At 74.1% G+C, this 56,120-nt stretch carries 55 protein-coding genes; 10 read left to right on the plus strand and 45 right to left on the minus strand.

Annotation, left to right across the window (positions count from 1 at the left end; translation table 11 throughout):
- Positions 1-550: 550 nt before the first annotated feature.
- Together tesB and CFP66_RS41655 are read right to left on the minus strand one after the other, a co-directional pair.
- Positions 551-1,453 carry an acyl-CoA thioesterase II gene (tesB, locus tag CFP66_RS41650; RefSeq protein ID WP_094930890.1) on the minus strand — a complete coding sequence of 301 codons (903 nt, stop codon included), beginning with the start codon at positions 1,451-1,453 and terminating at the stop codon, positions 551-553.
- 189 nt (positions 1,454-1,642) lie between these two features.
- Positions 1,643-2,128, minus strand: a complete 486-nt coding sequence (locus CFP66_RS41655) for a MarR family winged helix-turn-helix transcriptional regulator (protein ID WP_198962033.1) — start codon at positions 2,126-2,128, stop codon at positions 1,643-1,645.
- Between the two features lie 51 nt (positions 2,129-2,179).
- Here CFP66_RS41655 and CFP66_RS41660 point away from each other — a divergent pair, with 51 nt between their 5' ends.
- A complete protein-coding gene (locus CFP66_RS41660) occupies positions 2,180-3,316 on the plus strand; it encodes a cytochrome P450 (protein WP_094930891.1) in 1,137 nt (378 codons plus the stop codon).
- A 21-nt stretch (positions 3,317-3,337) separates the two neighbouring features.
- Here CFP66_RS41660 and pyk read toward each other — a convergent pair whose 3' ends face one another.
- The 8 genes from pyk to CFP66_RS41700 all read right to left on the minus strand — a co-directional run bounded on the left by pyk (position 3,338) and on the right by CFP66_RS41700 (position 11,959).
- A complete protein-coding gene (gene pyk / locus CFP66_RS41665) occupies positions 3,338-4,759 on the minus strand; it encodes a pyruvate kinase (RefSeq protein WP_094930892.1) in 1,422 nt (473 codons plus the stop codon).
- Positions 4,760-4,858: 99 nt separating this feature from the next.
- On the minus strand, positions 4,859-5,494 hold the full coding sequence (locus CFP66_RS41670; RefSeq protein WP_094930893.1) for a DUF2461 domain-containing protein: 636 nt from the start codon (positions 5,492-5,494) through the stop codon (positions 4,859-4,861).
- Positions 5,491-6,420: a prolipoprotein diacylglyceryl transferase gene (gene lgt / locus CFP66_RS41675; protein ID WP_233160164.1), complete on the minus strand. Its 930-nt coding sequence runs from the start codon at positions 6,418-6,420 to the stop codon at positions 5,491-5,493. The genes CFP66_RS41670 and lgt overlap by 4 nt, the downstream gene beginning before the upstream one ends.
- Before the next feature lie 207 nt (positions 6,421-6,627).
- On the minus strand, positions 6,628-7,422 hold the full coding sequence (gene trpA / locus CFP66_RS41680) for a tryptophan synthase subunit alpha (RefSeq protein ID WP_094930895.1): 795 nt from the start codon (positions 7,420-7,422) through the stop codon (positions 6,628-6,630).
- 35 nt (positions 7,423-7,457) lie between these two features.
- On the minus strand, positions 7,458-8,804 hold the full coding sequence (gene trpB / locus CFP66_RS41685) for a tryptophan synthase subunit beta (RefSeq protein ID WP_198962042.1): 1,347 nt from the start codon (positions 8,802-8,804) through the stop codon (positions 7,458-7,460).
- Positions 8,801-9,625 carry an indole-3-glycerol phosphate synthase TrpC gene (gene trpC / locus CFP66_RS41690; protein ID WP_094930896.1) on the minus strand — a complete coding sequence of 275 codons (825 nt, stop codon included), beginning with the start codon at positions 9,623-9,625 and terminating at the stop codon, positions 8,801-8,803. Before trpC ends, trpB begins: the two co-directional genes overlap by 4 nt.
- Before the next feature lie 43 nt (positions 9,626-9,668).
- Entirely contained in the window at positions 9,669-10,322 is a 654-nt protein-coding gene (locus CFP66_RS41695) for a Trp biosynthesis-associated membrane protein (RefSeq protein WP_158228428.1), read from the minus strand.
- Positions 10,319-11,959: an anthranilate synthase component I gene (locus CFP66_RS41700; RefSeq protein WP_094930966.1), complete on the minus strand. Its 1,641-nt coding sequence runs from the start codon at positions 11,957-11,959 to the stop codon at positions 10,319-10,321. The genes CFP66_RS41695 and CFP66_RS41700 overlap by 4 nt, the downstream gene beginning before the upstream one ends.
- 99 nt (positions 11,960-12,058) lie before the next feature.
- Here CFP66_RS41700 and CFP66_RS41705 point away from each other — a divergent pair, with 99 nt between their 5' ends.
- On the plus strand, positions 12,059-12,679 hold the full coding sequence (locus CFP66_RS41705; protein WP_094930898.1) for a TetR/AcrR family transcriptional regulator: 621 nt from the start codon (positions 12,059-12,061) through the stop codon (positions 12,677-12,679).
- Here the strand turns inward: CFP66_RS41705 and CFP66_RS41710 are convergent.
- The 3 genes from CFP66_RS41710 to CFP66_RS41720 are packed head-to-tail and all read right to left on the minus strand — an operon-like array spanning position 12,660 to position 15,485.
- Entirely contained in the window at positions 12,660-13,517 is an 858-nt protein-coding gene (locus CFP66_RS41710) for a hypothetical protein (RefSeq protein WP_094930899.1), read from the minus strand. The two genes, CFP66_RS41705 and CFP66_RS41710, sit on opposite strands and share 20 nt — an antisense overlap.
- A gap of 58 nt (positions 13,518-13,575) precedes the next feature.
- A complete protein-coding gene (locus tag CFP66_RS41715; RefSeq protein ID WP_094930900.1) occupies positions 13,576-14,226 on the minus strand; it encodes a response regulator transcription factor in 651 nt (216 codons plus the stop codon).
- Entirely contained in the window at positions 14,223-15,485 is a 1,263-nt protein-coding gene (locus tag CFP66_RS41720) for a sensor histidine kinase (protein ID WP_233160158.1), read from the minus strand. The genes CFP66_RS41715 and CFP66_RS41720 overlap by 4 nt, the downstream gene beginning before the upstream one ends.
- Before the next feature lie 109 nt (positions 15,486-15,594).
- Between CFP66_RS41720 and CFP66_RS41725 the strand changes: the two genes are divergently transcribed.
- Entirely contained in the window at positions 15,595-16,512 is a 918-nt protein-coding gene (locus CFP66_RS41725) for a hypothetical protein (RefSeq protein WP_143517577.1), read from the plus strand.
- Between the two features lie 185 nt (positions 16,513-16,697).
- On the opposite strand, the gene hisI is transcribed toward CFP66_RS41725, so the two are convergent.
- The 8 genes from hisI to hisD form a co-directional block, all read right to left on the minus strand.
- Positions 16,698-17,060 (minus strand): phosphoribosyl-AMP cyclohydrolase, encoded by a 363-nt coding sequence (gene hisI / locus CFP66_RS41730; RefSeq protein WP_094930903.1) that lies wholly within the window; start codon positions 17,058-17,060, stop codon positions 16,698-16,700.
- The gene (gene hisF / locus CFP66_RS41735; RefSeq protein ID WP_094930904.1) at positions 17,060-17,833 is read right to left on the minus strand and encodes an imidazole glycerol phosphate synthase subunit HisF; all 774 of its coding nucleotides are present in this window, start codon (positions 17,831-17,833) and stop codon (positions 17,060-17,062) included. Before hisF ends, hisI begins: the two co-directional genes overlap by 1 nt.
- On the minus strand, positions 17,833-18,600 hold the full coding sequence (gene priA, locus CFP66_RS41740; RefSeq protein WP_094930905.1) for a bifunctional 1-(5-phosphoribosyl)-5-((5-phosphoribosylamino)methylideneamino)imidazole-4-carboxamide isomerase/phosphoribosylanthranilate isomerase PriA: 768 nt from the start codon (positions 18,598-18,600) through the stop codon (positions 17,833-17,835). Before priA ends, hisF begins: the two co-directional genes overlap by 1 nt.
- A 432-nt stretch (positions 18,601-19,032) precedes the next feature.
- Positions 19,033-19,668: an imidazole glycerol phosphate synthase subunit HisH gene (gene hisH / locus CFP66_RS41745; protein WP_094930906.1), complete on the minus strand. Its 636-nt coding sequence runs from the start codon at positions 19,666-19,668 to the stop codon at positions 19,033-19,035.
- A gap of 225 nt (positions 19,669-19,893) precedes the next feature.
- On the minus strand, positions 19,894-20,772 hold the full coding sequence (locus CFP66_RS41750; RefSeq protein WP_094930907.1) for a PHP domain-containing protein: 879 nt from the start codon (positions 20,770-20,772) through the stop codon (positions 19,894-19,896).
- Positions 20,769-21,368 carry an imidazoleglycerol-phosphate dehydratase HisB gene (hisB, locus tag CFP66_RS41755; protein WP_094930908.1) on the minus strand — a complete coding sequence of 200 codons (600 nt, stop codon included), beginning with the start codon at positions 21,366-21,368 and terminating at the stop codon, positions 20,769-20,771. The genes CFP66_RS41750 and hisB overlap by 4 nt, the downstream gene beginning before the upstream one ends.
- Positions 21,369-21,441: 73 nt before the next feature.
- Complete coding sequence (locus tag CFP66_RS41760) at positions 21,442-22,569, minus strand: histidinol-phosphate transaminase (protein WP_094930909.1); 1,128 nt, start codon at positions 22,567-22,569, stop codon at positions 21,442-21,444.
- Entirely contained in the window at positions 22,566-23,885 is a 1,320-nt protein-coding gene (gene hisD / locus CFP66_RS41765; RefSeq protein WP_094930910.1) for a histidinol dehydrogenase, read from the minus strand. Before hisD ends, CFP66_RS41760 begins: the two co-directional genes overlap by 4 nt.
- 62 nt (positions 23,886-23,947) lie before the next feature.
- On the opposite strand from hisD, the gene CFP66_RS41770 reads away from it, so the two are divergent.
- Entirely contained in the window at positions 23,948-24,907 is a 960-nt protein-coding gene (locus CFP66_RS41770; RefSeq protein ID WP_233160160.1) for an NADP-dependent oxidoreductase, read from the plus strand.
- Between the two features lie 47 nt (positions 24,908-24,954).
- Here the strand turns inward: CFP66_RS41770 and CFP66_RS41775 are convergent, their stop codons facing one another.
- Genes CFP66_RS41775 through CFP66_RS41805 form a run of 8 tightly spaced genes read right to left on the minus strand, consistent with a single transcriptional unit; the run spans position 24,955 to position 31,878 of the window.
- Entirely contained in the window at positions 24,955-25,395 is a 441-nt protein-coding gene (locus tag CFP66_RS41775; protein WP_094930911.1) for a type II toxin-antitoxin system VapC family toxin, read from the minus strand.
- A complete protein-coding gene (locus tag CFP66_RS41780; protein ID WP_094930912.1) occupies positions 25,395-25,676 on the minus strand; it encodes a toxin-antitoxin system HicB family antitoxin in 282 nt (93 codons plus the stop codon). The genes CFP66_RS41775 and CFP66_RS41780 overlap by 1 nt, the downstream gene beginning before the upstream one ends.
- Positions 25,677-25,710: 34 nt before the next feature.
- Entirely contained in the window at positions 25,711-26,898 is a 1,188-nt protein-coding gene (locus tag CFP66_RS48815) for a M20/M25/M40 family metallo-hydrolase (RefSeq protein ID WP_198962034.1), read from the minus strand.
- A complete protein-coding gene (locus CFP66_RS48820) occupies positions 26,895-27,902 on the minus strand; it encodes a ketopantoate reductase family protein (protein WP_198962035.1) in 1,008 nt (335 codons plus the stop codon). Before CFP66_RS48820 ends, CFP66_RS48815 begins: the two co-directional genes overlap by 4 nt.
- Positions 27,895-28,659, minus strand: a complete 765-nt coding sequence (locus tag CFP66_RS41790) for an SDR family NAD(P)-dependent oxidoreductase (protein ID WP_094930913.1) — start codon at positions 28,657-28,659, stop codon at positions 27,895-27,897. Before CFP66_RS41790 ends, CFP66_RS48820 begins: the two co-directional genes overlap by 8 nt.
- Positions 28,656-29,966 (minus strand): MFS transporter, encoded by a 1,311-nt coding sequence (locus CFP66_RS41795; RefSeq protein WP_094930914.1) that lies wholly within the window; start codon positions 29,964-29,966, stop codon positions 28,656-28,658. Before CFP66_RS41795 ends, CFP66_RS41790 begins: the two co-directional genes overlap by 4 nt.
- Positions 29,963-30,874, minus strand: a complete 912-nt coding sequence (locus tag CFP66_RS41800) for a polysaccharide deacetylase (RefSeq protein WP_094930915.1) — start codon at positions 30,872-30,874, stop codon at positions 29,963-29,965. Before CFP66_RS41800 ends, CFP66_RS41795 begins: the two co-directional genes overlap by 4 nt.
- Positions 30,871-31,878: an Lrp/AsnC family transcriptional regulator gene (locus tag CFP66_RS41805; RefSeq protein ID WP_094930916.1), complete on the minus strand. Its 1,008-nt coding sequence runs from the start codon at positions 31,876-31,878 to the stop codon at positions 30,871-30,873. The genes CFP66_RS41800 and CFP66_RS41805 overlap by 4 nt, the downstream gene beginning before the upstream one ends.
- Positions 31,879-31,998: 120 nt before the next feature.
- Here CFP66_RS41805 and CFP66_RS41810 point away from each other — a divergent pair, with 120 nt between their 5' ends.
- Complete coding sequence (locus CFP66_RS41810) at positions 31,999-32,811, plus strand: SDR family NAD(P)-dependent oxidoreductase (RefSeq protein WP_094930917.1); 813 nt, start codon at positions 31,999-32,001, stop codon at positions 32,809-32,811.
- A 13-nt stretch (positions 32,812-32,824) separates the two neighbouring features.
- Here the strand turns inward: CFP66_RS41810 and nadC are convergent, their stop codons facing one another.
- Genes nadC through nadA form a run of 3 tightly spaced genes read right to left on the minus strand, consistent with a single transcriptional unit; the run spans position 32,825 to position 36,263 of the window.
- Complete coding sequence (nadC, locus tag CFP66_RS41815; protein WP_094930918.1) at positions 32,825-33,685, minus strand: carboxylating nicotinate-nucleotide diphosphorylase; 861 nt, start codon at positions 33,683-33,685, stop codon at positions 32,825-32,827.
- On the minus strand, positions 33,682-35,271 hold the full coding sequence (locus tag CFP66_RS41820) for an L-aspartate oxidase (protein ID WP_094930919.1): 1,590 nt from the start codon (positions 35,269-35,271) through the stop codon (positions 33,682-33,684). The genes nadC and CFP66_RS41820 overlap by 4 nt, the downstream gene beginning before the upstream one ends.
- Entirely contained in the window at positions 35,268-36,263 is a 996-nt protein-coding gene (gene nadA, locus CFP66_RS41825; protein ID WP_094930920.1) for a quinolinate synthase NadA, read from the minus strand. The genes CFP66_RS41820 and nadA overlap by 4 nt, the downstream gene beginning before the upstream one ends.
- A gap of 154 nt (positions 36,264-36,417) precedes the next feature.
- On the opposite strand from nadA, the gene CFP66_RS41830 reads away from it, so the two are divergent.
- Together CFP66_RS41830 and CFP66_RS41835 are read left to right on the plus strand one after the other, a co-directional pair.
- Positions 36,418-37,131: an NUDIX domain-containing protein gene (locus CFP66_RS41830; RefSeq protein WP_094930921.1), complete on the plus strand. Its 714-nt coding sequence runs from the start codon at positions 36,418-36,420 to the stop codon at positions 37,129-37,131.
- A 29-nt stretch (positions 37,132-37,160) separates the two neighbouring features.
- On the plus strand, positions 37,161-37,850 hold the full coding sequence (locus tag CFP66_RS41835) for an LON peptidase substrate-binding domain-containing protein (protein ID WP_094930922.1): 690 nt from the start codon (positions 37,161-37,163) through the stop codon (positions 37,848-37,850).
- Here the strand turns inward: CFP66_RS41835 and CFP66_RS41840 are convergent.
- The 8 genes from CFP66_RS41840 to CFP66_RS41875 all read right to left on the minus strand — a co-directional run bounded on the left by CFP66_RS41840 (position 37,843) and on the right by CFP66_RS41875 (position 44,391).
- On the minus strand, positions 37,843-38,232 hold the full coding sequence (locus tag CFP66_RS41840) for a type II toxin-antitoxin system VapC family toxin (RefSeq protein ID WP_094930923.1): 390 nt from the start codon (positions 38,230-38,232) through the stop codon (positions 37,843-37,845). The genes CFP66_RS41835 and CFP66_RS41840 overlap by 8 nt on opposite strands.
- Before the next feature lies 1 nt (position 38,233).
- Positions 38,234-38,503: a type II toxin-antitoxin system Phd/YefM family antitoxin gene (locus CFP66_RS41845; protein ID WP_094930924.1), complete on the minus strand. Its 270-nt coding sequence runs from the start codon at positions 38,501-38,503 to the stop codon at positions 38,234-38,236.
- Between the two features lie 32 nt (positions 38,504-38,535).
- The gene (locus CFP66_RS41850) at positions 38,536-39,021 is read right to left on the minus strand and encodes a type II toxin-antitoxin system PemK/MazF family toxin (RefSeq protein ID WP_094930925.1); all 486 of its coding nucleotides are present in this window, start codon (positions 39,019-39,021) and stop codon (positions 38,536-38,538) included.
- A gap of 41 nt (positions 39,022-39,062) precedes the next feature.
- Positions 39,063-39,242 (minus strand): hypothetical protein, encoded by a 180-nt coding sequence (locus CFP66_RS41855; RefSeq protein WP_094930968.1) that lies wholly within the window; start codon positions 39,240-39,242, stop codon positions 39,063-39,065.
- A gap of 11 nt (positions 39,243-39,253) precedes the next feature.
- Positions 39,254-40,276: a biotin synthase BioB gene (gene bioB / locus CFP66_RS41860; protein WP_094930926.1), complete on the minus strand. Its 1,023-nt coding sequence runs from the start codon at positions 40,274-40,276 to the stop codon at positions 39,254-39,256.
- A complete protein-coding gene (gene bioD / locus CFP66_RS41865; protein ID WP_233160161.1) occupies positions 40,273-40,974 on the minus strand; it encodes a dethiobiotin synthase in 702 nt (233 codons plus the stop codon). Before bioD ends, bioB begins: the two co-directional genes overlap by 4 nt.
- Positions 40,971-42,122 (minus strand): 8-amino-7-oxononanoate synthase, encoded by a 1,152-nt coding sequence (locus CFP66_RS41870; RefSeq protein ID WP_094930927.1) that lies wholly within the window; start codon positions 42,120-42,122, stop codon positions 40,971-40,973. The genes bioD and CFP66_RS41870 overlap by 4 nt, the downstream gene beginning before the upstream one ends.
- A 139-nt stretch (positions 42,123-42,261) precedes the next feature.
- Positions 42,262-44,391, minus strand: a complete 2,130-nt coding sequence (locus tag CFP66_RS41875) for a bifunctional SulP family inorganic anion transporter/carbonic anhydrase (protein ID WP_198962036.1) — start codon at positions 44,389-44,391, stop codon at positions 42,262-42,264.
- A gap of 337 nt (positions 44,392-44,728) precedes the next feature.
- Between CFP66_RS41875 and CFP66_RS41880 the strand changes: the two genes are divergently transcribed.
- Positions 44,729-45,586 (plus strand): PaaX family transcriptional regulator C-terminal domain-containing protein, encoded by an 858-nt coding sequence (locus CFP66_RS41880; RefSeq protein WP_094930929.1) that lies wholly within the window; start codon positions 44,729-44,731, stop codon positions 45,584-45,586.
- Positions 45,587-45,601: 15 nt separating this feature from the next.
- Here CFP66_RS41880 and dnaE read toward each other — a convergent pair whose 3' ends face one another.
- Positions 45,602-49,156 (minus strand): DNA polymerase III subunit alpha, encoded by a 3,555-nt coding sequence (gene dnaE / locus CFP66_RS41885; protein WP_094930930.1) that lies wholly within the window; start codon positions 49,154-49,156, stop codon positions 45,602-45,604.
- Positions 49,157-49,418: 262 nt separating this feature from the next.
- Here dnaE and CFP66_RS41890 point away from each other — a divergent pair, with 262 nt between their 5' ends.
- On the plus strand, positions 49,419-50,330 hold the full coding sequence (locus CFP66_RS41890) for an alpha/beta fold hydrolase (RefSeq protein WP_094930931.1): 912 nt from the start codon (positions 49,419-49,421) through the stop codon (positions 50,328-50,330).
- Between the two features lie 10 nt (positions 50,331-50,340).
- A complete protein-coding gene (locus CFP66_RS41895) occupies positions 50,341-51,426 on the plus strand; it encodes a glycosyltransferase family 1 protein (RefSeq protein ID WP_094930932.1) in 1,086 nt (361 codons plus the stop codon).
- 28 nt (positions 51,427-51,454) lie between these two features.
- Here the strand turns inward: CFP66_RS41895 and CFP66_RS41900 are convergent, their stop codons facing one another.
- The 4 genes from CFP66_RS41900 to CFP66_RS48315 form a co-directional block, all read right to left on the minus strand.
- Positions 51,455-52,630: a glycosyltransferase gene (locus CFP66_RS41900; RefSeq protein WP_094930933.1), complete on the minus strand. Its 1,176-nt coding sequence runs from the start codon at positions 52,628-52,630 to the stop codon at positions 51,455-51,457.
- Positions 52,631-52,668: 38 nt separating this feature from the next.
- On the minus strand, positions 52,669-53,688 hold the full coding sequence (locus CFP66_RS41905) for a hypothetical protein (protein WP_094930934.1): 1,020 nt from the start codon (positions 53,686-53,688) through the stop codon (positions 52,669-52,671).
- Positions 53,685-54,401, minus strand: coding sequence for a DUF998 domain-containing protein (locus tag CFP66_RS41910; protein WP_158228429.1), 717 nt, complete (start codon positions 54,399-54,401; stop codon positions 53,685-53,687). The genes CFP66_RS41905 and CFP66_RS41910 overlap by 4 nt, the downstream gene beginning before the upstream one ends.
- A 119-nt stretch (positions 54,402-54,520) precedes the next feature.
- The gene (locus CFP66_RS48315; RefSeq protein ID WP_158228430.1) at positions 54,521-55,198 is read right to left on the minus strand and encodes a hypothetical protein; all 678 of its coding nucleotides are present in this window, start codon (positions 55,196-55,198) and stop codon (positions 54,521-54,523) included.
- Between the last annotated feature and the right edge of the window lie 922 nt (positions 55,199-56,120).

The following is a 56,120-nucleotide window of genomic DNA, read 5'->3' on the forward strand; positions in this document are numbered from 1 at the left end:
GACGACGTCGTGTCGGGCAGATCCCATGACCGTCAGCGGGCAGCTTTCATGTCCGCCAGCGGGCAGCTTCGTGGCCGTCTCCGGGAATTTTCTCGTGGCCGCGGTCAACGCACCCCCGATACGGCTCATGCCCCTGACCCGCTGATCAAGACCGTCGTCGAAAGGGGCTCGAGAACGGCACCACAGCCAGACGAGCCTCACCCGGCCGCGACGGACTCGTCCGGAACAGGCCTGGGCCAGGTCGGGGACGGCCACCCGGACGAACACAATATTCGTGGGTCGAGCCCAACCCAGCCACTCTCGGCGCCGAGGTCGGGCTCGGCACCGGACCCACTGCGCGTCAGACCCGGGCGGAAGTGGGGCACGAAGTCCCGAGCCGGGAACGGCGCGCCCACCGCAACCCGCCCTACGACGCCGGAGTCGAGGTGCGCGCACCCCGTCCCCCGCTTCGCGCCGCGCACCCCGTCGACGAGTGGTGTCAGGGCAGAAGGGGGCGCCGGCCGAGGGCCGGTTGCTGCATGGCCGGTGAAGGTTCGTGGCCGCCGGCCGGTCAGCGCTTGCGCGGCAGCCGGACCAGGCCCTCCTGGACGGTGGTGGCCACGAGCCGGCCGTCCTGCGTGGTGAACTTGCCCGTCGCCAGCCCGCGCGAGCCGGAGGCGGTGGGCGAGTAGCAGGTGTAGAGCAGCCACTCGTCCGCGCGGAAGGGGCGGTGGAACCACATCGCGTGGTCCAGGCTCGCCATCTGCAGGGACTCGCCTGCGAGGTCGTGGCGAGCGACGACCGAGCCCAGCAGCGTCATGTCGCTGGCGTAGGTCAGCAGGCAGACGTGCAGGAGCTGGTCGTCGGGCAGCGAGCCGTCGGCGCGCATCCACACCCGCGACGGCTCGTCGGAGCCGCCGGTGCGCGTGGAGGACCAGACGGGCTCGTCGACGAACCGCATGTCGATCGGTCGCGGGGCGCGGGCGTGCCAGCCCGCGTCGTCGCCGCGGGCGATCCGCTCGCTGATCGTCGGCAGCTCGTCGGGGGCAGGCACGTCCGTGGGCGCGGGTTCGCTGTGCTCCAGCCCGTCCTGGGGCTGCTGGAACGACGCCGAGAGCGAGAAGATCGCCTCACCGTGCTGGATCGCGAGGACCCGGCGCGTGGTGAACGAGCGCCCGTCGCGCACGCGCTCGGACTCGTACACGATCGGCACGCGGGGGTCGCCGGGCCGGATGAAGTAGGCGTGCAAGGAGTGGACGAGGCGGTCCTCGGGCACGGTGCGACCCGCGGCGACGAGGGCCTGGCCCGCCACCTGCCCGCCGAACACCCGCGTGGGGCTCTGCGGCGGGCTCACCCCGCGGAAGAGGTTGACCTCGAGCTGCTCGAGGTCGAGCAGCTGCACCAGCCCGTCCAGGACGGCCTGGCCGTGCGGGACGCCGTCGGATGCAGTCTCGGGAGCGGGCGGGCGGGTCACCGCCGCATCCTCTCAGGACGTACTCGCCGCCTGGTCCGGCACCACCACTGCCCCACGCCGCCGAGCGTGCCCGCGCGGTGATCGAGGGACGGGAAGACCCGACCGACGGTCATGGCCGCTCGCGTCCGCATGATCGTCGGTTGGGTGCAGGCGCGGCCGGATCCGGCCGTTCCCGCACCCGTTCGCCGATCACGGACGTGCCTCCTCCTGCGCGCCGAACGCCCGCTGCTCCCCCGCGATCGCGCGCAGGTAGGCCACCACCGTGGCGCTGCCCTCGGCGCCCAACCCCTCCGCGACCCGGTCGAAGCGGGCAAGCAGCGGGCCGAGCTCCGTCAGGATGGCGTGCCGGCCCGATTCGGTGACCTCGACGACGACCCGGCGCCGATCGCGCGGGTGCGGCGCGCGCCGGACGTGCCCCGCGGCTTCGAGCCGGTCGACCAACTCGGTGGCCGAGGCCGAGCGCATTCCGAGCCGGTTCCCCAGCTCGACGGGGCCGAGAGGGTCCTCGGAATCGACGAGCAGGCTCATCGCGCGCACGTCGTTGTCGGGCAGTCCCAGCCGCCGGGCGAGCACGTGCCCCGCATCTTCGGCCGCGCGCATGACCTCCCACAGCGCCCAGGTCGGCTCCGCCGCCTGCCAGCGGCGGCGTTCCCTCGTCTCGGTCTCGTCGGCCACCCGGCCATGCTACGGTAGCTAGGCAGCCTAGCTATCTGAGGAGCCGCAGAAATGTCCTCCGCACCACTCGCTCCCGTCGACCCCTTCGCCGTGGCCGTCCGCCCTCTCGACGAGCCCGGCAACGCCGCCACGCTGCGGGCGGCCGGGCCGATCGTCCAAGCCGAGGCGCCCGCAGGGGGACCGGTCTGGATCATCACGGAGGAAGCGCTCGCGCGGCAGGCCCTCGCCGACGATCGGCTGGTGAAGGACCCTGCCTGGGCGCCGCGCTCCTGGAACCGCTGGGCGGCGGGCCTCGAGCCCACGGCCGCGGAGCAGCTGTCACTCACCACGCTCGACGGGCCCGCGCACACCGCGCTGCGCCGGGCTCACACACCGTTGCTCTCGGCGCGGCGCGTGCAGGGCTACGCAGGGCGCATCGGGTCCATCGCGCGCGAACTGCTCACGGCGCAGGCGCCCGGACCGGTCGACCTGATGGACGAGTTCACCACCCGGTTCCCGCTCGCCGTGATCTGCGAGCTGCTCGGGGTGCCCGACGACCGCGTCGACCAGGCGATCGCGGCGTGCCGGCAGTTGAACGGCGAGGACCCCGCAGCGTTCGCGGCCGCGATGGCGGCCTTCTCGGAGCTGGCCGAGGCGGCGCTGGCGAGTGGCGACGGCATGGCGGTGGAGCTGCGCGAGCGCGTTCCCGAGGGGGTCGACGACCGGGAACTGCATTACCTGCTGTTCGGGCTGATCTTCGCCAGCCAGATCACCACGGACGCCGCGCTCGGGTTCCTGCTCGCCCGGGTGCTCGCCGACGGCCCGATCGGCGCGGACGCGATCGACGGCCTCGTCACCGACGGCCTGCGCCGCCACCCGCCCGCACCCTTCACGCTGTGGCGGTTCACGCGCACCGCGCTCGAGCTGAGCGGGGTGCGGCTGCCGGAGCGCGCGCCGGTGCTCGTCGACATCGCGGTCATCAACACCGCTCCGGGTCCGGCCGGCGGGCCGGACCTGACGTTCGGTGCCGGGCCGCACTTCTGCGTGGGCGCGCAGCTCGCTCAGCTGGAGCTGCGCGCCGTGGCAGAGGTGCTGGTGACCGACTTCCCCCGGGCCCGATTGGCCGTCCCCTACGCCGACCTGCGACGGACCGACCGGGGCATGCAGGGCAGCAGGCTGACGGCACTGCCGGTGCTGCTGCGCGGCTGACCCCCGCCGGCCCGCGATCGGTCAGGCGTGGTCCTCCTCACCCAGGCGGTGGACCCGGATGAGGTTGGTGGAGCCGACGGTGCCGGGAGGGGATCCGGCGACGATCACGACGAGGTCGCCGGGGTGGAAGCGGTCGATCGACAGCATCGCGTGGTCGACCTGGCGGACCATCGCGTCGGTGGAGTCGACGGAGTCGACGAGGAACGTCTCCACCCCCCAGCTCATCGAGAGCTGGCTGCGCACCTCGGCGGCCGGGGTGAACGCGAGCAGCGGCAGCCGGGTGTGCAGGCGGGCGAGCCGCCGCACGGTGTCGCCGGACTGCGTGAACGCCACCAGCGCGCGGGCGGAGAGCCGCTCGCCGATGTCGCGTGCGGCGTAGGACAGCACACCGCGCTTGGTGCGCGGCACGTGGTTGAGCGGCGGGACGGCCACCGACCCGTCCTCGACGGCCTCGATGATCTGGGCCATCGTGCTGACCGACTTGATCGGGTACCGGCCCACGCTGGTCTCGCCGGACAGCATCACGCAGTCGGCGCCGTCCAGCACGGCGTTTGCGACGTCGGACGCCTCCGCCCGCGTGGGGCGGGAGTTGGAGATCATCGACTCGAGCATCTGGGTGGCGACGATGACCGGCTTGGCGTTCTCGCGCGCGATCTGGATGGCGCGCTTCTGCACCAGCGGAACGTGCTCCAGCGGCAGCTCGACGCCGAGGTCGCCGCGGGCGACCATCACGCCGTCGAACGCGAGGACGATGGCCTCGAGGTTGTCGACCGCCTCGGGCTTCTCCAACTTGGCGATGACCGGCAGCCGTCCGCCGCGACTGTCCATGATCTTGTGGACGATGTCGATGTCGGCCGGGCTGCGCACGAACGACAGCGCGACCGTGTCGACGCGCAGGTCGAGGGCGAACTCGAGGTCGGAGCAGTCCTTGTCGGTCAGCGCCGGCACCGAGACGTTCATCCCGGGCAGGGAGAGGCCCTTGTTGTCGCTCACGGGGCCGCCCTCGGTGACGCGGCAGACGACGTCGAGACCGTCGACGCCGACGACACGCAGGCCGACCTTCCCGTCGTCGACGAGCAGCCGGTCGTCGGGCCGCGCGTCGTTGGCGAGCCCGGCGTAGGTGGTGGAGACGCGGTCGTGGGTGCCTGCGACATCCTCGACGGTGATCCGCACCTCCTCCCCGGTGTGCCACTCGACGGGGCCCGTGGCGAAGCGGCCCAGCCGGATCTTGGGGCCCTGGAGGTCGCCCATGATGCCGACGGCACGGCCCTCGGAATCGGCGGCGTTGCGGACCATCTCGTACACGCGCTTGTGGTCGTCGCGGTTGCCGTGGCTGAAGTTCAGGCGGGCGACGTCCATGCCTGCCTGCACGAGCTCGCGGATACGGTCCGGCGATGCGGTCGCGGGACCGATGGTGCAGACGATCTTGGTACGTCGGCTCACGCGAGGCAGTCTAGCGCGGCTACTGAAACGATCAGGTTGAGGTTTGCCTTAAATCTCGCATCGATGACGCCAACCCCCGGTGGGCAGCGGGTGAATCCGCTACCGCCGCGGTAGCTCGCTGGGCCCCACGTGGTCGGCGAGCCACTCGACGAGCGGCCGCAGCGCCCGCCACGTCCGCGCCACGCGCTCCTGCGCCCCCGGCTCGTGCAGCACGTCGTCGGGTTCCCAGCCGCGCCAGGCGTAGAGGCCCTTGTGTCGCAGCAGGTCGATGCGGGGGTGGTCGGCGTCGTACCCGCGCGGGCGGGTGCGCAGGGTCTCCCCCGCCAGGCTCAGCCCGTCGGCGCTGAGCGCGGCGAGCCGCTTCTCCAGGTCGCTGCCGCGGCGCTCGTCGTCGACGACCGCGCGGTACCGGGTGACCTGGTCGGGTGCCATCCGGTAGTACCCGCCCGCGGCCATCAGCCCGTCGGCGCCGACCTCCACGTAGAACGGCCCCGCGGTGGCCCCGCAGTGGGTCTTGTACGGGGTCTTGTCGTGGGAGAAGCGGACGTCGCGATAGGGCCGGAAGACCTTCCCGGGGCCGAACTCGGGCTCCAGCGCGGCGAGCAGCGCCAGCATCGGTGCGCGAACGTCGGCCTCGTAGACCGCACGCTGGTCGGTCCAGTAGGCCTTGGAGTTGTCGGCGATGAGCCCGTCGTAGAACTCGACGGCGCCGTCACCGAAGCCGGTGAACGTCACGTGCTGCGGTCTCCCGAGGGCGGGCGGTGCGCGCCGGCATCGGCCTCGGCGGGCTCTTCCGGCTCGCTGTCCCCCGTGCCGGACGGGGCGGGCTCGGGCGCCGCCGCCTTCTCGTCGGCGGGCGGCTCGAGCACTTCCCGCGGCTTGCGAACCAGCGCGATGTAGAGCACCGCACCCACGAACACGACCACGGAGACCACGACGTTGATGCGGATGTCGCCGAAGACGCGGGTGGCGTAGTCGGTGCGCATCTGCTCGATGAAGAACCTGCCGGCCGTGTAGCCCGCGACGTAGACGGCGAACGCGCGGCCGTGGCCCAGCCGGAACCGGCGGTCGGCCCAGACCACCAACCCGGCGACGGCGAGGTTCCACAGCAGCTCGTACAGGAACGTGGGGTGCACGACCTCGAGGGGCGTGTGGTTCACCGCGACGCCGCCGAGCGCGTCCGCCAGCCCGGTGTCCGGGTCGACCCGCTCGTAGATCTCCAGGCCCCACGGCAGCGTGGTGGGGGCGCCGTACAGCTCCTGGTTGAACCAGTTGCCCAGCCGCCCGATCGCCTGGGCCACCACGATCCCGGGCGCCACGGCGTCGGCGAAGGCTCCCAGCGGTACCCCGCGGCGCCGGCAGCCGATCCACGCGCCGACCGCGCCGAGCGCGACCGCGCCCCAGATCCCCAGGCCCCCCTGCCAGATCCGCAGCGCCCCCCACGGGTCGCCGCCGGGGCCGAAGTAGGTCTGCCAGTCGGTGAGCACGTGGTAGAGCCGGCCGCCGACCAGGCCGAACGGCACCGCGAACACCGCGACGTCGGTGACCGTGCCCGGTTGCCCGCCGCGCGCGGTGAACCGCCGCTCGCCCCAGAGCACCGCCACGATGATTCCGGCGATGATGCAGAGCGCGTAGGCCCGGATCGGGATGGGCCCGAGCATCCAGACACCGCGGTCCGGACTCGGGATGTTCGCCAGCACGGTGACGACGGCAGGACTCACGACGCCACGGTAGCGCCACCTCCGCGCGAGGACGGGGGCGGTCGACCCCGACTCGCCCGCATTCAGACCCCGACTCGCGGGGAAACCCCGCGAGTCGGGGTCTCGACGTCGGCGAGTCGCGCCCTCGGTGCGGGCGGGCCGGAGGCGTCAGGCGGGAGCGGCGATCCGCCGGACGCCCTCCGCGAGCTCGCCGGCGAGCCGGCGCACCCCGTCCGCACCGGCGGCCTCGGCCGCCGCCACGAACGCCGACCCGACGATCACACCGTCGGCGTACCCGGCGATCTCGGCGGCCTGGTCGCCCGAGCGCACCCCGATCCCGACGCCGAGCGGCAGGTCGGTGTGGGCGCGGCAACGGGCCACGAGGGCCGGGGCGGCGCTCGCGACGGCGTCCCGCGCCCCGGTGACGCCCATCGTCGACGTGGCGTAGAGGAAGCCGCGGGTGGCCTCGGCCGTGGCCGCGATGCGCTCCTCGGTGGAGGACGGGGCGACCAGGAAGATGCGATCCAGACCGTGCGCGTCGGAGGCGGCGAGCCACTCGTCGGCCTCGTCGGGGATCAGGTCCGGCGTGATCAGGCCGAGCCCGCCGGCCGCGGCGAGGTCGCGGGCGAACGCGTCGACGCCGTAGTGCAGCACCGGGTTGAAGTAGGTCATCACGACCGCCCGGCCGCCCGCGGCGCTGACCCGCTCGACGACCGAGAACACGTCGCGCAGCCGGAACCCGGCACGGAGCGCGGTGTCGGCGGCGGCCTGGACCGTGGGCCCGTCCATCACGGGGTCCGAGTACGGGATACCGACCTCGAGCAGGTCGCAGCCGCCCTCGCTCATCGCGGTGAGCAGCTCCACCGAGCCGTCGACGGTCGGGTAGCCGGCGGGCAGGTAGCCGACGAGCGCACCCCGACCCTCCGCCTTCGCGGACGCGAAGATCTCCTGCACGCCACCCATCGCACGCTGTGCTGATGGTCCGCTCGCGAGCTCGCTCACTGCGACTCCTCCGTCACTCCACTGGGCCGGTCCTCGGGCGCGTCCGCACCCGGGCCGGCGAGCGAGGCCTCCGCGATGGCGGTGCCGCTGGCCTCCTCGGCGCTCTCGTCGTCGGCGATCATGCCGAACCACTTCGCCGCGGTGTCGACGTCCTTGTCCCCACGACCGGACAGGTTCACGACGATCACCGCGTCCGGCCCGAGCTCGCGACCCAGCCGCAGCGCGCCGGCCACGGCGTGGGCGGACTCGATCGCCGGGATGATCCCCTCGGTGCGCGACAGCAGCGCGAACGCGTCCATCGCCTCGGCGTCGGTGACCGGCCGGTACTCGGCCCGGCCGAGGTCCTTGAGCAGCGAGTGCTCGGGCCCGACGCCCGGGTAGTCCAGGCCCGCGGAGATCGAGTGCGACTCCGCGGTCTGCCCGTCCTCGTCCTGCAGCAGGTAGGACAGCGCTCCGTGCAGGGCGCCCGGCGAGCCCTCGGTGAGCGTGGCGCCGTGCCGGCCGGTCTCGATGCCGTCGCCTCCGGGCTCGAATCCGACCAGCCGCACGCCGGGGTCGTCGAGGAAGGCGTGGAAGATCCCGATCGCGTTCGAGCCCCCGCCGACGCACGCGACCACCGCGTCGGGCAGCCGCCCGGTGCGCTCCAGCACCTGCTCGCGCGCCTCCAGGCCGATGATCCGGTGGAAGTCGCGCACCATCACCGGGAACGGGTGCGGCCCGGCGGCCGTGCCGAGCAGGTAGTGCGTCTCGTCGACGTTGGCGACCCAGTCGCGCAGCGCTTCGTTGATCGCGTCCTTCAGGGTGCGGGAGCCCGTCTTCACCGGCACCACCTGCGCGCCGAGCAGGCGCATCCGGGCGACGTTGAGGGCCTGCCGCTCGGTGTCGACCTCACCCATGTAGACCACGCACTCGAGGCCGAGCAGCGCGCAGGCGGTGGCCGTGGCCACGCCGTGCTGCCCCGCGCCGGTCTCGGCGATCACCCGGGTCTTGCCCATCCGCTTGGTGAGCAGCGCCTGACCCAACACGTTGTTGATCTTGTGTGAGCCGGTGTGGTTGAGATCCTCGCGCTTGAGCAGGATGCGCGCGCCTCCGGCGTGCTCACCCAGCTTCGGCACGTCGGTGAGCGGGGACGGGCGCCCCGAGTAGTCGCGGTGCAGCCGGTCGAGCTCGTCGAGGAACTCCCGGTCGCCGCGCGCCTTGTCGTAGGCGGTCTCCAGTTCGTCGAGCGCCGCGATCAGCGCCTCCGGTACGAACCGGCCGCCGTAGCGCCCGAAGTGGCCCCGTGCGTCCGGTTCGTGTCCGGACGGGGTCTCGATCCCGTCGCTGGCCTTGCTGGTGGTCACCGCACCATTCTGGAGCACGACGGATGGAAGCCTGCAGCCACCAGGCTGCGCACCGCTCCGCCCGGGTCGCCACTGGTGACGAGCCCCTCGCCGACCAGCACCGCGTCGGCGCCCCATCCGGCGTAGGTGAGCAGGTCACCGGGGCCGCGGACGCCCGACTCGGCCACCCGCAGCACGTCGTTGGGCAGGCCCGGCGCGAGCCGCCCGAAGACCGTGCGATCGACCTCGAGCGTGTGCAGGTCGCGCGCGTTGACACCGATCAGCCGCGCGCCCGCCTCCAGCGCGCGGTCGGCCTCCTCCTCGGTGTGCACCTCGACCAGCGCGGTCATCCCGAGCGACTCGACGCGGTCGAGCAGCGCGTCGAGCACGTTCTGCTCCAGCGCGGCGACGATCAGCAGCACCAGGTCGGCGCCGTACGCCCGCGCCTCGTGCACCTGGTACGGGCTGACCACGAAGTCCTTGCGCAGCACCGGCACGTCGACCACCGCGCGCACGGCCGCCAGGTCGGCCAGCGACCCGCCGAACCGGCGCTGCTCGGTGAGCACGCTGATCACCCGCGCCCCGCCCTCGGCGTAGGACGCCGCCAGTTCGGCCGGGTCGCCGATCACCGCCAGGTCGCCCTTCGACGGGCTGCGCCGCTTCACCTCCGCGATCACGCCGATGCCCGGCGCGCGCAGCGCGGCCATCACGTCCCGCGGGGGCGCGGCCGCCGCCGCCCGCCGCTTGATCTCCGCGAAGTCGACCTCTGCCTCACGCACCGCGAGATCGGCCCTGACACCGTCCACGATGGAATCGAGGACACTCGCTCCGCCGTTCGCCATGGCAGCTGTCCCCCTCTCCGGATAGGGCCGGGCGCGAATCATGCTAGACAGCGGCGTTCCGCGGCCCGTCCCCAGGATCGTCCCCCCTGCCCGGCGACGGACCTTCAGGGGGGTCCGCGGTGGGGTCGAGCCCGGCGTCCAGAGCCTGCCAGGCGGCGCGGTCCGGGTCCTGGTCGACCCGCCGCTCCCCCGGCGCCGCGTAGCGCGACCCGAGCCTCGGCAGGCTCCGTTCGCGGACCGCGACCAGCACCCCCACCCCCAGCAGCAACCCGCCGGCCGCGGCCGGGAGCAGCGGCGCGGGCGAACGTTGCGTGGGCTGGTGGCGCAGCTCGTCCACGGTGGAACCGTGCGGTGGCTGCGGGAGCGCCGACGCGGGCGCATCCGAGGCGTAGGGGTCCGTGACCAGCGCCGGCACCGCGAACACGAGCACACCGAGGCCGGCCAGCGCCAGCAATCCGCCCACCACACGGCGCAGCACGCCGCCGCTGGCCACCAGACCCGCGATCCCCGCCAGCGCCAGCAGCGCCACGCCACCCAGCCACGGCGCGACCTGCGCGCCCGTCAGCGCCACGGGAGCGCCGCCGGCCGGCAGGACGCGGTACCAGACCGCCGTGCTGCCGATCCACAGCAGGCCGGCCGCCAGCGCGAGGCCCGCGCACGCCGTCACGAGCGCCCGCGGCCGGGTGCGCCCGGTCACCGCGGGGTGCTGGACGCCGACGGGGCCACCCCCGGCCGCGCGGCCAGCGACTCGGCCGACCCGGCTCCCGCCCCCTCGCGCGGCTCCGCAAGCGTCCCCGCGGTCGCCACCGCCGACAGCACCGCCTTCGCCTTGTTCAGGCACTCGGTGTCCTCGGCGACCGGGTCGGAATCCGCCACGATGCCGCCCCCCGCCTGCACGTAGGCCACCCCGTCGCGGATCAGCGCCGTGCGGATCGCGATCGCGGTGTCCGCGTCGCCGGCGAAGTCGAGGTAGCCGACGATCCCGCCGTACAGCCCGCGGCGCGTCGGCTCCAGCTCCTCGATGATCGCCATCGCCCGCGGCTTGGGCGCCCCGGACAGCGTTCCCGCCGGGAAACAGGCGGTGACGGCGTCGAACGCGGTGCAGTCGCCGCGCAGCACGCCGGTGACCGTGGAGACGAGGTGCATGACGTGGCTGTAGCGCTCCACCGAGAAGAAGCTGTGCACCTTCACCGTGCCCGGCTCGCACACCCGCCCCAGGTCGTTGCGGCCCAGGTCGACGAGCATGACGTGCTCGGCGCGCTCCTTCTCGTCGGTGCGCAGCTCCTTCTCCAGGAGCAGGTCCTCCTCCTCGGTCTCCCCGCGCCACCGCGTGCCGGCGATCGGGTGCGTGGTGGCCCGGCCGTCCCGCACCGTGACCAGCGCCTCGGGGCTCGAGCCGACGATGTCGAACCGCTCCCCGTCCACCGACTCGAGGCGCAGCAGGTAGAGGTACGGGCTCGGGTTGGTGGCGCGCAGCACCCGGTAGACGTCGAGCGCATCCGCCTCGCACTCGGCCTCGAACCGCTGCGACAGCACCACCTGGAACGCCTCACCCGCGCGGATCTGCTCCTTGGCCTCCTCGATGGCGGCGTGGTGCTGGGCCGACGAACGGCGGCGCGTGAACTCGGGCTGGGCGGGCCGGTAGACCGCCACCGTCGACGCCGACGGCGCGGCCAGGTCGGCGGTCATCCGGTCCAGCCGGGCGACCGCGTCGTCGTAGGCCTCGTCCACCCGCTCGTCGCTCGCGTCCCAGTTGATGGCGTTGGCGATCAGCGTGATCGTGCCCTCGTGGTGGTCGACCGCGGCGAGGTCGGTGGCCAGCAGCATCACCAGCTCGGGCACGCGCAGGTCGTCCTCGGTCAGCTCGGGCAGCCGCTCCAGGCGGCGCACCGCGTCGTAGGCGAGGTAGCCGACCATGCCCCCGGTCAGCGGCGGCAACCCGGGCAGCCGCTCGCTGCGCAGCTCGTCGACGACCTGCCGCAGGGCCACGAGCGGGTCACCGGTCGTGGGCAGGCCCACCGGTACCTCGCCGGTCCAGACCAGCGCACCGTCCACCGCGCTCAGGGTGGCCCTGCTGCGCGCGCCCACGAACGACCACCGCGACCAGGACCGCCCGTTCTCCGCCGTCTCGAACAGGAACGTGCCGGGCCGGTCACCGGCCAGCTTGCGGTAGACCCCGACAGGGGTCTCGTCGTCGGCGAGCAGCCGCCGGGTCACCGGGATCACCCGGTGCCCGGCGGCCAACGCGCGGAACTGCTCGCGGCTGGGGGTGACGTCGCCGAGGGCGCCACTCGACGCAGCGCCGAGAGCGCCGGCAGGCGCGGTGACGGTCATGGCGCCATTGTGCGGCACGGGGCCGCGGCGACCCGCCGGGTGTTCCGCCACGCCGCTGCCGACACCCACACACCGGATTCTCAGCCAGGGACCGGGAGAATGGGAGACGTGGCCGCAGCCGACGAGAACACCGCACCACGCCGCCGCGGGCGCCGGCCCGGCGGCGCCGACACGCGGACGTCGCTGCTGGACGCGGCCCGCGTCGTCTTCGCCGAGCGCGGCTACGACGGCGCCACCGTGCGCGTGATCGCGGAGCGCGCGGGCGTGGACCCCGCGATGGTCAACCACTGGTTCGGGGGGAAGGAGGGGCTGTTCGTCTCCGCCCTGAACCTGCCGGCCGACCCGGCCGCGATCCTCGGAGAGGCGCTCGCCGGCGACCCCGAGCACCTGGCCGAGCGGATCCTCTGCCAGCTCCTGTACGTCTGGGACAGCACCGGCGGGGCGCAGTTCGCGGCGCTGCTGCAGAGCATCGCCAGCCATGACGTCGCCGCGGGCCTGCTGCGCGAGTTCATCGGTCGGGTGCTGGTGAACAGCGTCGTGCGGGGCGTGGCGCCGGACCGCCCCGAGCTGCGGGCGAGCCTGTGCGGCACGCAGATGTTCGGGCTCGCGTTCGTGCGCTACGTGCTGAAGGTGGAGCCGCTCGCCTCCGCCGACCACGCCACGATCGTGTCCGCGGTGGCGCCGAACCTGCAGCGCTACCTCACGGGGACCCTGCCGTGACGGCGGCGGGCGCGAGCCCGTCCACGAACGTGGCGAACCGCTCTCGGCGGTCCGGGGAACAGAGGAACGGGCAGGTCATGCAGTACGCGTCGGACGCGCGCTCCACCTGCGGCTCGGTCTTGTAGTACAGGCAGCAGGCGGCGCGCACCGGCACCGCGAAGGTGTCGGCGCCCCGCTGCACCGATTCGGTGCCGCCGCGGTGGCGGATGCGCGCCCCGTGCGCAGTGAGGGCGTCCACCAGCGCGGCGCCGAGCTCGGCCGAGGCCTCGCGGTCGGTGCCCGCGTACAGCGGCACGTAGGTCGCGGCGCCGCGGGCGGCGTCGGCGACACCGTTCCACAGGGGCACGAGGCCGTAGCGGGTGGCGGCGCGCACGGCGTCCAGCAGCGGGCCCAGGGTCGCGACGGCCGCCCCGGCCACCCGGTCGAGCAGCGCGGCGGTGTCGGCCACGACCTCGACGCCCGGGTCGCCCGCCGCCGCGTCGTCGGGCAGCACGAGCAGCGACGCGTCCCGCACCGCCACCTGGCCGGTGTCCGGGTGCACCCACAGCCGCCCGGGCCGGACGTCCCACGCGCGGCGCTCCAGGAGGATCGCGGCGCTGACCCGGCCCAGCACGGCGTGCACGAGCGTGCCGGCCACCGAGGTGGCGGCCACGGACGCGAGCCTGCCCGGGTTGTCCTGCTCCCGCGCTCGCGCACACCAGTGCGCGACGTCCTCGGCGGCCTCGGGCAGCGACCGCCACCCCGGCTCCGGGGGCACCCCGATCCGCACGGCGTAGGTGTCCGGGTACGCCGGGCGCAGCCCGCGCAGCCGCTCGACGGTGGCCGCCAACGCACTCATGAGGCGAGGCTAACCTGACCGACACGGCGCGGGGAAGGCCCGGGCTACCGCCGGTCGCTCACGGGCGGCGGGGGTCGATGAAGCCGGACTCGTAGGCGGCCACCACGGCCTGGGTGCGGTCACGGGCACCGACCTTGGCGAGCACGTTGCCCACGTGGGTCTTGACCGTCTCGACGCCCAGCACCAGCTCCCGCGCGATCTCGGCGTTGGACAGGCCCCGGGCCATCCACCGCAGCACCTCGCCCTCGCGCTCGGTCAGGCCCGCGCTGCGCAGGGCGTCCCCACCGGACCCGCCACGGGTGGCGACGAGGTCGCGCACCGCCGCCGGGAACAGCAGCGACTCCCCCTGCGCCACCGTGCGCACCGCCTGCACGATCTCGGCCGGCCGGGAGCGCTTGAGCAGGAAGCCGGTGGCGCCCGCCTGCAGGGCCTCGTAGACGTAGCCGTCGTTGCCGAACGTCGTGAGCACGAGCACGCGGGGTGGCTGCGGCACGGACGTGACCAGGTGCCGGGTGGCGGTGATGCCGTCCACGGCGGGCATTCGCACGTCCATCAGCACGACGTCGGGTGTGAACCGGCGCACGAGCCCGGGCACCTCGGCGCCGTCGGCGGCCTCGCCCCGCACCTCGATGTCCGGCTCGGCGTCGAGGATCACCTTCAGCCCGGCCCGGACCAGCTCCTCGTCGTCCACCAGCAGTACGCCGATCATCGCGACATCATCCCGGCATCCGTCGCGTCCGGCGTCAGCGGCAGCCGTGCGGCCACCCGCCACCGGTCCCCGGCGGCGCCGGCACTGAGCTCGCCGCGCAGCACCATGACCCGCTCGCGCATTCCCGCGAGGCCGCGGCCACCCCCCGTACGCGCCGGGCCGGCGCCGCCGAGCGGGTTGGTCAGCTCCAGCTCCACGGCGTCGTCGCGCACCGCGACCCGGACGGCCACCGGCACCGGGCCGGCGTGGCGCAACGCGTTCGTCAGGCCCTCCTGCACGATCCGGTACGCCTCGCGCGACACCGCGCGCGGCACCGCGTCGGTCGCGCCGTCGCGGTGCAGGTCGACCGGAACTCCCGCGGAGCGGGCACCGTCGACCAGCGCGTCGAGGTCGTCGAGATCGGGCTGCGGGTCGCGGACGCCGTCGCCGTCGTCCCCGCCGCGCAGCAGCCCCAGCACGTGGTCCAGGTCGGCGAGCGCGGAGCGGCCCGCCTCGGCGATCGCGTCGAGCGCCTTCGCCACGAACGCGGGGTCGGTGTCCAGCACGCGCGCCGCCGCGCCGGCCTGCAGGGTGGTGATGGTGAGCGCATGACCCACCGAGTCGTGCAGCTCCCGGGCCAGGCGGTTGCGCTCGGCCAGCGCGTGCTCCGCGGCATGCGCCTCGGCGAGCTCGACGGCCATCCTCTCGGTGGGCGAGGGCCCGAGCACCCGGGGCGCCAGCCGCGCCAGCGCCGCCCCGGCCGCCGACCCCGCGTGCAGCAGCAGGACCGGGAGCGCCACGCCCACCGGCGGCAGCCACCAGGCCCGGCCACCGGTCGGGAACGGCTCCAGCACGAGCCACGGCGCGAACACGAAGCCGATCGTGGTCGGCACGACGGTGAGCGTCACGAGCGCCGTGACCGCGCCCGCGGCCGCGTTGAGCAGCAGCCAGCCCGCGGCGCGGCGGCGGGCGGGCCAGCTGTCCGCCGTTGCCGGGTCCGGCTCCGGCACGGTCGCGCCGAGCAGCGCGCGGGCCGCGGTGATCTCCAGGGCCCGCACGCCGGGCACGAGGGCGACGCCGAACGCGATCACCCCGGCCGGCACCAGGACGAGGACGGCCCCGAACGTGTCGAGGCCGCCGTTCGTCACCGTGGCGGTGATCAGCGCAGCCAGCCCCAGGTACGGCAGGAGGATCACGGCACCGAGCAGCAGGTGCACGAACCGGCGGTAGGTGAGCCCGTCGGTGAGCGGGGCGAGGAAGCGCCGGAGCGGGCGGGGCACGCCGCCGATCGTCGCAGAGCCCACCCGCCGCGCCCCTCCCCCGCGCGGGGGAGCGGGATCGTCCCGCGGCGGGATGGCTGCACGGTGTCGCGACGCGAGGGTGGTCGCCATGACCACTTCCGGCGCCGCCCTGCAGCTGCGCACTCCCGTCCCGGTCGGTGTGCGGGCACTCGGCTGGCTCGCGGCCGCGGGAACCCTGCCCTACCTGGTCCTCAAGCTCCTCTGGCTCTCGGGGAGCACGATCGGCGTCCGCGAACCGGCGTTCCTCTCCGACCCGGTGATCGTGGTCGCCAACGCCGTCACGTTCGCGATGGACCTCCTGGTGATCGGGCTCGTCTTCGCCCTCACCTCCCGCTGGGGCGAGCGGCTGCCGGCCTGGCTGGTGCTGCTGCCGGTCTGGGTCGGGACCGGCTTCCTCGTCCCGATGGTGGTGTCGGTCCTCCCGGCCACCGTCGTCGAGGTGCTGTCCGGCACCCCGGCACCCGAGGTCTTCGAACCGTGGCTGCAGCCGCTGGTCTACGGCGGGTTCGCCTGGCAGGGCGTCTTCCTCATGGCCGCGTTCGGCGCGCACGTCGTGCGTCGCTGGTCCGGCGTGGTGGCCGCGGCCTCGCCCCTGCCACCCGCGCTCGTGCCGCTCCTGCGCGTGATCGTCGCAGGCGGGTGCGTCATGGCCGGCTGCAGCGCGGTGCTGCACCTCGTGACCGGGCTGGGCACGGGCTCCGTGGTGACGCTGGGCGTCGAGGCGGTCAACGCCGCTCTCGCGGTGGCCGGCGCCGCCGGCGTGGTGGTGCTCGCCCGGTCCCGGCCGACGTCGCGGTGGGCGGCCACCGCGGCCGCCTGGACGGGCACCGCGGCGATGTTCGCCTGGGGCCTCTACACCGTGGTCATCGCGATGACCGCCTCCTCGTACGCGGGTGGCTCGCCCGCAGCCGGGGCGGCCCAGGTCACCGGCCTGCTCGGCGGGTTCGCCCTCGCCGTGGCCGGGATGCTCGCCCTCGTCGGTTCCGGGGAGCACCGGCGCGGGTAGCGACGGCGTCGCGGCCCGACCGGTGTGGGGGCGGCCGGGCCGCGACGCCCACCGAGCGCGACTCGCACGCGCCCGGACCCCGACTCGCGGGGGTGGGGCCCCCACCCCCGACTCGCGCACGTGGGTGGCCCCCCACCCCCGCGAGTCGGGGTCTGGGCGTACGGGAGTCGCGCTCCCGGTGCGGGTCAGCGGCCGGCGAGCAGGACGTCGGCGTCGAAGCAGGTGCGGGTGCCCGTGTGGCAGGCGGCCCCGGTCTGGTCGACGACGACGAGCACGGCGTCGCCGTCGCAGTCCAGCCGCACCTCGTGCACGTCCTGGACGTTGCCCGAGGTCGCGCCCTTCACCCAGTACTCCTCGCGGGAACGCGACCAGTACGTGGCCCGGCCGGTGGTGAGGGTGCGGTGCAGCGCCTCGTCGTCCATCCACGCGACCATCAGCACCTCGCCGGTGCCGCGCTGTTGGACGACCGCGCACACGAGCCCGTCCGGGTTGCGCTTGAGCCGTGCGGCGATCCCGGGGTCGAGCGCGGACTCCGCCACCCGCGCCATCACCGCACCTCCACGTCCGCGGCCCGCAGGCCGTCCTTGACGTCCTTGATCCGCAGCTGCCCGAAGTGGAAGACGCTCGCGGCGAGCACGGCATCGGCACCGGCGCGGATCGCCGGCGGGAAGTGCTCGACCGCGCCCGCGCCGCCGCTCGCGATCACCGGGACGTCCACCCGGGCGCGCACCGCCGCGATCATCTCCAGGTCGAAGCCTGCCCGGGTGCCGTCGGCGTCCATCGAGTTGAGCAGGATCTCCCCCACGCCCAGCTCCGCGCCGCGCGCGGCCCAGTCGACGGCGTCGATACCGGTGCCGCGGCGCCCGCCGTGGGTGGTGACCTCCCAGCCCGACGCCGTGGGCTCGCCGCCCTCGGGGACCTTCCGCGCGTCGACCGACAGCACGATGCACTGCGCCCCGAACCGGCGGCTCGCCTCGTGCAGCAGCTCCGGGCGCAGGATCGCCGCGGTGTTGATGCCGACCTTGTCGGCGCCCGCCCGCAACAGCGTGTCGACGTCGTCGGTGCTGCGGACGCCACCGCCGACCGTGAGCGGGATGAACACCTGCTCGGCGGTGCGCCGGACGACGTCGAGCATGGTGGCCCGCTCCCCCGACGACGCGGTGACGTCGAGGAACGTCAGCTCGTCGGCGCCCTCGGCGTCGTAGACGCGGGCCATCTCCACCGGGTCGCCCGCATCGCGCAGGTCGGTGAAGTTGACGCCCTTGACGACGCGCCCGGCGTCGACGTCCAGGCAGGGGATGACGCGGACCGCAACCCCCATCAGCCGGCCGCCCGTCCCGCGGGCCGCACCGCGCGCACGGCGTCGAGGGCCTCGGGCAGGGTGAACCGGCCCGCGTAGAGCGCCTTGCCGACGATCGAGCCCTCCACGTTGACGCCGGTTGCCGCCAGCTCGGCCAGCGCCACGAGGTCGGCCACCTCCGAAATACCTCCGGAGGCGATCACCGGGGCCTTCGTGGCGGCCGCGACCTCACGCATCAGGTCCAGGTTCGGGCCGCGCAGCATGCCGTCCTTGCTGACGTCGGTGACGACGTAGCGGGCGCACCCGTCGCGGTCCAGCCGCTCCAGGACCTCCCACAGGTCGCCGCCGTCGCGCGTCCAGCCGCGGGCGGCGAGGCGGTGCTGCCCCTCGACGATGCGGACGTCGAGCCCGACCGCGATCCGCTCGCCGTGCCGCGCGATCGCCGCCGCGCACCACTGCGGGTCCTCCAGCGCCGCGGTGCCCAGGTTCACGCGGGCGCAGCCGGTGCCCAGCGCGCGCTCGAGGGACGCGTCGTCGCGGATGCCGCCGGAGAGCTCCACGGCGACGTCCAGCTCCCCGACGACCTCGGCGAGCAGCTCGGCGTTGGACCCGCGGCCGAACGCCGCGTCCAGGTCGACGAGGTGGATCCACTCCGCGCCGTCGCGCTGCCAGGCCATCGCCGCCTCGCGGGGGGCGCCGTAACCGGTCTCGGTGCCGGCCTCGCCCTGCACCAGGCGGACGGCCTGGCCGTCGGCCACGTCAACAGCGGGAAGCAACGTAAAACTCACCTGACGAGCCTAGCTCGGCAACACCCCCCAGCGACGAACGGCACTCTCGTCGCCGCGGAGCGAGTCGCACCGCAAGGTCCTCGCGACCGGGCTCACGTACGTCTCGCACGCCGGCTCGGTGTCATGATCGCCAGGAGCGGTCCCAGAGCCGCAGATCTGCTGTTCTGGAACCACTTTCGCTGATCAAGGCCGCCGACGCGCATGATCCGAAGTTTCGGTTGCCCATCGCTGCTCGGACAGCCATAGCCAACCGATACCCGCGATCATGACTCCGCCACGCGGATGCCCGGAGTGGGAGGCAGCCCCGGGGACCAGGGACTGCGCCCCCGGAAACGAGAACTGCGGCAACGCCCTCCGACGCGCGCCCAGGCCGATGATCACGATCTGCAGCCGCGGCACCAGCCGACGAAGGTGCCGCGCGGCGGGGGAGGATCACCCCACGACGTCGCGCAGCCAGTTCCGCAGCACCATGGCGCCGGCATCGCCGGACTTCTCCGGGTGGAACTGGGTGGCCGCCAGCGGGCCGTTCTCGACCGCCGCGACGAAGTCCTCGCCGTGGTGGGCCCACGTGACGAGGGGCGGCTTCAGGACGTCGGATTCCTCCAGCTCCCAGCGCCGCACGGCGAACGAGTGCACGAAGTAGAAGCGCTCGTCGGCGTCGAGGCCGGCGAAGAGCGTGGAGCCGGCCGGGGCGCGCACGGTGTTCCAGCCCATGTGCGGCAGCACGTCGGCCTTGAGCCCCTCCACCGTGCCGGGCCACTGCCCGCACCCCGCGGTGCGCTCGCCCCACTCGACGCCCAGGTCGAACAGCACCTGCATCCCCACGCAGATGCCCAGCACGGGACGGCCGCCGGCCAGCCGGCGCTCGATCAGCCGCGGGCCGTCGACCTCGGCGAGCCCGCGCATGCAGGCGGCGAAGGCGCCCACGCCCGGAACGACGAGGCCGTCGGCCTCCAACGCGGCGTGCGGATCAGCCGTGACCGTGACGTCGGCACCCACACGCTGCAGCGCGCGTTCCGCGGAACGCAGGTTGCCCGATCCGTAGTCCAGCACAACGATCCTCGACACGCCTCCAGGGTACGTCGTGCCTCGCAGCGGGCGACCAAGCAGCAGACGGGTGACAGGCGGGCTGATCGGCCCCGAGCCGCACGCCGTTGCTGTCCCGACCGCACCAACGTGCTTCTCACGGGGTCCGCGCGGCCTTGATCAGAGTGACCCGCGCGTCAACATCGCTCCGACCACCGGCACTTGCCTCTCGGAACGGCCACCGGCCGGAGAGCGCCCGCAGACCCGTCACGACAGCCGGCGCCCGCCACCCGTCCCCGGCACGGACCGGACGCCGCGTGACCACAGCTCCCCCGCCGCCCCAGCGGCCCGGAACCCGCAGTCCAGCGCCACCTGCGCGGCGTCGGCGAACCGGTTGGCCAGGTCACGGGGCCGGTGCGCGTCGCTGCCGAACGAGACCGCGTCACCCCCGGCATCCACCCACCACTGCACCAGCTCGGGCGCGAGCGGCACCCGAGTGTTGATCTCCAGGGCGCGCCCGCTCGCCGCGAGCACGGTCAGCACCTCGCGGAACGCGTCCTCGAAGTCCGCCGGACGGAACGGCCCCGCGTCGGCGGGCCAGTGCCGTACGGGGTAGTCGATGTGGGCGAGCACCTGGAACGGCGCGTCCGAGGCCGCCATCACGACGGCCTCGGCCAGGTAGGAGCGCACGACGTCGGCGGCCGCGGTGTCGCCCATCGCGTGGTCGACCAGGCGCGGCTCGTCGCGCCCGCCGACCGAGTGCACCGACCCGAGCACGCGGTGGAACTGCCCGCGGGCGAGCAGCGCCTCCGTCTGCTCCGCGTGCCAGTGCGGTTCCGACAGCTCGACACCGGACAGGATCCGCAGCTCCGGGTAGCGCTCGCGGCAGCGCTGCAGGCAGGCCAGGTAGCCCTCGACGTCGAGCGGGCGCGGCGCCACCCGGCCGTCGGGACGCAGCCAGCGCCCGAGCACCTCGGGCATGGCGTCACCGGGCCGCACCACCCACGGGGTCAGGTCGGCGTGCTCGGTGAACGCCACCGAAGGCAGCCGCAGCTGCTCGGCCCGGGCGCAGGTGGCGTCCATCGCGCCCTCGACGGCGTCCCAGGACCACTCGGTGTGGACGTGGTTGTCACCGGGGAGAGTCAGAGCGTGCCCTTCGTCGACGCGATCCCGGTGAGCCGCGCGTCCGGCTCCACGGCCGCACGCAGGGCGCGGGCGATCGCCTTGAACTCGGCCTCGGTGACGTGGTGCGGGTCGCGCCCGTCGAGCACCCGCACGTGCAGCGCGAGGTGGCCGTGGAAGGCCAGCGACTCGAACACGTGCCGGTTGAGCACCGTGGGGTAGTGCCCGCCGACGACGAAGCCCCGCATGACGTCCGGCTCACCGGTGTGCACGGTGTAGGGGCGCCCGGAGACGTCGACGACGGCCTGCGCGAGCGCCTCGTCCATCGGGATCCAGGCGTCGCCGAAGCGGCGGATGCCCTTCTTGTCGCCCAGCGCCTGCCGGATCGCCTGCCCGAGCACGATCGCGACGTCCTCGACCGTGTGGTGCACGTCGATCTCGACGTCACCCGCGGCGCGGACGGTGAGGTCGAACGCGCCGTGCTTGCCGAACGCGTCGAGCATGTGGTCGTAGAACGGGACGCCGGTGCTGATCTCGGTGGTGCCGGAGCCGTCGAGGTCGATCTCGACGAGCACCTTCGACTCCTTGGTGACGCGCTCGACGCGCCCGGTCCGGCTCATCGCACGGCCTCGCTAACGCTCGGCCGGCGCTTCGCGCAGGCACTGTGCTGATGGTTCGCTCGCTGGCGCTCGCTCACATCAACTCCTTGTCCGCCACGTCGACTGCGATCTGCAGGAACGCGTCGTTCTCCTCCGGCGTGCCGATCGTGACACGCAGGTGTTCTGCGATCCCGACGTCGCGGATCAGCACCCCGCGGTCGAGGAAGGCGCGCCAGGCGCGCGGTGCGTCGGCGAAGCGGCCGAACAGCACGAAGTTGGCGTCGCTGGGCACCACGGAGTAGCCCGCGGCGGCCAGGGCCGGCATCACGCGGTCGCGCTCGGCGCGCAGCAGCGCCACCGACCCGAGCGTGGCGTCGGCGTGGCGCAGGGCGGCGCGCGCCGCGGCCTGGGTGGGCGCGGACAGGTGGTAGGGCAGCCGCACCAGCTGGAGAGCGTCGACCACGGCGGGCGCCGCGGCGAGGTAGCCCAGCCGCCCGCCGGCGAACGCGAACGCCTTGCTCATCGTGCGGCACACCACGAGCTTGTGGCCGTGCGTGGCGAGCAGGGAGATGGCGCTGGGCCGGTCGGAGAACTCGGCGTAGGCCTCGTCGACGACCACGAGCCCGGGCGCGGCGTCGACGAGCACGGCCAGCTCGTCGGGCTCGATGCTCTGCCCGGTGGGGTTGTTCGGGCTGGTGAGGAACGTCAGGTCGGGGCCCTGTTCACGCAGCACGGACGCGGCTTCGCGCACGTCGAGCGAGAAATCCGACCGGCGCGGCGCCGGCAGCCACTCGGTGCGCGTGCCGGAGGCGATGATGGGGTGCATCGAGTACGAGGGCTCGAACCCGACGGCCATGCGGCCCGGCCCGCCGAACGCCTGCATGAGCTGCTGCAGGATCTCGTTGGAGCCGTTGGCGCACCAGACGTTGGCGCAGGACAGCGGCACGCCGGTGGACTCCGACAGGTACGCGGCGAGGTCCGTGCGCAGCCCGACCGCGTTGCGGTCCGGGTAGCGGTGCAGCTCCCCTGCCACCGCCTGCACGGCCTTCGTGACGTCGGCGACCAGCTCCGGTGGCGGCGGGTACGGGTTCTCGTTGGTGTTGAGCCGCACCGCGACGTCCAGCTGCGGGGCGCCGTAGGGGCTGCGGCCGCGCAGGTCCTCGCGCAGCGGGAGATCGTCGAGGGTGACCTCGTCACCGACCGCGTTCTGCACCGCGGTCATCGGGCGAACCTCGCTGTGACAGCCTCGCCGTGCGCCGGCAGATCCTCGGCGCCCGCGAGCGTGACGACCTGGTCGGCCACCTCCCGCAGCGCGTCTTCGGTGTACTCCACGACGTGCACGCCGCGCAGGAACGTCTGCACCGACAGGCCCCCCGAGTGCCGCGCGCACCCGCCGGTGGGCAGCACGTGGTTGGAGCCGGCGCAGTAGTCGCCGAGCGACACCGGTGCGTGGGGGCCGATGAAGATCGCTCCCGCGTTGCGCACCCGGAAGCCGACCTCGCGCGCGTCGCGGGTCTGGATCTCCAGGTGCTCGGCGGCGTAGGCGTCCACGACGGTGAGCCCGGCGGCGACGTCGTCCACGAGCACGGTGCCCGACTGCGGGCCGCTCAACGCGGTGCGGACGCGCTCGCTGTGCTTGGTGGCCGCGACGCGCACCGCCAGCTCGCGGTCGACGGCGTCGGCCAGCTCCGCGGACGTCGTGACCAGCACCGACGCCGCGGCCGGGTCGTGCTCGGCCTGGCTGATGAGGTCGACGGCGACGTGCACCGGCTCGGCCGTGTCGTCGGCGAGCACGGCGATCTCGGTGGTGCCGGCCTCCGCGTCGATGCCGATCAGGCCGCGCAGCAGCCGCTTCGCCGCGGTGACGTAGATGTTGCCCGGACCGGTGACCACGTCGACCGGCTCCAGCTCGGAGCCGTCGGTGTCGGTGCCGCCGTAGGCCAGCAGCGCGACGGCCTGCGCCCCGCCGACGGCCCACACCTCCTCGACACCCAGCAGCGCCGCTGCGGCGAGGACCGTGGGGTGCGGCAGCCCGCCGTGCTCGGCCTGCGGCGGCGAGGCCAGCACGATCGACTCGACGCCCGCGGCCTGCGCAGGCACCACGTTCATCACCACGCTGGACGGGTAGACGGCCAGCCCGCCCGGGGCGTAGAGACCCACGCGCCGCACCGGCACGAACCTCTCGGTGACGGTGCCGCCCGGCGCCACCTGCGTGACGAGGTCGCTGCGGCGCTGGTCGGCGTGCACGGCCCGGGCGCGCGCGATCGAGGTCTCCAGCGCCTCCCGCACGCCCGCGTCGAGCGCGGCCAGCGCGCCCTGCAGGGTCTGGGCAGGCACCCGCACGGCGCTGGGCCGCACCCGGTCGAACTTCTCCGCCAGCTCCAACGCCGCCTCGGCCCCGCGCTCGCGCACGTCCTCGACGATCGGGCGGACCTGGTGGAGCACCGCATCGACGTCCTGCTCGGCCCGCGGCAGCAGCCCGCGGAGGCGGGCGGTGCGGGGCAGGGGTGCGGCGCGCAGGTCGAGACGACGGAGCATGGGCACCAGCGTAATCCGGTCCCCCGACGACACCGGCGTGACGTGCGCCGGACGGGCCGATCATGAGTCGCGCCGCGCCGCTCGGGTACGCCGCCGGTATGAAGGCGATGGCGTACCGGCAGTACGGCGGCCCCGAGGTGCTCGAGCCGATGGAGCTCCCGGAGCCGAAGGTCGGCCCGGACTGGGTGCTGATCCGCGCGAAGGCGGCCTCGGTGAACCCGGTGGACCGGAAAGTCCGCCAGGGCGGGCTGGACGCGCTCATCCCGGCGCACTTCCCGGTGATCCCGGGCTGGGACGTGGCCGGGGTCGTCGAGCGGGTCGGGCCCGCGGTGACGGGCGTGCGACCGGGCGAGGAGGTCGTCGCCTACAACCGCCAGGACCACCTGCAGTGGGGCACCTACGCCGAGCTGGTGGCCGCGCCGCTGCGCACGGTGGGCCCGGCGCCGTCGGCGGCGACCTGGGAGCAGGCCGGGGCGCTCCCCCTGGTCGGCCTCACCGCCTACCAGGCGCTCGTCGAGAGGCTCGAGGTGCGGGCGGGCGAGACCGTGCTCGTGCACGCCGCGTCCGGCGGCGTCGGGCGGATGGCGGTGCAGATCGCGCGCGTGCTCGGCGCCGAGGTGATCGGGACGGCCGGCGAGCGCAACCACGAGCGGCTGCGCGAGCTGGGCGCCACTCCCGTGACCTACGGCGACGGGCTGGTCGACCGGGTACGGGCGCTGCGTCCCGACGGTGTGGACGCCGTGCTCGACCTCGCCGGCGCCCAGGCCCTCGACGACAGCCCCGAGCTGGTCGGGGACCGCTTCCGCATCACCTCGGTCGTCGATCCCCGTGTGCTCGAGCTGGGCGGGCAGTACCTGTTCGTACGACCCGACCGCGAGCACCTGACCCGGCTGGCCGAATGGGTGGACGAGGGGCACCTGCAGATCGACGTCGGGGCCACCCTGCCGCTCGCCGAGGCCGCGGAGGCCCACCGGATGCAGGAGGCGGGCGAGGTGCAGGGCAAGGTCGTGCTGACGATCTGACGGAGCCGGTCGCCGAGGCGCTCCGGTGATCCGGGCGGTCTCCCGGGTTACTCGACCGCCATCCCGAGGGCTTCGGCAGCGGCGGCCTGGCGGTGGTCCCGCGTCACGAGCACCACCGGTTCTCCCCCCGCCAGCTCGGCTGCCGTGGTGCGGGCGACGGCGAGGTGCAGGGCATCGAGGCTGCGCAGCGGGTGCTGCGCCACGAGTGCGGCGGCGAGCCCGAACACGGCCTCGGGCTGCATCCGCAGGAGCGCGATCGGGCCGTCCTCGCCGCAGTCGGCGTCGACCACCGCCAGCAGCGCGGCAGGGTCCGGCAGCCGGCCGCCCCGGTGGGCGGCGTGCGCAGCGCTCGCCAGCTCCACCCGCGTCAGCTCGCTCGTCACGACCGGATCGGATCCCTCGAGCAGCAGGGCGCGCAGCTCCTCGTGATCGGGCTCGTCGGGGAAGTAGCAACGCACCAGCGCCGAGGTGTCGGCATAGCGCAGCATCAGCGGGCGTCGCGGTCGGCGGCGAGCGCATCGCTCACCGGGCTTCCCAGCCCACGCTGGGCACCGAGCAGGTCGTGCCTGGCCGGCGTCGCGGCCGGCCGGGGCGGCAGGACCCGCAGGCCGGAACGGTCGATCCGACGCCGCAAGGACTGCGCGTCGTCCTCGACCGCGGCGGCGAGCACGCTGGCGACCAGGTCGTTCAAGGAGCGGTCCTGCTCGGCGGCACGCTCCTTGAGCCGACGGTGGAGGTCGTCGTCGATCCGCGCGATGAGCTGCTTCACGACGAAATGATAGCAACTTGTCGCCGATCTGCTATCACGGTCGGCCGAACGCCGCCACGACCCCGGCCGCCACCGCCGCCCGCTCCACCATCCCCTCGATGCTCACGTGTTCGTGCCGCGCGTGCGCCCCGCCGCCGACGGCGCCCAGGCCGTCCAGGACCGGCAGCCCGAGTGCGGCGGCGAAGTTGCCGTCGCTGGCGCCGCCGACCGCGGTCTCGGGCAGGTCCACGCCCAGCGGGGCGGCGGCCGCCCGCGCCAGGGCGTACACGGCCGCGATCGGGTCGCTGCGCTCCATCACCGGACGGTTCCAGCGACCCTCCACCCGGATCGCGGCGCGCGGGTCGTGCGGGCGCAGGCCGGCGAGCAGCGCGTCGATGCGGTCCTGCGCGGCCACCGACGGCACGCGCACGTCGATCCGCGCCTCGGCGGAACCCGCGACGACGTTCGGGCGGGTGCCCCCGCGCAGCACGCCGACGTTGACGGTGGTGCCCTCGGCGAGGTCGGTGGCGTCGTGCAGCGTGCGGACGGCGCGGGCGATCTCGTCGATCGCGCTCGCCCCGGCCGTCGGGTCCAGGCCGGCGTGCGACTCGAGCCCGTCGGCGTGCACGTCGAACAGGCCCACACCCTTGCGCGCGGTCTTCACCGCGCCGCCGTCGGCGCTCGCCTCGAACACGACCACGGCCGCGGCGCCCGCGCAGGCGGCCTCGATGTGCGGGCGGGAGAACGGGCTGCCGATCTCCTCGTCGCCGGTGAGCACCAGGCGCAGCGGCGGGTGCGGCAACCCCGCGTCGCGCAGGGCGCGGACCGCCCACACGGCCTGGACGAGCCCGGACTTCATGTCGAACACGCCCGGCCCGCGGATCACGTCGCCCTCGACCCGGACCGGCCGCTGCGCGAGGGTGCCCGCGCTCCAGACGGTGTCGTAGTGCGCCAGCAGGGCGAGCGTGCGGTCGCCGGTGCCGTCGTACTCGAGCACCACGACGTCGCCGCGCTCGTCCGACGGGTGGTGGGCGCGTCGCGCGGGCGCCCCGAGCCGCTCCCCCAGCCAGCCCTCCAGGTACGCGAGGCCGGCGGCGAGCAGGTCGAGGTCGTCGCTGGGCGTCTCTCGCTCGGCGTAGGCGACGAGATCGGCCACGAGATGGGCCCGCCGGGCGGCGAGCCACCGGTGCAGGGCCGCGACGTCGATGCCGTCGAGCACCGACGGGTCGGGCACGCCGCTCATCGCCGGGCCCCCGCGAGGTCGGCGATCCGCTGCTCGGACATCGCCGCGCCGGCCTCCAGCTCGCCGATCTGCCCCACCAGCCGCTCCAGGCCGGGGACGGCGATCCCGAGCCGGGCCGCGCGCTCGAGCACCGGGCCGTAGTGCGTGGGCACCTCGGTGGGCCGGTGCCGCACGGCGATGTCGCGCCAGATGCCGCTGCGGTCCTTGGCCTGCGTGCGCAACCAGGCGACGAGCGCGTCGGTGGCGGCGTCCTTCGCGGCCGCACCGTCGCCGGCGTACGGGAGCGGGTCGAAGGCGTCGAACGGCTCCAACACGATCCTCTCGGCCGCCGCGACGGCGTAGACCTCGGCGGCGAGCGCGTGCATGACACCGCGGTGCCGGTCGATCAGCTCGGCCATCGGGGCGTCGGCGAGCGCGGTGGCCACGAGCATCGCGCCGAACCCGAGCTTCGACCACAGGTAGCCCGACACGTTCGCCGTGGCCCGGGCCGGTCCCCACGCCTGCAGGTCGGCCACGACCTCGCGCACCCGCGCGGATTCCCGCCCGGAAAGCTCCCCGACGACGAGCGCGCCGAGGCCGCCGTCGCGGATCTCCCCCGGCCCGACGACGTCGGCGAACAGGTTGACGAACGCGCCCACGGTACGTTCGGCACCGACCCGGTCGGCGACGGCCTGCTCGTTGAGCCCGTTCTGCAGCGACACCACGAACCCGTCCGGGGCGAGCCGGGGCGCGATCCAGTCCAGCGCCCGGCCCGTGGCCTGCGCCTTCACCGCGAGCAGCACACACCCGACCCGCTGCGGGCCGGGCTCGTCGGGGGTGAGCGCGGCCGTCACGGGCACGGCGGTGCGCGCGTCACCGCGCCGCACCACCAGCCCGTGCGCGCGGACGGCCCGCACGTGCTCGGCGTCGGCGTCCACGACCGTGACCGCGTGCCCGGCGCGGGCCAGGTGATGGCCCAATGTGCCGCCGATGGCCCCGGCCCCGACGATCGTGTAGTCACTCATGCGCGCCCTCCTGCAGGACCGTGGTGGTGGGGTGGTGGATCGGCAGGGCGGTGGTGCCCGCCGTGGCGCCGCCGTCGACGCGCAGCACCGCTCCGGTGACGAACCGCGCGTCGTCGCCTGCGAGCCGGACGACGGCGGCGGCGATCTCGTCCGGCTGCCCGGGCCGCCCGAGCGGGTTGACCGCGACGGCGGCCGCGTACTCCTCGGTGACCGGGTTCACCGGGCTCGCCACCTCGACGAACCCGGGCGCCACGGCGTTGACCCGCACGCCCTGGGCGGCGAGCTCCACCGCGCACGCCTTCGTGGCCATCTCCAGCGCGGCCTTCGACGTGCAGTAGTGCGCGGCGCCCGGACGGGCGCGGATGGCCGCGCCGGAGCTGATGTTGACGACGGCGGCAGGGCGGTCCGCCGCGGCCAGCGCGACCGTCAGCAGCACCGGCGCCCGCACGTTGACCGCCTGCACCCGGTCCCACGCCGCCGCCGTCATCGCGGCGAGCGGGGTGGCCGGGTAGAGGCCCGCCGCGTTGACCAGCACGTCGACCGGGCCGGCGAGCGCCACGGCGCGGTCCACGACCTCGGCGCAGCCCGGGTCGGCCAGGTCGGCGACGAGCCCGCGGCCGCCGAGGCGGTCCATCACCGCGCCGAGCTCGGGCCCGCGGGCGTCGACCCCGGTGACGGTGTCGCCGCGCGCGGCGAACGCCTCCGCGACGGCCAGCCCGATGCCGCCGGCCGCACCGGTGACCAGGACGTGGCTCACTCCAGCACCTTCCCCTTCGTCTCCGGCATGGTCGCGTAGACGACCACTCCGATCAGCGCGGCGACCGCGACGTACAGCCACACGAAGCCGCTCAGCCCGTTGCTGCTCATCCACGTGAGGATGTACGGCGCGGTGCCGCCGAAGACCGCGACGGCGAGCGCGTACGGCAGCCCGATGCCGGTGCTGCGCACCTCGGCGGGGAACTGCTCGGCCATCACCACCGCGCAGTTGGCGGAGTACCCCGCGATCAGGGTGACGCCGATCAGCTCCACCAGCAGCAGCGTCCCGAACCCGCCGAGCGACAGCAGCTGGAACAGCGGCCACGCGAGGACGACGAACCCGATCGCGAACGCCAGCAGGGTGGGCTTGCGCCCGTACCGGTCCGACAGCAGCGCCACGAACGGCAACAGGCACAGGAAGTACGCGATCGCGATCGTGTTGGCCAGCAACGCCTGCTCGAGCGGGATGCCGATGGTCGTGCTGGCGTAGCCGGGCATGTAGCTGATCCACACGTAGTAGGTCAGCGTGCCCGCGATCGTGATGCCGACGACCCGCAGCGCCGCGACCGGGTGCTCGGTGAAGATCCCGATGATCGGGTGCTTGCCGCGGGTGCGGCCCTCGCCGCTGGCCCGCTGGAAGCTCTCGGTCTCCTCCACGCTCACCCGCAGCCACAGCCCGACCAGGCCGAGCAGGCCGCCGACGCCGAAGGCCACGCGCCAGCCCCAGGACTGCATCGCGGCGTCGCTGAGCGTCGAGGTGAGCACGAAGCCCATGAGCGACGCGATGAGCGCTCCCGCACCGACCGACACCTGCTGCCAGGAACCGGCGAAGGCCCGCCGCTTCGGCGCCGCCGACTCCACGAGGAACGACGAGGACGAGCCGAACTCGCCGCCGGCGGAGAAGCCCTGCACCAGCCGGGCCAGCAGCAGGATCACCGGGGCGGCGACGCCGATCGCGGCGTAGGTCGGCGTGATCGCGATGACGAACGCGGCGGCCGCCATCAGCCCGATCGTGAGCGTGAGGCCCTTCTTGCGACCGTGCCGGTCGGCGTAGGCGCCGAGCACCGCGCCGCCGATCGGGCGCATCACGAAGCCGACCGCGAACACGGCCAGTGTCGACAGCAGCGCGACCGTCTCGTCCCCGGGGGCGAAGAACTGGGAAGCGAAGATCGGCGCGAGGGTGGCGTAGACGGCCCAGTCCACCCACTCCACGGTGTTGCCGATGGCGCCGGCGACGATCGCCTTGCGCTGCTTCGGCGTGAGCCGGGTGCCGGCCTCGGACGTCGTGCCACTCGGCGTATCGGTCATGGTCGGTCCTCCTGGATCTCCGCGGCGGCCACCGCGGCGATCTCGGCGTGCGTGGCGAACCAGACGCCTCGGTAGCCGGACATGTGGGTGAGCAGGTCGCGCAGGACGACCAGCCGCGACCGGTGGCCGATGATGTGCGGGTGCAGGGTGAGCTGGAAGAGCCCGCCCTCGAGGTAGGCGGCGTCGAACTCGTCGCGCCAGATCTCGAACAGGCGCCGCGGCGGGGTGTAGGGCCGCAGCGCCCCGTAGCGCTCCATCATCAGGTACGGGGCGTCGTCGCGGATCCACTCGACCGGAAGCTCCACGATCCCGGTCCGGCGGCCGTCGGCGAGCAGCTCGTAGGGCTCGTCGTCGGCCATGAGCGACGAGTCGTAGCGCAGCCCGAGCTGCGCGATGATCTCGAGCGTGTGGTCGGAGAAGTCCCAGCTCGGTGTACGGATGCCGACCGGGCGGGTCCCGGAGAGCCGCTCGAGGGTCTCGATCGCGCGGCCGGTGAGGTCGAGCTCCTCGGCGCGCGACAACAGCATGTTCCGCTCGTGGATCCAGCCGTGCACGGCAAGCTCGTGCCCGCCGGCCACGTAGGACTCGACCTCTCCCGGGTGCAGCAGCGCCGACACGGCCGGCATGAAGAAGCTCGCCGGGACGCCGTGCTCGGCGAGCAGCGCGAGGATCTTCGGTGCGGCCACCCGGGACCCGTACTCACCCTGCGCGAGCTTGCCCGGCCGGGTCTCGCCGTCGCGCAGCGGGATCGTCTCGTGGTCGGAGTCGAAGGACAGCGCGACGGCGACGCGCGCCCCGCCCGGCCAGCTCTGCGGCACCAGCCGCTGCCCGGCGCGGACCCGCTCGACGTGACCCCGCCACGTCGGCTCGTCCCACTGCCACGGCTCGGGTGCATCCGGCTCGGTCATCCCTGTCGCTCCCTCGTCCCGTCGGCGCCGATGCGCACGTAGGCCCGCTTCAACGTGCGGGCCTGCAACGTCAGGTCGGCGGTGCGCACGCCGGGGAGCGCACCGACCGCCTCGGTCATGTAGTGGTAGAGATCCCCGTAGCCGGGCAGCACCCCGTGCAGGCACAGGTTGAACCGCCCCGTCGTCGCACTCACGTACTGCGTCGAGGGCTGCGCCGCCAGCCGCGCACCCACGTGCTCCAGCTCGCCGGGCTCGACGACCAGCCACTGCATGAACTCGACGTCCAGCCCGACCAGCGGGGTCTCGAACAGCGTGCGGAACCGCAGGCAGCCCCGGCGCACCAGCGACTCGACGCGCCGGGCCGCCGTGGACTCGCTCACCCCGACCGCGGCCGCCAGCTGCGCGTAGCTCGCCCGGCCGTCGACGCCGAGCATCCGGGCGATGGCGAACTCCTGCGGGGTGAGCCGCTCGGGCTCGCTCCACTCCCGGTGCCCGGTGCGCGCCCGGTCGGCGCGCAGCAGCGCCACGCCCTCCGGGGCCAGCAGCCCGGTGTCCCACTCCTCCACCGCGGAGAACTTCCGCACGACCACCATCGACTCGGTCTCGACGATGTCGTCGGGGCGGGGCAGCTCCTCCACGAGGACCCGGGTGACCTCGTGGTGGTCGCGGACCACGAACTCCGCGGCCAGGTCGGCGCTGCCGGTGACGACCGTGACGAAGCGCGTCTCCGGCAGGACCGCGAGCGCCTCGGCCACGCCGTTCGCCGTACCCGGCCGGCACCGCATGCGTACCTGCAGGGAGATCCCGAGCCCGCAGCGCAGGTGGTCCAGGACGCCCGTCACGCCGACGAGGCCGGAATCGAGGAGCTGCTGGCCCCGCCGGGCCACCGTCGACTCGGTGGCGTCGACAGCACGGGCGACCTGCGACCAGGACGCGCGGCCGTTCACCTGCAGCGCGGCGACGAGCTTCCGGTCCAGCTCGCTCAGCTTGGGCGTCTCCCCCACTGCGCCACTATCTGCTGCCGAATTCTCTCACGTCAAGGCCAGCTACTGGTGGATCTTCCCGGAAGGACGGTGGCAACAATCGGGTGTCGTCGGACGGCGCCCGCCTGCAAGGGTGGGCGCATGATCGTTCGCGGAACCGCGCACCCGCACGTCGCCGTGGTCACCGGCGCCAACCAGGGCATCGGGGCCGCCACGGCCCTCGCCCTCGCCCGCCGCGGCACTGCGGTGCTCGTGGCGTACTTCCGGCCGGGCGACGACGTGGGCCAACTCGAGGAGTACAACCGGCTGCGCCGCGGCGACGCCGCCGACGTGGTTACCGAGATCGAGCGCGCCGGGGGCCGCGCGCACGCGGTCGAGGCCGACCTGACCGACCCGGAGTCCCCGGCGCGGCTCTTCGACGCCGCCGAGGAGCGGCTCGGCCCGGTCGACGTGCTCGTCAACAACGCCAGCGGCTGGGTGCAGGACACCTTCCGAGGGGCGCAGGTCGACGGGTTCGGCCGCCCGATGCAGGCGGTCACCGCGCGGACCTTCCGGCAGCAGTTCGCCGTGGACGCGATGGCGCCCGCCCTGCTGATCGCGGAGTTCGCGCGGCGGCTGCGCGCCCGCGGCGGCACGTGGGGTCGCATCGTCGGGCTCACCTCCGGCGGGCAGCACGGCTTCCCCGACGAGGTGTCCTACGGCGCGGCCAAGGCGGCCCAGGAGAACTACACGATGTCGGCGTCGGTGGAGCTGGCCGACCTGGGCGTCACCGCCAACATCGTCTACCCGCCGGTGACCGACACGGGCTGGGTGAACGACGAGGTGCGCGCCGGCGTCGCGGCGAGCCGGGAGCTCACCCACGTGGCCACCCCGGAGGAGGTGGCCGAGGTGATCGCGTGGGTCGTGTCCGAGGAGGCACACCTGATGAACGGCAGCGTGCTGCGCCTCCGCTGACCCCCCGCCAGGTTCAGCCGGAGCGCAGGTCCAGGCCGAGGTCCAGGGCGCGGACCGAGTGCGTCAGCGCACCGATCGACAGGTAGTCCACCCCCGTCTCGGAGTAGGCCCGCGCGTTCACCAGCGCCAGCCCTCCGGACGACTCCAGCTGCGTGGGCCGGTTCCCCCGCCGCCGCACGGCCTCGCGGGTGCGCTCGACGTCGAAGTTGTCCAGCAGCACCAGCTCTGCGTCCAGGGCCAGCACCTCGTCGAGCTGCTCCAGGGTGTCCACCTCCACCTCGCACGGCAGGTCGGGGGCGTGCGCCCGGGCCGCGGCCAGCGCCGCGCCCACCGAACCGGCGGCGGCCACGTGGTTGTCCTTGATCAGGACGGCGTCGCCGAGGCCGAGCCGGTGGTTCACCCCGCCGCCGCAGCGCACGGCGTACTTCTCCAGCAGCCGCAGCCCGGGCAGCGTCTTGCGGGTGTCGCGGATCCGCGCGCCGGTGCCGGCCACCGCGTCCACCCAGTCGGCCGTGGCCGTGGCGACGCCGGAGAGGTGGCACAGCAGGTTCAGGGCCGTGCGCTCGGCGGTGAGCAGAGCCCGCACCGGGGCGCGGACGGTCAGCACCACGTCACCCGCGGCGAGGCGTTCGCCGTCGGCCCGGGCGTCGAGCACCTCGTAGCTGTCCACGACCTCGTCGAGTACGGCCCGCACGGCCGGGAGCCCGGCCAGCACGCCCGCCTCCCGGGTGGCGAACGCGGCCACGGCGACGGCGTCGGCCGGCACGGTGGCCGCCGTCGTCGCGTCGGGCCCGTAGCGCAGGTCCTCCTCCAGCGCCGTGGCGACGACGCGATCCAGGTCCGCGAGGTCCGGTTCCACGAATACCGAGGTCATGCCGCCACCGCCGTTCCGGTCCGCACCACCGGCTGCCCGGCGGCGTCGAGGGTCAGTTCCAGGCTCGCGCGCTGCCACACGTCGTCGCGCTCGGGGAAGTCGGTGCGCACGTGGCAGCCGCGGCTCTCGGTGCGGGTGCCGGCCGCCGCGAGCACGGCCTGCGCGAGCAGGGTGAGCGCGGCGTCCTCCACCCCGGCCCGGTCGGCCGGCACGCCCACCCCCGTCGCAGCCTCGATGCGGTCCGACGCCGCGGCAAGCCCGGCGGCGTCGCGACCGATCCCGGCGGCCGCCGTCATCGCCTGCTGCACGACCGCGCGCGGCGCCGACGCCACGGCGGGCGAAGCCACCAGGCACTCCTCCGCGGCGGGCCGTGGCGTGCGCGCGTCGGCCGCCACCGCCCGCGCCGCCCGGGCGCCGACGACGAGGCCTTCGAGCAGCGAGTTGGACGCCAGCCGGTTGGCGCCGTGCAGGCCGGTGCGCGCCACCTCACCCGCGGCGTAGAGGCCCGGTACGGCGGTGCGCCCGTGCAGGTCGGTGACGACCCCGCCGCACGAGTAGTGCGCGGCCGGGGTGACGGGGATCGGCGCACGGGCCGGATCGATCCCCGCGTCCCGGCAGGCCGCGTGGACGGTCGGGAACCGGCGTGCGAAATCGGGGAGCGCCGTGGCGTCCAGGTGCACGCAGTCGGCGCCGGTGGCGGCGAGCGTGCGGGTGATCGCGCCCGCCACGACGTCGCGCGGGGCGAGGTCGGCGAGCGGGTGCACGCCGGTCATGAACCGCCGCCCGGCGCGGTCGAGCAGCACCGCGCCCTCGCCGCGCACGGCCTCGGTGACGAGCGGCCGCCTGCCCACCGCGGGCCCGGTGTAGAGCACGGTGGGGTGGAACTGCACGAACTCCAGGTCCGCGGCAGTGGCGCCGGCGCGCAGCGCGAGCGCCAGCCCGTCGCCGGTGGCCGTCGCCGGGTTCGTCGTGCTCAGGTACAGCTGCCCGTACCCGCCGGTGGCCAGCAGCACGGCGGGCGCGCGCAGCACCCCCGGGCGGCCGGCGTCGTCGAGCACCGCGAGCCCGGTGACGGCGCCGCGCCCGTCCCGCAGCGCGTCGACGGCGACGTGGCCGGCGAGCAGCGGGAGCCGCCGGTCGGCCGCGGCCGACACGAGGGCGCGCTCCACCTCGGCGCCGGTGGCGTCACCGCCCGCGGGCACCACGCGGAACGCCGAGTGCCCGCCCTCGCGGGTGCGGGCCGGACGCCCGTCGGGCGCGGAGTCGAACACCGCGCCGCGCGCCCGCAGCCGGGCGAGAGCGGCCGGGCCGTCGGCGAGGATCTCCGCGACGGCGGCGGCGTCCGACAGCCCGGCCCCCGCGGTCACGGTGTCGGCGACGTGCGCCTCCACGCTGTCGCCCGGCACGTCCCCCAGCACGACGGCGATGCCGCCCTGGGCGAAGCCTGTGGAACCGGCGTCGACCGCGTCCTTGGTCACGACGACGACGCGCAGGCCGAGCTCGGCGGCGTCCAGCGCCGCGGTGAGCCCGGCGACCCCGGACCCGACGACGACGAGGTCCGCATCGGCCTCCCAGACGTGGTTCACTCCGCACCCCCCGGCTGCCCGATCTCGATCATCCGCTGGACGGCGGCGCGTCCGCGGGCGGCGAGCTCGGGGTCGACGTGCACCTCGTCGCGGCCTTCGCGCAACGCGCGCAGGAGCTTCTCCGGGGTGATCATCTTCATGTAGCGGCAGGACGCCCGGTCGTTCACCGCCCGGAAGTCGATCTCGGGTGCGGCCTTGCGCAGCTGGTGCAGCATGCCGACCTCGGTGGCCACGAGCACCGAGGAGGCGTGCGACTCCCGCGCCGCGTCGAGCATGCCCCCGGTCGAGAGGATCTTCACGCGGTCCGCCGGCACCGCGCCCGTCCCGGCCAGGTAGAGCGCCGAGGTGGCGCAGCCGCACTCCGGGTGGACGAACAGCTCGGCCTCCGGGTTCGCCTCGGCCTGCGCGGTGAGGGTGGCGCCGTTGATCCCGGCGTGCACGTGGCACTCCCCCGCCCAGACGTGCATGTTCTCCCGCTCCAGCACGCGGCGGACGTGCGCGCCGAGGAACTGGTCGGGCAGGAACAGCACCTCCTTCCCGGCCGGGACGGACGCCACCACCTCCACCGCGTTGGACGAGGTGCAGCAGATGTCGGTCTCGGCCTTCACCGCGGCGGTCGTGTTGACGTAGCTGACCACCACGGCCCCGGGGTGCTCGCTCTTCCAGGCCCGCAGCTGGTCCACCGTGATCGAGTCGGCCAGCGAGCAGCCCGCGGCGGCGTCCGGGATCAGCACCGTCTTGTCCGGGGCGAGGATCTTCGCGGTCTCGGCCATGAAGTGCACGCCGCAGAACACGATGGTCGACGCGGTGGACTCGGCCGCGATCCGCGACAGGGCCAGCGAGTCGCCCGTGTGGTCGGCGACGTCCTGGATCTCCGGCAGCTGGTAGTTGTGCGCCAGCAGCACCGCGTCGCGGCGCCGGGCCAGGGCGCGCACCTCGTCTGCCCACCCCGGTTCGAGCCGGGGCGCGGCGATCGTCGGACTTGCGGTCATGACCCCTCCTGGTTTTCGACTAGGAGTCGGAAACGAGGGCGATCGTAACAGCGGGACCTTCGCCGGGACCCCTCCTCGTGACCGGGGCCTCATCCCGGCGCAACCCGGCGTTCACCGCGTTCGCCACGGTGGTCGGCGCCCTACGATCCGTGACATGACGCGCCCGACCGAGCACGAGGTGCTGGCCGCGGTGCTCCAGATCCGGTGCGGCGCGCTGCAGGTGCTCGCCTGGCAGCGGGCCCGGCCGCCGGCCTCCGGCCGCTGGGCGCTCCCCGGCGGCCTGCTGGGCGACGACGAGGACGTCGAGCAGTCGGTGCGCCGCCACCTCACCGAGAAGGTCGACGTGCGCGGGGTCACCCACGTCGAGCAGATCGCGGTGTTCAGCCGGCCGGACCGGGTGCCCGACGCCCGCCGCGTCGCCACCGCGTTCCTCGGGCTCGTGCCCTCCGACGCCGACCCCGCGGTGCCCGCCGACACGACGTGGCGCCCCCTGGCGGCGCCCCCCGCCACCGCACTCGACCAGGCCGCGTTCGACCACGCCGCGATCGTCGACGACGCCCGCGGCAGGCTGCGCGCCAAGCTGTCCTACACCAACCTCGGGTTCGCACTGGCGCCTCGGGAGTTCACGATCTCCGCCCTGCGCGACCTCTACGCCGCCGCGCTGGGCCACCCGGTCTCGGCCACGAACCTGCAGCGCGTGCTCACGCGGCGCCGGGTGCTCGAACCCACCGGAGAGATGGCCCCGCCAGGGCCTGCGGGCGGCCGCCCCGCGGCCCTCTTCCGCTTCACCGAGCGCACCCTGCGCGTCACCGACGCGTTCGCCGTGCTCCGACCGCCCGGCGAAGGCCCACGCGGCGCCGTACCGTAGCCGCGCAAGCCGGAGCGAGACGGAGGCAGATGAACACGACCGAGACGCTTCCGCTGTTCCCGCTCGGAACGGTGCTGCTCCCCGGGGCCACGATGCCGCTGCACATCTTCGAGCCGCGCTACCGCCAGCTCACCCTCGACCTCGTCAACGGCATCGTGCCGGACCGGGAGTTCGGCGTCGTCGCCGTCCGCGAGGGGTTCGGCCCGGACGACGACGGCATCGCAGGCCTGCACGCGATCGGGTGCACCGCGCACCTGCGCGACGTGCACCAGCTGCCCGACGGGCGGTTCGACATCATCACGCGTGGCGCGCGCCGGTTCCGCCTCCTCGACCTGGACGAGGACTCGAAGCCCTACCTGGTGGGTGCGGTGGAGTTCCTGCCCGACGACGAACCCGCCGGCGCAACGCCCTCGGAGTTGACCGACGTCCTCGCCGCTGCCGCCCGGGCCGCCCACCGGCGCTACTGCCGCACCGCCTGGAAGAACGGCGACTGGACCGAGCCCGAGCCCGACGTCGAGCCGGGCAACCTGCCGCACGTGCTCGCCGCCGACTGCCTGCTCCCGGTCGGCGACCGCCAGCGACTGCTCGAGCAGACCTCGCCCGTGGAGCGGCTGCGGCTGGTGCGGATGCTGCTCGCCCGCGAGACCGGCCTGCTCGCCCAGCTGCGCGCCGTGCCCACGCCGATCACGACGTACGCAGTGGACCACAGCCTCAATTGACCGCGACCACCTCGACGAGGCGATCCATCCCCCGGAAGTCGTCGGGGTTGCGGGTGAGCACGGGGACGCGGAGAGCGGACGCGGTGGCGGCGATCTGCAGGTCCAGCCGGCGCGGCCGCGGGTTGCGACCGGAAGCGCGGACCAGGGTGGCCATCACGCCGTAGAGCTTCGCCTCCTCCACGCCGTACGGGAGGATTTCGAAGCGCTCCAGCACGTCGCGTAGCCGCTTCTGCCGGACCTCAGGATCCGGTCCGGAATCGGCGCCGAACGCCAGTTCCCCGACGCTCACAGCACTCACTACCAGGATCGAGTCCTGGTGGTCCCCCAGGTCGATGCGCTCCAAGTCGATCAGCACACAGGTGTCGGCGAGGGCGTAGACCACCTCAGTACTCGATACGGTCGTCGCCGAAGATCAGGTCGTCCGCCTCACGGTCGCGGCGCCACTGCTCCACGTCGATCGATGGCTGGGTCCGCAAGAACTCCTGCTGCTCCCGACCCGTGTACCGCCGCCGCTTCGGGTTGTCGGCACGCGGAACGAGGTCGGCGACGGGCTTGCCGTTCCGGGTGATGATGAAGGCCTCCCCCGCCTCGACCCGCCGCATGATCTCGGCGTTGTCGTTGCGGAGCTGACGCTGGCCGATGGTCTCGGGCATGCCGCCACCGTAGCACGAATTGTGCTACGCCCTCAGTGCCAGCCGTAGCGCTCCCGCAACTGCTGCGCCACCCGGTCGAACCGGGGCCGGTCGAGCACGGCGCCCTCGCGACGGATGCCGTGCTCCTGCACCTCCAGCACGCGGTCGAGGCGCACGAACGACTCGCGGCCCTCCCGGTCCCACGCCCCCGAACCGACGGAGACCCAGTCCCGGTCCCCGGCCCGCTCGTCCTGGCTCGACAGCATCAGCCCGACCAGCTCGGCACCGTCCCGCCCGACGACGAGCAGCGGGCGGTCCTTGCCCCGGCCGTCGCCCTCCTCGTAGGGGACCCATGCCCACACGATCTCGCCGGGATCCGCGACGCCGTCGAGGTCGGGCGAGTAGATGATCGTGCGGGTGCGCCCGGCCGTCGGGGCGCTGCGGGCCCGCGCCTGTGCCGCCGGACGCGACGACCGCGCCGAGAGCAGGTCTTGACCGATCCGCACTGCCTGCCGCAGCACCCTGCTCCAGTCCGCCATGCCTACAGCATGACGCCCGCTCCGGGCGGCTCGACGGTGGGTCAGGAGTGCCGCTCGCCGTGGCGGCTGCAGCGGGCCGTCCAGCCGTACGGGGTGACCTGCACCACCATGCGTCGGGCGCAGTCGGGGCAGTACCGCGGCGGCTCGAGCACGCGACGGTCGGCGCAGCGCGCGTGCTCACCCTCTGCGGCCGCGCGCCCGCACTGGTCGCAGAAGGCCACCACGAGCTCCACTAGATCGTCTCGCTCAGTGCCTTGATCGGCATCTGCAGCTCGCCGAGCAGGTCGATGTCGGTCTCCGCGGGGCGCCCCAGCGTCGTGAGGTAGTTGCCGACGATCACCGCGTTGATCCCACCGAGCAGGCCGCGACGCGCGCCGAGATCGCCGAGGGTGATCTCCCGCCCGCCGGCGAAGCGGAGCACCGTGCGCGGCAGCGCCAGCCGGAAGGCGGCGACGGCGCGCAGCGCGTCCGGCCCGGACACCGGCTCGAGGTCTCCGAACGGGGTGCCGGGACGGGGGTTGAGGAAGTTGAGCGGCACCTCGTCGGGGGTGAGCGAGGCGAGCTGGCCCGCGAACTCGGCCCGCTGCTCCAGGGTCTCCCCCATCCCGAGGATCCCGCCGCAGCAGACCTCCATGCCGGCCTCGCGCACCAGGCTCAGCGTCTCCCAGCGCTCCTCCCACGTGTGCGTGGTGACGACGTTCGGGAAGTGCGAGCGGGCCGTCTCCAGGTTGTGGTTGTAGCGGTGCACGCCCATCGCGGCGAGCTGCTCGACCTGTTCGGGCGTGAGCATGCCCAGCGAGCAGGCGATGTTGATGTCGACCTCGTCCTTGATCGCCGCGATGCCGGCGGCGACCTGGGCCATCAGCCGCTCGTTCGGGCCGCGGACGGCCGCGACGATGCAGAACTCCGTGGCGCCGGTCTTCGCCGTCTGCTTGGCCGCCTCGACCAGCGACGGGACGTCCAGCCATGCGGAGCGCACCGGCGAGTCGAACAGGCCCGACTGCGAGCAGAAGTGGCAGTCCTCCGGGCAGCCGCCCGTCTTCAGCGAGATGATGCCCTCGACCTCGACCTCCGGGCCGCACCAGCGCATCCGCACGTCGTGGGCCAGCGCGAGCAACGGGTCGAGCGCATCGTCGGGAAGCCGGAGGACGTCGAGCACCTGCTCACCGGAGAGCCCTTGACCAGCCTCCAGGACCTGCTGACGTGCGGTGGCGAGGATGTCGGTACCGAGCGTGTCGGGGCGGGTCGTCGTCACAGCTGCGGAGTCTGCCAAACACCGCCCAGTTCCGCCGCCAGACTGTGACGCGCGACGGTCGCGAACCGCTCCGGCGCCAGCGCGCCCGCGCCCTCGGGCAGGGCACCGAGCAGCGGCACACCGCTGGTGGTGGGCAGGTCGGCGAGGTTGCAGCGGGACGCGAGGTCCGGCGTGGCGGGCCAGGCACCGATCACGACGCCCGCGCAGGTCAGCTCCCTGGACCGCAACGCCGCCACGGTGAGCTCCGTCGCGTTGAGCGTGCCGAGGCCCGCCGTGGCCACCACGAGCACCGGCGCGGCGAGCAGCCCGGCGACGTCGACGAGCGTGCCGTGCGTGTCGAAGCGCACCAGCAGGCCGCCCGCGCCCTCGACGAGCACCAGGTCGTGCGCGTCGGCGAGCTCTCCGGCGGCGTCCGCCGCGGCCGCGGGGGTGACCGGTGGTGCCCCCGCCCGCCGGGCGGCCGTGTCGGGAGCGAGGGGGTCCGGGTAGCGCGCCAGCTCACGCCCGGTGGTGCCCGGCACCAACCGGGCGACGTCGGCGAGGTCGCCCGGCTCCCCGACCCCCATCCCGGTCTGCGCAGGCTTGAGCACGGCCACCCGGTCCCCACGGGCAGTGGCGACGGCGGCCAGTGCCGCGGTGACGACGGTCTTCCCGACCCCGGTGCCGGTGCCCGTCACGACCAGGATCCGTCCGCTCACGGCGCACCGACCAGGGCGAGAACCTCCGCGAGCACGCCGCGGACCCGCGCGATGTCGTCCTCGGAGAGGGTGGCCCGGGCGGTGAGGCGCAACCTGCTGGTCCCCTCCGGCACCGACGGCGGGCGGAAGCAGCCCACCCGCAGGCCGCGCTCGGCGCAGCGCGCCGCCGCGGCCACGGCGACGTCGGGCTCGCCGAGGACCACGGCCACGACGGCCGACGGCGGTGCGGGCACGCCCGCGGCACCCGCCAGCGCGGCCGCGGCCGCCAGCACCGCGGCCGGGCGCTGCGGCTCACCGCACAGGACGTGCAGGGCCGCGAGCGCGGCGCCTACGGAGGCGGGCGCGAGGCCCGTGTCGAAGATGAACGAGCGCGCCGAGTCCACCAGGTGCGCCACGACGGCCGCCGGCGCGAGCACGGCGCCGCCCTGGCTCCCGAGCGCCTTCGACAAGGTGATCGTGGCGACCACGTCGTCGGCACCCGCCAGCCCGGCCTGCGCGAGCAACCCGCGCCCACCCGGTCCGACGACCCCGAACCCGTGCGCCTCGTCCACGACCAGCAGCGCGCCGTACCGGCGGCAGACGTCGTGCAGGGCGCGCAGCGGCGAGAGCCCGCCGTCGACGCTGTTGGCGCTCTCCGTCACGACGAGCGCGCGCGCCTCCGTGCGCACCGCGAGCGCGGCGCCGACGGCGTCCGGATCGTCGTGCGGCACCACCACGACCCGCGCCCGCGAGAGCCGGCAGGCGTCCACCAGCGAGGCGTGGTTGGCCGCGTCCGACACGATCAGGGTGTCCGGCCCGGACAGCGCCGTGAGCACGCCGAGGTTCGCCGCGTAGCCGGAGGAGAAGACGAGCGCCGCCTCGGCCCCGGCGAACGAGGCGAGTTCGTCCTCCAGCTCGGCGTGCAGCCGGGTGGTGCCGGTCACCAGCCGCGATCCGGTGGCCCCCGCCCCCCAGGTGCGGGCCGCCCGAACGGCGCCCTCGATCACGCGGGGGTCGGTGGCGAGGCCGAGGTAGTCGTTGCCGGCGAGGTCGAGCAGCGGCTCGTCCGCTGCCCGCGGGCGCAGCTCGCGGCGCAGCCCGGCCGCGCGCCTGCGGGCGGCGTGCGGCGCGAGCCAGGCGAGCGGGTGCTCGGGATCGGGGAACGTCACGGACAAGACGGTAGCTACCGCGACACACGCACTCGCAGACCCCGACTCGCGGAAGGGCGGAGCCCCCCAATTCCGCGAGTCGGGGTCCCACCCCCGCGAGTCGGGGTCCTGCTGTGCGGGTGTCGCGCTCCGGGGTGGGTCACTGCGTCGGGCGGAACTCCTGCGCCTCCTCGTCGAGCACGAGCACCCGGGCGGTCGGGATGTCGAAGTACAAGCCCAGCAGGGCCGCGTCGACGTCCTGCGCGCGCAGCGTCGCGAGCTGCACGGCGACGTTCACCATCGCCAGCGCCTCGACCTCGCCGTACCCGGCCGCGAGCGCGCCGCGGGCCACCGGGTGCCCCTCGCGCAGCGCCGTCAGGCTCGACACGCCGGCGCTGAGCCAGTCGCCGAGCGCGCCGCCGGGCTCGGGCGCCCCGTCGAGCAGCCCGCGCATCGCCCCGCACCCGGAGTGCCCGCACACCGCGATCAGGGGAACCCGCAGCACCTCGGTGGCGTACTGGAGGACGGCGCGGACCGACGTGCCGGCCACCAGGTTGCCCACGTTCTGGACGGTGAGCAGGTCACCGGGCCCGCTGCGGGTGATCAGGTTCGGCTGCACGCGCGAGTCGGCGCAGCACAGCAGCAGTCCCTTCGGGGCCTGGTCGTGGGCGAGCCCCTCGAGCGTCGGGCGGATGAGGTCCGCCGCGTCGGAGTGGTAGGCCGCGACGCCGGCGAGCAGCGGGGAGTGCGGGTGGTGGTCGACCTCCTGCCACTGCGACCAGGTCGCGTAACGGTGCAGGGCCGACCCGCCCGCCTGCGTGCGCGCTCCCGGCTCGGTGACCGCGACCTCGGCCCCGCTCGCACGGCGCCGGGCGGTCCAGGCGTCGAGGTGGTCGAAGGCGGCGTGGTCGAGGTAGTCCACGACGAGCTCCACCCGGACCGGCACGTCCGCCGGCACTCCTGCGAGCGTGCGCGCGAGGGCGGGAACCGACAGGAAGCTCAGGCTGCCCTCCACGACGACCCGCCACGGCGCCACACCGTCCGGGGGCACGATCCGGACGCGGGCCCGCACGGCGCGGCGCAGCATCACCACACCGGCGAGCACCAGCCCGATGACCACGCCTTCGAGCAGGTTCAGCAGGAGCACCCCCGCGACCGTGCCGAGGTAGACGAGCAGCTCGCCGTGCGAGCGCGCCGCGGCGATGTCGGCGGGTTTCACGAGCTGGGCGCCGACCACGACGAGCAGCCCGCCGAGCACCGCCATCGGGATCAGCTCGATCACGCCGACCAGCACGATCCCGAACACGGCGATCCAGAGGCCGTGCAGCACCGCGGAGGCACGGGTCCGGGCCCCGGCCCTGACGTTGGTGGCGCTGCGCACGATGACGCCGGTGACGGGCAGGCCGCCGAGCACGCCGGACAGGGTGTTGGCCACGCCCTGCCCGATCAGCTCCCGGTCCGGGTTGCCCCGGGGCCCGGTGTGCATGCGGTCGACCGCGACGGCGGACAGGAGGCTCTCGACGCTCGCGACGAGCGCGACCGTGAGCATCCCGCCGAGGACGCCGGCCCACGGCACGTCGGGGAGCAACGTCGGCAGCGTGATCGCCTCGAGCAGCCCGCCGGGCAGGCCGACCCGGGGGACGCCGGCGAACGGGAGGGCGAGCGCGGTGACCGCGATGACGGCGACGAGCGGGCCGGGAACCACCCGTACCCGGCGGGGCAGCCGCGGCCACACCAGCAGCAGGGCGATCGTGGCGAGGCCGGCCAGCGCGGGCCCGGGGCCGATCTGCGCCAGCGCGCGCGGCAGCTCGGCGAGCGCGGCCACCGCGCCCGTCGGCGGCTCGCCGCCCAGCACGACGTGCAGCTGCGAGAGCGCGATCGTGATGCCGATCCCGGCGAGCATCCCGTGCACGACGGCCGGCGGGATGGCCTGACTGAACCGCGCCACGCGCGCGAGGCCGAACAGGAGCTGTAGCAACCCGGCACCGGCGGTGATCAGGCAGGTGGCCTGCCAGCCGAAACGCGCCACCAGCTCGGCGACCACCACGGTCAGGCCGGCGGCCGGGCCGCTGACCTGCAGCGGCGTGCCGCCGAGCACACCGGCGACGATCCCGCCGACGACGGCGGCGATCAGCCCGGCCATGAGCGGGGCGCCGGAGGCGAGGGCGATGCCGAGCGAGAGGGGCACCGCGACGAGGAAGACGACGAGCGAGGCGAGCACGTCCGCGCGCAGGGTGTCGCGGCGATGGGGCGGGGAGTGCTGGGCGGGGCGGGGCGGCGATGTCGTCATCTCAGTCTCCGGGCAGACGTCGGGAGGACCGGCGGCAGTGCGCGGCGATCGAGGAACGATCTCCATCGGCTGTCCGTTCCGCCGGTTTCGTCCGTTGCCCGACCGCGGCACCTGCTGTAACCCGGCATTCATGTTCATCTGTAAGGGATGATCCATACTGGTCAGGAGCACGGGCCGGAGGCCGATTAGCCGAGCGCATTGCCCCTTTCGGGGGTATCGGCGAACCACCTGATCGAGTGCTCCCGGCGGGGCGCTGCCCCGACCCGCACCCGGCCGCCGCCGGGCCCGAGTGGCGCGACTGCGTCCGCACCCGCCGACCCCACTACTCTGAGCCGCCATGAGCGCCGCCGACACCGATCACCCGGCGCTCTCGCGGCGGCGCGAGCTCGGCGCCACCAGTGCCCGCTCGCTGCTGCTCACGGTGCTCGGCGAGTTCGTGCTCCCCCGCGACGAGGCCGTGTGGACCCAGGTGCTGATCGACGTCCTCGGCCGCCTCGGCGTAGAGGCCAAGTCGGCCCGCCAGGCGCTCGCGCGGACGGCGGCGGAGGGCCTGCTCGAGTCCGACCGCGCCGGGCGGCGCGTCCGGTGGTCGCTCACGGCGCAGGGCCGCCGCCTGCTCTCCGACGGTGCGGAGCGGATCTACGGGTTCGGCGCTGCCGGCCGCAGGCCGTGGGACGGGCGGTGGCTCGTGCTGCTCGTGAGCGTGCCGGAATCCCGCCGCCGGCTGCGGCACCGGCTGCGGACGCGGCTCGCGTGGGCCGGCTTGGGCTCACCCGCACCCGGCGTGTGGCTCAGCCCCGACCCGGGCAAGCAGGACGAGGTGGCCGGCGTGATCGCCGACCTCGGGCTCGACACCGCCACCAGCTCCTTCGTGGGCCCCTTCGGCGCGATCGGCGCGCCGCGGCAGGTCGTGGCGCAGGCCTGGGACCTCGCCGAGGTGGAGGCCGCGTACGAGGAGTTCCTGCAGACGTTCATCGGCGCCGCACCCCTGGATCCGGGCGAGGTGCTCGTGCACCAGATCCACCTCGTGCACGCGTGGCGGCGCTTCCCCTTCCTCGACCCCGAGCTCCCGGCAGAGCTGCTGCCCGAGGGGTGGGCAGGGGCCCGGGCCGCCGCGCTGTTCGACGCCCTGCACGACCGGTGGGCGGAGGAGGCCCGACGGTACTGGCAGGAGCTGCGGGCCGCCCCGTCGTGACGACCGGGCCCGCGCCTACCCCAGGCAGCCCGGGCCCAGCAGTGTCTTGAGGTCGCCCATCAGGGCCGAGGACTGGGTGACCTTCAGCGCGTCGTCGAGCCGCAACATCGTGGTGCGCGAACCGTTCACCAGCGACAGGTGCACCTCCGACGTGCCCGGGTGGTTGGTGAGCACCTCCTTGAGCTTCGACACCCGCTGCGGGGTGACCAGCTCGGTGCGCATGCTCACCTTCACCGGCGCGCCCGCACCGCCCGCGGCCTGCGAGAGATCCGGCACCGCGAGGTCGTTGACGATCAGCGACAGTCGGTCGTCGCGCTTGTTGACCCGGGCCTTCACCAGCACGATGGCGTCCTCGGCGACGTCGACGCCGACCACCTGGTAGCAGCGGGGGAAGAACAGCACCTCGATGCCACCGGCGAGGTCCTCCAGCTGCGCCGACGCCCACGGCTCGCCGTTCTTGTTCACCCGCCGGTTCACGCCGGTGAGGATGCCGCCGATGGTGACCTGGTGGCCGTCGGACACGTTCCCCTCGAGGATCGTGGAGATCGACATGTCCGACTTGGACAGCAGCGCCTGCTCCACGCCGTGCAGCGGGTGCCCGGACACGTACAGGCCCAGCATCTCCCGCTCGACGGCGAGCTCGTGCTTCTTGTCCCACTCGTCGGGGGGCACCTCGGTGTCGAACACGGAATCGAGCTCGGAGGGGGCCGAGCCGTCCATCGAGCCGAACAGGTCGAACTGGCCCATCGACGCGGCCTTCTTCGTGCTCATCACCGCGTCGATGGCGTCGGCGTGCACGAGCAGCAGGCCCTTGCGGGGGTGGCCGAGCGAATCGAACGCGCCGGCCTTGATCAGCGACTCGATGACCTTCTTGTTGCAGACGACGGCGTCGACCTTGCGCAGGAAGTCGGAGAAGTCGGTGAACGCCCCCTTCTCCCGGCGGGCGGCCACGATGGCGTCGACGACGTTGACCCCGACGTTGCGGATGCCGCCCAGCCCGAACCGGATGTCGTCACCGACCGGGGCGAAGTTGCGCACCGAGTCGTTGACGTCGGGCGGCAGCACCGTGATGCCCATGCGGCGGCACTCGGCCAGGTAGACGGCGGCCTTGTCCTTGTCGTCGCGGACCGACGTGAGGACGGCGGCCATGTACTCGGCCGGGTAGTTGGACTTGAGGTAGGCAGTCCAGTACGAGACCACGCCGTACGCCGCGGAGTGGGCGCGGTTGAACGCGTAGTCGGAGAACGGCAGGAGGATGTCCCACAAGGTCTTGACCGCGGCCGCCGAGTAGCCGTGGTCCTTCATGCCCTGGGCGAAACCCTCGTACTCCTTGTCGAGGATCTCCTTCTTCTTCTTGCCCATCGCGCGGCGCAGCAGGTCGGCCTTGCCGAGGGAGTACCCGGCCAGCACCTGCGCGATGGCCATGACCTGTTCCTGGTAGACGATCAGGCCGTAGGTCTCGCCGAGCACCTCCTTGAGCGGCTCCTCCAGCTCGGGGTGGATCGGCGTGACCTCTTGCCGGCCGTTCTTGCGGTCGGCGTAGTCGTTGTGGGCGTTGGCGCCCATCGGACCCGGCCGGTACAGCGCGCCGACGGCGGAGATGTCGTCGAACTCGGTGGGAGCCATGCGCCGCAGCAGGTCGCGCATCGGCCCGCCGTCCAGCTGGAACACCCCGAGGGTGTCGCCGCGGCCGAGCAGCTCGTAGGTCTTGGGGTCGTCGAGGGCGACGCTCTCGATCTCGAGCTTCGGCTTGCCGTTGAGCTCGATGTTGTCCAGGGCGTCGTCGATGATCGTGAGGTTGCGCAGGCCGAGGAAATCCATCTTCAGCAGCCCGAGCGTCTCGCAGGCGCCCATGTCGAACTGCGTGATGATGGCGCCGTCGGCCTCGCGGCGCTGGATCGGGATGACGTCGATCAGGGGCTTGCTCGACATGATCACGCCGGCGGCGTGCACGCCCCACTGCCGCTTGAGGCCCTCGAGCCCGCGCGCGGTGTCGATGATCTCCTTGACCTGCGGGTCGGCCTCGTACAGCGCCCTGACCTCGGTGGCCTCCGAGTAGCGCTTGTGGGACGGGTCGAACACGCCCGAGAGCGGGATGTCCTTGCCCATCACGGCGGCCGGCATCGCCTTGGAGATGCGGTCGGCCACCGCATAGCCGGGCTGGCCGTACAGCACCCGCGCCGAGTCCTTGATCGCGGCCTTCGCCTTGATCGTGGAGTAGGTGATGATCTGGGCGATGCGGTCCTCGCCGTACTTCTCCGTGGTGTAGCGGATCATCTCGCCGCGCCGGCGCTCGTCGAAGTCCATGTCGATGTCGGGCATCGAGATGCGCTCGGGGTTGAGGAATCGCTCGAAGATCAGCTTGTGCTCGATCGGGTCGAGGTCGGTGATCCCGAGGACGTAGGCCACCAGCGACCCGGCGGCCGAGCCGCGGCCGGGGCCGCACCGGATGCCGACGGACTTGGCGTGCTGGATGAGGTCGGCCGTGACCAGGAAGTAGCCCGGGAAACCCATCTGGATGATGACGCCGACCTCGTACTCGGCCTGCTTGCGGTACCGATCGGTGATCCCCTGCGGGAACCGCATGTGCAGGCCGCGCTCGACCTCCTTGACCAGCCAGCTCTCCTCCGTCTCCCCCTCGGGGACGGGAGCGCGCGGCATGAGGTCCTGGCCCTCGACGAAGCCGACGTCGACGCGCTCGGCGACGAGCAGCGTGTTGTCGCAGGCCTCGGGGAACTGCGGATCCCACTGGGCCCGCATCTCGGCGGCCGACTTGAGGTAGAAGTCCTGCGCGTCGAACTTGAAGCGGTTGGGGTCGGCCAGGGTCTTGCCGGTCTGCACGCACAGCAGCACCTCGTGCGGCTTGGCGTCCTCCGCGTAGGTGTAGTGCAGGTCGTTGGTGGCCAGGCCCGGCAGGTCGAGCTTCTTCTTGAGATCGAACAGGTCCTTCTGGACCCGCTTCTCGATCTCGATGCCGTGGTCCATCAGCTCGCAGAAGAAGTTGTCCTTGCCGAAGATGTCGCGGTAGTCGCTCGCGGCCTGGCAGGCGTCGTCGAAGCGGTCCTGCTGCAGCAGCCGCTGCACCTCGCCGGACGGGCAGCCGGTGGTGGCGATGATGCCCTTGCCGTAGGTCTCCAGCAGCTCGCGGTCCATGCGGGGCTTGTAGTAGTAGCCCTCCAGCGACGCCAGCGACGAGAGCCGGAACAGGTTGTGCAGCCCCTCCTGGTTCTCGGCCAGCAGCGTCATGTGGGTGTACATCAGGTCGGGGTTGTCGCCACCGACCTCTTTCCCGTTGCCCAGCGTGGCGCGCTTGCGCTCGTGCCGGCTGCCGGGCGCGAGGTAGCCCTCCATCCCGATGATCGGCTTGACCCCGTGGGCCTTCGCCTTGCGCCAGAACTCGTAGGCGCCGAAGAGGTTGCCGTGGTCGGTCATCGCCAACGCCGGCATGCCCATCTTCGCCGACTCGGTGAACAGGTCGTCCAGCCGCGCCGCCCCGTCGAGCATGGAGAACTCGGTGTGGGTGTGCAGGTGCACGAAACCGTCGGTGCTGCCCGATCCGCTGGCCGCCATGGGGTGGGGAGCTCCCTCCTGGCACCGCCCGGTGAGGCGGCGCGCGAACACGCAGGACCTGACCCTCCCACCCGGACGGACGGACCGGCCGGGCGCGGAGGGGTGGCTGAGGACGTCCCAGATTAGCTCCGGTCCCCGACAGTTCCGCGAACGCGGTCCTCGCCCCGCCGAACCCCCTGCTCACCCCGTGGACCGGCGTGTCGGGTGCTCGCGGACCGAGCCGCGGGCCGGGGTCCGGCGACGATCCCTAGACTCGCCGACGATGGCCGCCGAATCCCCCTACGCCGACCGGATCGCGCGCGTGCCCGTCCGGGAGGACGAGGTGGCGCTGCGCGGCGGGCGCACCCGACTGTGGGTGTACGGGCCCGACGACGCGACGCACCGGGTGGTCTTCCTGCACGGGCTGCGCGGCGACCACCACGGCCTCGAACCGATCATCGCCCACCTCGACGGGGTGCGGGTCCTGGTGCCGGACCTGCCCGGCTTCGGTGCGTCCCCGCCACTGCCGTCCGCCACTCACGACGTCGCGGGTTACGCCGCCTGGACGCGCGAGCTGCTCGGCGCGCTCGCCCCGCACGGCGATGCCGTACTGGCCGGGCACTCGTTCGGCTCGATCGTCGCCACCGCGGCGCTGGCCGGCGAGCGGGCGCCCGCGGTGCGCGGCCTGGTGCTGGTCAACCCGATCGCGGCGTCGGCCCTCGCCGGGCCCCGCAAGGTCATGACCGGGATGACCGTGCTCTTCCACCGCGCCGCCGCCGCCCTCCCCGAGCGGGCCGGCACCGCGCTGCTGCGCCACCCGGTGATGACCCGGATCGCGAGCGTCGCGATGGCCACCACCCGCGACGCCGGCCTGCGCCGCTGGATCCACGCCGAGCACGACCGGTACTTCTCCACCTTCGCCGACCGCGCCACCCTGCTCCAGGCCTTCCACGCCTCGGTGCGCCACGACGTCGCGGAGTTCGCGGGCGACGTCACGGCACCGACGCTGCTGGTCGCCTCCGACCGCGACGACATCGCGCCGCTGGCGGCCCAGCGCGCGCTCGTCGGGCGCTTCACCGACGCCCGTCTCGCCGTCGTGCCCGGCACCGGGCACCTCGCCCACTACGAGAAGCCCGCACCCGTCGCCCGCGAGATCGGGGCGTTCCTCGCGGCGCTGCCGCAGCCGGCACCGTGACGGCGGCCGCGTGAAGGTCCTGCTCGACTGCCGCTACGTGCGGATCGGCCACCACGACGGGATCAGCCGCTACACCGTCGGGCTGGCGGCCGAGCTCGCCGCGCCGGCCGCAGCGGCCGGGCACGCGCTGGAACTGCTGGTGAGCGACGAGCGCCAGCTCGCCGCGCTGCCCGACCTGCCGTGGCACCGGATCAGCGCCCCCACGAGCATCCGCGAGCCGCTGGTGGCACGCCAGGTGCGCAGGCTCGGCGCCGACGTGGTGTTCTCCCCGATGCAGACGATGGGCAGCTGGGGCCGCGACTACGCGCTGGCCCTCACGCTGCACGACCTCATCTACTACCGCAACCGCACCCCACCCCGGGAGTTCGCGCTGCCGATCCGGGTGCTCTGGCGGCTCTACCACCTGGCCTGGTGGCCCCAGCGGGTGCTGCTGAACCGCGCCGACGCGGTCGTCACCGTCTCCGAGACCACCGCGGCGCTGATCGCGCAGCACCGCCTCACGCGCCACCCGGTGACCGTCGTGCCGAACGCACCCGACCCGGTGCCGGACCTGCCGCGCCTGCCCCGTAGCGGCGCCCTGGTCTACATGGGCTCGTTCATGCCCTACAAGAACGTGGCGACGCTGGCGAGCGCGATGCCGTCGCTCCCGCACCACGAGCTGCACCTGATGAGCCGGGTTCCCCCGGAGGAACAGGCCCGGCTCACCGCCCTCGCGCCGGGCGGGCGGCTGGTGTTCCACGACGGCGCCAGCGACGAGACCTACCGCGACGTGCTGCGCGGCGCCACCGCACTCGTCTCCGCCTCCCGCGACGAGGGCTTCGGCATCCCCCTGGTGGAGGCGATGGCGCTCGGCACACCGCTCGTGGTCAGCGACATCCCGGTGTTCCGCGAGGTCGGCGGCGACGCCGCCACCTACGTCGAGCCGGAGGACGTGAGCGGCTTCGTGCGCGCCGTCCGGGACCTGGACGACCCGGAGGTCTGGGACCGCCGTTCGGCGGCCGCGAGGACCCGCGCGCCCCACTACAGCTGGGAGGCCTCGGCCCGCACCCTCCTGGCCCTACTGGAACGCCTGGCGACGACGGCGACCCGCCGCTGAACCGGGTGGGGGTGGGGGGCGGGCGGCGTTAGGCCGCTCGGGCTGTCAGTTGCTCGCGGCCCAGGACCTGGTCGTAGATGCCTTCGAAGCGGTCCAGGGTGGCGCCGATGGCGTGCGCGGACACGATGTCGCGGCTGGCCGCGCCCATCCGCCGGCGGGTGGCGGCGTCGCCCAGCAGGGCCGCCAGCCGCGTGGTCAGCTCGGGCACGTCGCCCGGCGTGTAGAGCCAGCCGTTGCGGCCCGGGCGCACGAGGTGCGGCAGCGCCATCGCGTCGGCGGCCACCACCGGGAGCCCTGCGGCCATCGCCTCGAGCGTGACGAGGCTCTGCAGCTCGGCGATGCCCGGCATGCAGAACAGGTCGGCGCCCGCGTACGCCTCGAGCAGCTCCTGCTCCGAGACGAACCCGCGCAGGCGCACCCGGTGGGCGACCCCGAGGGTGTCCGCGAGCGCGGTCCACTCCTCGCGCCGGGCGCCGTCCCCGACGATCTCCAGCCGGCCGGGCATCCCGTCCGGCAGGGCGGCGAACGCCCTGATCAGCTCGTCGACCCGCTTCTCCTGGTCGAGGCGGCCGACGAACAGCACGGTGGGCTCGGGGCCCGGCCTGTGCGGCACGCTGCGGTAGCGGTCGGCGTCGATGCCGCACGACACCGGGAACGCGTCGACCAGGCCCGCGCGCCGGACGAGCAGTTCGACCGCCCGCGGCGTGGGCGCGGTGACCACGGCCGCCTTCCCGAAGACGCGGCCGAGGTCGCGCCACGCCCACGTGTTGAACACGCGCTGGAGCGGCTTCGGGATCGGGCTGTAGCCGATGAGGTTCTCCGGCATCAGGTGGTTGGTCGCGACGAGCGGGCGCCCGGACCGGTGGGCCGCCCGGACGACGCCGCGCCCGACGACCATGTGCGCGTTGGTGTGCACGACGTCGGGGTCGATGTCGTTCATCAGCGCGGTGACGGCCGGGAACGTCTCCCAGGGCATGCAGACCTGGAAGCCCTCGTGCTGGTAGTAGCGGTGCGAGCGCACGCCGTGCACGACGACGCCGTCGTGCACCTCGCGCACCGCGGGCCCGGTCGGCGACGGGGCGACGACGTGGATCTCGTGACCCCGGCCGGCGAGCCCGGTGGCGAGGCGCTCGGCGAAGCGGGCTGCGCCGTTGACGTCGGGTGGATAGGTCTCCGCGCCGATCAGGATCCGAAGCGGCTTCACGGAATGTGGTCCTCTCGAGTGGGTACCGGCGCTGGAACTCACCGGCGGTGCACGGGATCGGCCGGTCGCGGCGCCGCGACCGGCGGTGGGGTCTGGGGGGCCGGCAGCGGGTGGGCTGCGGCTCCGGGACCGGTGCGGGCGGCACGGGCGGCCGCCGCATCCGGGTGGTGGCGGGCGAGCGCGATCACGCCCGCCGTCGCCGTGATCGCGGCGCCCGCGAGCAGCAGCCACGTCTCGGCGGGAGTGGCGACCCCCTCACCGAGCAGAACCGCACCCAGCAGGACGGCCACGATCGGGTCGACGACCGTCAGGCAGGCGATGACCACCTCCGGCGGACCGGAGGCGAAGGCCTGCTGCACGAGCCAGCCGCCGACGAGCACAGCGGTGGCGATGCCCGCCACGGCGGCGAGCACGGGCAGCTCCAGCGGGCCGACGTCACCGGCGACCACCGACTGCGACACCGCCCGGACGAGGGCGGAGACGAGCCCGAACGCCACCGCGCCCGCCATCGCGCACGCCACGCAGCGGACCCAGCCGGAGCGGGCGAAGCCCACGCCTGCGAGCACGAGCACCACGCCCGCGACGATGAGGCTCGCGACCAGGGTGGCCTGGTCCGGCGGGGGCGAGCTCACGGCGGTGCCGACCGTGGCGCCGACGAAGACCGCGACGCCCGCCACGCTCAGCAGCACCCCGACGAGCACGCCGGGGGCCGGCTTGCGGTCGGTGCGGACGGCCGTGAGCAGGACCGCGATCGGGACCGCCAGCACGCCCAGCGGCTGCACGACCGAGAGCGGTGCCAGCACGAGCGCCGTGGCGTGCAGCATCGACCCGCCCGCGGCGAGCGCGAGGCCGGCGAGCCAGCCCGGCCTGCGGGTGATCGCCCGCAGGCCGCGCAGCGACACCGCCTTGCCCGGGGTGTCGTCGGCGGCGGGCCGCGACTCGGCGTTGACCGCACCGTGCTGCAGCACCGCAGCACCGGCGAAACAGCCGGCTCCGAGCACCGCGAGGGCGATCGCGAGGACGGTCGAGAAACCGCCGCCGGTCAGTGCGCTGATCATGCCGCGCCTCGCAGCTGCCTGGGCACCGGGACGGGCCCGGCGCAGTCGACACGGTCGACCGCGAGCCGGGTCGCCCGGGCCGTCATCACGAGTACCACCATCACCGCCGCACAGAGAACACGCTGCACCCCGCCGATGAGTGGAAATACCGGTGAACCGGCGATAACGATCGGGACATGGTTCAGCAAGAAGAACGCGCTGATCACGCCCGCGACCGCGGCTCCCCAGGACAGGGCGGGTGCGGCCGGGGCCCACGCCTCGGCGGACCAGGCCCGGCGCGCCACCAGCCACGCGGCCAGCGGCATGACCGCGAACGCCCAGGCGCCCGCGGCCCGGTGAACGGTCGAGATCACGCCGGGCGTCGCACCCACCGGGTGCGTCGGGAACACGGCCACGAGGACGAACGCCACGGCCGCCGAGACGAACAACGCGGCGGGCACCCGCGGGTGGGGCAGCCCGGCGCGGCGCAGGCCGGTGGCGAGCGCGACGCAGCCCACCGCCAGGCTGATCGCGGCCGTCCCGAGCAGGGCGTACCCGCCGGGCAGGAAGACGTAGTCACTGATCACGTCGGTCATCGGGTCGATCGACCCGATGCTGCTCAGGTGCAGGAAACCCAACGGCAGGAGCGCGACGATCGCGCAGGCGATGACGATCGCCTCACCCGCCCACGGGCCCTCCGCGGGCTCTCCTGCGGACCCCCCGGTCGACGTCATGGGGTCACCGTGCCAGCACGGCACTGAGAGGGACATCAGGATCTCCACCGAGTCCGACCGGGGGTATTCCCCCAGTCCCCCGATCGGGACGACCACGGCGGCGAGGGTCGCAGCGGCGGTCACGAGGGCGCCACCACCCCGTCGTCGGGCGGCGGGTCGGCACGCTCCACCTGCTCGTGGAGCAGCGGGGACAACGCCAGCTCCCGCGCGGTGACCCCCGGCGGGGCGGCGTGCACCGCCCGCACCCCCACAACTCCGGTCAGCACGTCGAGGCCGGCGCGGTCGGCCCGGACGACGAGGGCGAGCACGCACGGCGCGGCCGCGTCGGCGAGCGTCTGCGCCTCCACGGCAGCCACCGCCCCCGCCCGGCCCGACAGCTGCTGGGCGTCGACCTCGGCCTGCCTGCGGGCGTGCTCGCGCGCGGTGGCAAGCGCGGCCGGGGCCGGCGCCCCGGTCTCGAGAGGTTCGAACCGCAGCGCCGTCTGGACGCGCGGCAGCGGCACCCGCAGGACCGCGGTGACCGGCGTGGCCCCGCCGACGGCCGCCAGGGCGTCCGGAACGGGCTGCGCGGCCTCGAACTGCACCAGGGCGAGCACCGCCACGCCCGGCGCGGGCAGCTCCGCGGGCAGCCGGGCGAGGTAGGCACTCACCTCCTCCCCCGGCTCGGGGCCCAGGCGCACGGAGCCCGGCGACGGCGGCGGCGCGCTCTGCGGGAAGCGGGAACCCGCGTACCAGGCGGTGAGCAGCACGACGACCGCGCAGGCCAGCAGCACACCCGCCCGCACTCGCCCGGTCACGTCCACCCCCTGCTGCCGCGGGCGGGACGTCGCAGCGACATCGCGCCCGGCCCCTAGTGTCGGCCGTCCGGCCGACGGCGATGGCAGCGGGTCCGCGCAGCGCGACACCCGCACCCGCAGACCCCGACTCGCGGAGGCCGGGCGCCGCCCCCGTCCGCGAGTCGCGCGCGCAACACCCGCGAGTCGCGTGCACAGACCCGCGAGTCGCGCTCTGGATGCGGGAGTGTCGCGGGCTGCGACGCCTTCGTCGCTGGTGCCCGTTCGCCCGCGTCGATCAAGGCGGTGGTGATCGGTGTGAGTCGTACGCCAGGGCCCTCGCGACCGCACTCACGTACGCCTCGCAGGTGGGCTCGCCGCCATGATCGCCGGGAGTGGTGCGAGGGCGACAGATCTGTCGCCCTCACACCATTTCTGCTGATCATGGCCGTCGCACGGTCCGCCGAACGCCCGTTTCATGATCAGATAGACGTGGTGGGGCTCCAGGGAAGATCCAACCCCCATCACGTCTATATGGTCATGAAATCTCCTGTGGGCGCGCCGTTCCCGGCTCGAGACCACTGCCCCACACCCCGGCCGCGGCCTTCCGCGCAGTCGGCCGGGTACCCCGGCCCCTGCCCGTCGGCGGGGTGGCCGGGTTGGCAGAACTACCGAGTATCGGGGCTGGGTGGGCGGCCGTCCCCGGCGCGGGCCCAGGCCTGTCCTGGACGAGCCCGCCCCTGCTGCGTGCTCGCGCACCTTGCGGTGGTCCCGATCCACCCCTCCCTGGTGATCATCGGGCGGGTCCGAGGCGTGTCCACCTCTCATGATCGGCGGGATCGGGACACGGGCTGCAGGAGTGCAGTTCAGGTCCCTGGTTCGCTGATCAAGGCCGTTCTCGGAGGGGTTCGGGGACGGCACCACAGCCAGTTGCGCGGGCACCCGA

Origin of the sequence: Pseudonocardia sp. MH-G8 (assembly GCF_002262885.1) — a bacterium.
GTDB lineage: Bacteria > Actinomycetota > Actinomycetes > Mycobacteriales > Pseudonocardiaceae > Pseudonocardia.

What these genes read in the sequence shown, in the direction of transcription:
- CFP66_RS41905 (WP_094930934.1), bottom strand. Translation starts at nt 53,688, where the DNA reads ATGATCAGCGCACTGACCGGCGGCGGTTTCTCGACCGTCCTCGCGATC.
- CFP66_RS41715 (WP_094930900.1), bottom strand. Translation starts at nt 14,226, where the DNA reads ATGATCGGCGTACTGCTGGTGGACGACGAGGAGCTGGTCCGGGCCGGG.
- CFP66_RS41850 (WP_094930925.1), bottom strand. Translation starts at nt 39,021, where the DNA reads ATGGCGGACTGGAGCAGGGTGCTGCGGCAGGCAGTGCGGATCGGTCAA.
- hisF (WP_094930904.1), bottom strand. Translation starts at nt 17,833, where the DNA reads ATGGGGGTTGCGGTCCGCGTCATCCCCTGCCTGGACGTCGACGCCGGG.
- CFP66_RS41700 (WP_094930966.1), bottom strand. Translation starts at nt 11,959, where the DNA reads ATGACCGTCACCGCGCCTGCCGGCGCTCTCGGCGCTGCGTCGAGTGGC.
- CFP66_RS48820 (WP_198962035.1), bottom strand. Translation starts at nt 27,902, where the DNA reads ATGAGTGACTACACGATCGTCGGGGCCGGGGCCATCGGCGGCACATTG.
- hisD (WP_094930910.1), bottom strand. Translation starts at nt 23,885, where the DNA reads ATGCTCCGTCGTCTCGACCTGCGCGCCGCACCCCTGCCCCGCACCGCC.
- CFP66_RS48815 (WP_198962034.1), bottom strand. Translation starts at nt 26,898, where the DNA reads ATGAGCGGCGTGCCCGACCCGTCGGTGCTCGACGGCATCGACGTCGCG.
- dnaE (WP_094930930.1), bottom strand. Translation starts at nt 49,156, where the DNA reads ATGGCGGCCAGCGGATCGGGCAGCACCGACGGTTTCGTGCACCTGCAC.
- lgt (WP_233160164.1), bottom strand. Translation starts at nt 6,420, where the DNA reads ATGCTCGGGCCCATCCCGATCCGGGCCTACGCGCTCTGCATCATCGCC.
- CFP66_RS41810 (WP_094930917.1), top strand. Translation starts at nt 31,999, where the DNA reads ATGATCGTTCGCGGAACCGCGCACCCGCACGTCGCCGTGGTCACCGGC.
- CFP66_RS41760 (WP_094930909.1), bottom strand. Translation starts at nt 22,569, where the DNA reads ATGACCGCGGTGCAGAACGCGGTCGGTGACGAGGTCACCCTCGACGAT.
- CFP66_RS41705 (WP_094930898.1), top strand. Translation starts at nt 12,059, where the DNA reads ATGGGAGACGTGGCCGCAGCCGACGAGAACACCGCACCACGCCGCCGC.
- CFP66_RS41880 (WP_094930929.1), top strand. Translation starts at nt 44,729, where the DNA reads ATGAGCGCCGCCGACACCGATCACCCGGCGCTCTCGCGGCGGCGCGAG.
- CFP66_RS41795 (WP_094930914.1), bottom strand. Translation starts at nt 29,966, where the DNA reads ATGACCGATACGCCGAGTGGCACGACGTCCGAGGCCGGCACCCGGCTC.
- CFP66_RS41775 (WP_094930911.1), bottom strand. Translation starts at nt 25,395, where the DNA reads ATGCTGCGCTATGCCGACACCTCGGCGCTGGTGCGTTGCTACTTCCCC.
- hisB (WP_094930908.1), bottom strand. Translation starts at nt 21,368, where the DNA reads ATGAGCCGGACCGGGCGCGTCGAGCGCGTCACCAAGGAGTCGAAGGTG.
- CFP66_RS41710 (WP_094930899.1), bottom strand. Translation starts at nt 13,517, where the DNA reads ATGAGTGCGTTGGCGGCCACCGTCGAGCGGCTGCGCGGGCTGCGCCCG.
- hisI (WP_094930903.1), bottom strand. Translation starts at nt 17,060, where the DNA reads ATGGCGCGGGTGGCGGAGTCCGCGCTCGACCCCGGGATCGCCGCACGG.
- CFP66_RS41660 (WP_094930891.1), top strand. Translation starts at nt 2,180, where the DNA reads ATGTCCTCCGCACCACTCGCTCCCGTCGACCCCTTCGCCGTGGCCGTC.
- CFP66_RS41770 (WP_233160160.1), top strand. Translation starts at nt 23,948, where the DNA reads ATGAGTCGCGCCGCGCCGCTCGGGTACGCCGCCGGTATGAAGGCGATG.
- CFP66_RS41725 (WP_143517577.1), top strand. Translation starts at nt 15,595, where the DNA reads ATGACCACTTCCGGCGCCGCCCTGCAGCTGCGCACTCCCGTCCCGGTC.
- CFP66_RS41800 (WP_094930915.1), bottom strand. Translation starts at nt 30,874, where the DNA reads ATGACCGAGCCGGATGCACCCGAGCCGTGGCAGTGGGACGAGCCGACG.
- CFP66_RS41910 (WP_158228429.1), bottom strand. Translation starts at nt 54,401, where the DNA reads ATGACGTCGACCGGGGGGTCCGCAGGAGAGCCCGCGGAGGGCCCGTGG.
- CFP66_RS41890 (WP_094930931.1), top strand. Translation starts at nt 49,419, where the DNA reads ATGGCCGCCGAATCCCCCTACGCCGACCGGATCGCGCGCGTGCCCGTC.
- CFP66_RS41875 (WP_198962036.1), bottom strand. Translation starts at nt 44,391, where the DNA reads ATGACGACATCGCCGCCCCGCCCCGCCCAGCACTCCCCGCCCCATCGC.
- CFP66_RS41835 (WP_094930922.1), top strand. Translation starts at nt 37,161, where the DNA reads ATGAACACGACCGAGACGCTTCCGCTGTTCCCGCTCGGAACGGTGCTG.
- CFP66_RS41830 (WP_094930921.1), top strand. Translation starts at nt 36,418, where the DNA reads ATGACGCGCCCGACCGAGCACGAGGTGCTGGCCGCGGTGCTCCAGATC.
- nadC (WP_094930918.1), bottom strand. Translation starts at nt 33,685, where the DNA reads ATGACCTCGGTATTCGTGGAACCGGACCTCGCGGACCTGGATCGCGTC.
- trpA (WP_094930895.1), bottom strand. Translation starts at nt 7,422, where the DNA reads ATGGGTGGCGTGCAGGAGATCTTCGCGTCCGCGAAGGCGGAGGGTCGG.
- trpC (WP_094930896.1), bottom strand. Translation starts at nt 9,625, where the DNA reads ATGGCGAACGGCGGAGCGAGTGTCCTCGATTCCATCGTGGACGGTGTC.
- CFP66_RS41845 (WP_094930924.1), bottom strand. Translation starts at nt 38,503, where the DNA reads ATGCCCGAGACCATCGGCCAGCGTCAGCTCCGCAACGACAACGCCGAG.
- nadA (WP_094930920.1), bottom strand. Translation starts at nt 36,263, where the DNA reads ATGACCGCAAGTCCGACGATCGCCGCGCCCCGGCTCGAACCGGGGTGG.